Annotated in this window: 49 protein-coding genes and 2 tRNA genes (1 of these 51 running past the window's edge); 17 read left to right on the forward strand and 34 right to left on the reverse strand. The window is 43.7% G+C overall.

All coding sequences use genetic code 11. The features are described 5' to 3' along the window. From BMX02_RS11925 to BMX02_RS08815, 3 genes are all read left to right on the forward strand, one after another. A partial coding sequence (locus BMX02_RS11925) for a PKD domain-containing protein (protein WP_218138500.1) occupies positions 1–593 on the forward strand: 593 nt, incomplete at its 5' end. Between the two features lie 117 nt (positions 594–710). Then, complete coding sequence (locus BMX02_RS08810) at positions 711–920, forward strand: integrase (protein ID WP_280176533.1); 210 nt, start codon at positions 711–713, stop codon at positions 918–920. Between the two features lie 183 nt (positions 921–1103). Further along, entirely contained in the window at positions 1104–3434 is a 2331-nt protein-coding gene (locus tag BMX02_RS08815; protein WP_177165260.1) for a NosD domain-containing protein, read from the forward strand. 198 nt (positions 3435–3632) lie between these two features. Here BMX02_RS08815 and BMX02_RS08820 read toward each other — a convergent pair. The 4 genes from BMX02_RS08820 to BMX02_RS08835 form a co-directional block, all read right to left on the reverse strand. Then, positions 3633–3706: transfer RNA gene (locus BMX02_RS08820), tRNA-Val, on the reverse strand. Between the two features lie 449 nt (positions 3707–4155). Then, positions 4156–4611: a DUF3887 domain-containing protein gene (locus tag BMX02_RS08825; protein WP_091690328.1), complete on the reverse strand. Its 456-nt coding sequence runs from the start codon at positions 4609–4611 to the stop codon at positions 4156–4158. Between the two features lie 9 nt (positions 4612–4620). Then, positions 4621–6399, reverse strand: a complete 1779-nt coding sequence (locus BMX02_RS08830; RefSeq protein ID WP_091690329.1) for a sensor histidine kinase — start codon at positions 6397–6399, stop codon at positions 4621–4623. Between the two features lie 32 nt (positions 6400–6431). Then, entirely contained in the window at positions 6432–6944 is a 513-nt protein-coding gene (locus BMX02_RS08835) for a response regulator (protein WP_091690330.1), read from the reverse strand. 151 nt (positions 6945–7095) lie between these two features. Between BMX02_RS08835 and BMX02_RS08840 the strand changes: the two genes are divergently transcribed. Further along, complete coding sequence (locus BMX02_RS08840) at positions 7096–7377, forward strand: MarR family transcriptional regulator (protein WP_091690331.1); 282 nt, start codon at positions 7096–7098, stop codon at positions 7375–7377. Between the two features lie 104 nt (positions 7378–7481). Here BMX02_RS08840 and BMX02_RS08845 read toward each other — a convergent pair whose 3' ends face one another. The 3 genes from BMX02_RS08845 to thiC form a co-directional block, all read right to left on the reverse strand. Beyond that, complete coding sequence (locus BMX02_RS08845) at positions 7482–8261, reverse strand: sensor domain-containing protein (protein ID WP_091690332.1); 780 nt, start codon at positions 8259–8261, stop codon at positions 7482–7484. A 23-nt stretch (positions 8262–8284) separates the two neighbouring features. Then, positions 8285–8539 (reverse strand): PLDc N-terminal domain-containing protein, encoded by a 255-nt coding sequence (locus BMX02_RS08850; RefSeq protein ID WP_091690333.1) that lies wholly within the window; start codon positions 8537–8539, stop codon positions 8285–8287. 312 nt (positions 8540–8851) lie between these two features. Continuing rightward, on the reverse strand, positions 8852–10150 hold the full coding sequence (thiC, locus tag BMX02_RS08855; protein WP_091690334.1) for a phosphomethylpyrimidine synthase ThiC: 1299 nt from the start codon (positions 10148–10150) through the stop codon (positions 8852–8854). A gap of 202 nt (positions 10151–10352) precedes the next feature. Between thiC and BMX02_RS08860 the strand changes: the two genes are divergently transcribed. Continuing rightward, positions 10353–10799 (forward strand): universal stress protein, encoded by a 447-nt coding sequence (locus tag BMX02_RS08860; RefSeq protein ID WP_091690335.1) that lies wholly within the window; start codon positions 10353–10355, stop codon positions 10797–10799. Positions 10800–11018: 219 nt separating this feature from the next. Here the strand turns inward: BMX02_RS08860 and BMX02_RS08865 are convergent, their stop codons facing one another. Then, positions 11019–11225 carry a hypothetical protein gene (locus BMX02_RS08865; RefSeq protein ID WP_091690336.1) on the reverse strand — a complete coding sequence of 69 codons (207 nt, stop codon included), beginning with the start codon at positions 11223–11225 and terminating at the stop codon, positions 11019–11021. Between the two features lie 229 nt (positions 11226–11454). Here BMX02_RS08865 and BMX02_RS08870 point away from each other — a divergent pair, with 229 nt between their 5' ends. Then, positions 11455–13803 carry a DNA topoisomerase I gene (locus BMX02_RS08870; RefSeq protein ID WP_091690337.1) on the forward strand — a complete coding sequence of 783 codons (2349 nt, stop codon included), beginning with the start codon at positions 11455–11457 and terminating at the stop codon, positions 13801–13803. Positions 13804–13837: 34 nt separating this feature from the next. On the opposite strand, the gene BMX02_RS08875 is transcribed toward BMX02_RS08870, so the two are convergent. The 6 genes from BMX02_RS08875 to BMX02_RS08900 all read right to left on the reverse strand — a co-directional run bounded on the left by BMX02_RS08875 (position 13838) and on the right by BMX02_RS08900 (position 20556). After that, positions 13838–14371 carry a nitroreductase family protein gene (locus BMX02_RS08875; protein WP_091690338.1) on the reverse strand — a complete coding sequence of 178 codons (534 nt, stop codon included), beginning with the start codon at positions 14369–14371 and terminating at the stop codon, positions 13838–13840. A gap of 60 nt (positions 14372–14431) precedes the next feature. Next, complete coding sequence (ilvC, locus tag BMX02_RS08880; protein ID WP_091690339.1) at positions 14432–15439, reverse strand: ketol-acid reductoisomerase; 1008 nt, start codon at positions 15437–15439, stop codon at positions 14432–14434. Between the two features lie 38 nt (positions 15440–15477). Further along, positions 15478–15963, reverse strand: a complete 486-nt coding sequence (gene ilvN, locus BMX02_RS08885; RefSeq protein WP_091690340.1) for an acetolactate synthase small subunit — start codon at positions 15961–15963, stop codon at positions 15478–15480. After that, positions 15960–17651, reverse strand: coding sequence for an acetolactate synthase large subunit (locus BMX02_RS08890; RefSeq protein ID WP_091690341.1), 1692 nt, complete (start codon positions 17649–17651; stop codon positions 15960–15962). The genes ilvN and BMX02_RS08890 overlap by 4 nt, the downstream gene beginning before the upstream one ends. Positions 17652–17754: 103 nt before the next feature. Beyond that, positions 17755–19239 carry a (R)-citramalate synthase gene (locus BMX02_RS08895; protein WP_177165264.1) on the reverse strand — a complete coding sequence of 495 codons (1485 nt, stop codon included), beginning with the start codon at positions 19237–19239 and terminating at the stop codon, positions 17755–17757. Between the two features lie 264 nt (positions 19240–19503). Next, on the reverse strand, positions 19504–20556 hold the full coding sequence (locus BMX02_RS08900; RefSeq protein ID WP_091690343.1) for a M42 family metallopeptidase: 1053 nt from the start codon (positions 20554–20556) through the stop codon (positions 19504–19506). Between the two features lie 201 nt (positions 20557–20757). On the opposite strand from BMX02_RS08900, the gene mdh reads away from it, so the two are divergent. Continuing rightward, complete coding sequence (gene mdh, locus BMX02_RS08905; protein WP_091690344.1) at positions 20758–21681, forward strand: malate dehydrogenase; 924 nt, start codon at positions 20758–20760, stop codon at positions 21679–21681. A gap of 225 nt (positions 21682–21906) precedes the next feature. Next, the gene (locus BMX02_RS08910) at positions 21907–22698 is read left to right on the forward strand and encodes a M48 family metalloprotease (protein ID WP_135644086.1); all 792 of its coding nucleotides are present in this window, start codon (positions 21907–21909) and stop codon (positions 22696–22698) included. Between the two features lie 252 nt (positions 22699–22950). Here BMX02_RS08910 and BMX02_RS08920 read toward each other — a convergent pair whose 3' ends face one another. The 7 genes from BMX02_RS08920 to BMX02_RS11930 form a co-directional block, all read right to left on the reverse strand. Next, positions 22951–23691, reverse strand: a complete 741-nt coding sequence (locus tag BMX02_RS08920) for a 3-oxoacyl-ACP reductase family protein (RefSeq protein ID WP_091690347.1) — start codon at positions 23689–23691, stop codon at positions 22951–22953. Between the two features lie 70 nt (positions 23692–23761). Continuing rightward, a complete protein-coding gene (nadE, locus tag BMX02_RS08925) occupies positions 23762–24730 on the reverse strand; it encodes an NAD(+) synthase (RefSeq protein WP_091690348.1) in 969 nt (322 codons plus the stop codon). Between the two features lie 80 nt (positions 24731–24810). Then, a complete protein-coding gene (locus BMX02_RS08930) occupies positions 24811–25824 on the reverse strand; it encodes an adenine nucleotide alpha hydrolase family protein (RefSeq protein WP_091690349.1) in 1014 nt (337 codons plus the stop codon). Next, positions 25805–27283, reverse strand: a complete 1479-nt coding sequence (locus tag BMX02_RS08935; protein ID WP_091690350.1) for a class I adenylate-forming enzyme family protein — start codon at positions 27281–27283, stop codon at positions 25805–25807. The genes BMX02_RS08930 and BMX02_RS08935 overlap by 20 nt, the downstream gene beginning before the upstream one ends. 4 nt (positions 27284–27287) lie before the next feature. Further along, the gene (locus BMX02_RS08940; RefSeq protein WP_091690351.1) at positions 27288–27533 is read right to left on the reverse strand and encodes an acyl carrier protein; all 246 of its coding nucleotides are present in this window, start codon (positions 27531–27533) and stop codon (positions 27288–27290) included. Positions 27534–28805: 1272 nt separating this feature from the next. Continuing rightward, positions 28806–29081 carry a hypothetical protein gene (locus BMX02_RS08955; protein WP_091690354.1) on the reverse strand — a complete coding sequence of 92 codons (276 nt, stop codon included), beginning with the start codon at positions 29079–29081 and terminating at the stop codon, positions 28806–28808. An 83-nt stretch (positions 29082–29164) separates the two neighbouring features. After that, a complete protein-coding gene (locus BMX02_RS11930; RefSeq protein WP_167879325.1) occupies positions 29165–29302 on the reverse strand; it encodes a hypothetical protein in 138 nt (45 codons plus the stop codon). A 350-nt stretch (positions 29303–29652) separates the two neighbouring features. Between BMX02_RS11930 and BMX02_RS08960 the strand changes: the two genes are divergently transcribed. The 6 genes from BMX02_RS08960 (at position 29653) to ade (ending at position 37762) form a co-directional block, all read left to right on the forward strand. Next, positions 29653–30309, forward strand: a complete 657-nt coding sequence (locus tag BMX02_RS08960) for a cohesin domain-containing protein (RefSeq protein WP_091690355.1) — start codon at positions 29653–29655, stop codon at positions 30307–30309. 78 nt (positions 30310–30387) lie between these two features. Next, positions 30388–31512 (forward strand): PGF-pre-PGF domain-containing protein, encoded by a 1125-nt coding sequence (locus BMX02_RS08965; RefSeq protein ID WP_167879326.1) that lies wholly within the window; start codon positions 30388–30390, stop codon positions 31510–31512. A 279-nt stretch (positions 31513–31791) separates the two neighbouring features. Then, positions 31792–32196, forward strand: a complete 405-nt coding sequence (locus tag BMX02_RS08970; protein ID WP_091690357.1) for a hypothetical protein — start codon at positions 31792–31794, stop codon at positions 32194–32196. A 2-nt stretch (positions 32197–32198) separates the two neighbouring features. After that, positions 32199–33083, forward strand: coding sequence for a metallophosphoesterase (locus BMX02_RS08975; RefSeq protein ID WP_091690358.1), 885 nt, complete (start codon positions 32199–32201; stop codon positions 33081–33083). Further along, the gene (locus BMX02_RS08980) at positions 33080–35914 is read left to right on the forward strand and encodes a DEAD/DEAH box helicase (RefSeq protein ID WP_091690359.1); all 2835 of its coding nucleotides are present in this window, start codon (positions 33080–33082) and stop codon (positions 35912–35914) included. Before BMX02_RS08975 ends, BMX02_RS08980 begins: the two co-directional genes overlap by 4 nt. 93 nt (positions 35915–36007) lie before the next feature. Further along, the gene (gene ade, locus BMX02_RS08985; RefSeq protein ID WP_091690360.1) at positions 36008–37762 is read left to right on the forward strand and encodes an adenine deaminase; all 1755 of its coding nucleotides are present in this window, start codon (positions 36008–36010) and stop codon (positions 37760–37762) included. A gap of 171 nt (positions 37763–37933) precedes the next feature. Here ade and BMX02_RS08990 read toward each other — a convergent pair whose 3' ends face one another. The 3 genes from BMX02_RS08990 to mpgP are packed head-to-tail and all read right to left on the reverse strand — an operon-like array spanning position 37934 to position 40542. After that, a complete protein-coding gene (locus BMX02_RS08990) occupies positions 37934–39157 on the reverse strand; it encodes a glycoside hydrolase family 15 protein (RefSeq protein WP_091690361.1) in 1224 nt (407 codons plus the stop codon). A gap of 5 nt (positions 39158–39162) precedes the next feature. Then, positions 39163–39693 (reverse strand): hypothetical protein, encoded by a 531-nt coding sequence (locus BMX02_RS08995; RefSeq protein ID WP_091690362.1) that lies wholly within the window; start codon positions 39691–39693, stop codon positions 39163–39165. Between the two features lie 27 nt (positions 39694–39720). Next, positions 39721–40542, reverse strand: a complete 822-nt coding sequence (mpgP, locus tag BMX02_RS09000) for a mannosyl-3-phosphoglycerate phosphatase (protein WP_091690363.1) — start codon at positions 40540–40542, stop codon at positions 39721–39723. Positions 40543–40787: 245 nt separating this feature from the next. Between mpgP and gpgS the strand changes: the two genes are divergently transcribed. Beyond that, a complete protein-coding gene (gene gpgS / locus BMX02_RS09005) occupies positions 40788–41999 on the forward strand; it encodes a glucosyl-3-phosphoglycerate synthase (protein ID WP_091690364.1) in 1212 nt (403 codons plus the stop codon). 34 nt (positions 42000–42033) lie between these two features. Here the strand turns inward: gpgS and BMX02_RS09010 are convergent, their stop codons facing one another. Then, entirely contained in the window at positions 42034–42351 is a 318-nt protein-coding gene (locus BMX02_RS09010; RefSeq protein WP_091690468.1) for a DUF6951 family protein, read from the reverse strand. 122 nt (positions 42352–42473) lie between these two features. On the opposite strand from BMX02_RS09010, the gene BMX02_RS09015 reads away from it, so the two are divergent. Next, positions 42474–43640 carry a pyridoxal phosphate-dependent aminotransferase gene (locus tag BMX02_RS09015; RefSeq protein WP_091690365.1) on the forward strand — a complete coding sequence of 389 codons (1167 nt, stop codon included), beginning with the start codon at positions 42474–42476 and terminating at the stop codon, positions 43638–43640. A 95-nt stretch (positions 43641–43735) separates the two neighbouring features. On the opposite strand, the gene BMX02_RS09020 is transcribed toward BMX02_RS09015, so the two are convergent. The 8 genes from BMX02_RS09020 to BMX02_RS09055 form a co-directional block, all read right to left on the reverse strand. Continuing rightward, positions 43736–44920, reverse strand: coding sequence for an argininosuccinate synthase (locus tag BMX02_RS09020; protein WP_091690366.1), 1185 nt, complete (start codon positions 44918–44920; stop codon positions 43736–43738). 26 nt (positions 44921–44946) lie between these two features. Further along, positions 44947–48177: a carbamoyl-phosphate synthase large subunit gene (carB, locus tag BMX02_RS09025; protein ID WP_091690367.1), complete on the reverse strand. Its 3231-nt coding sequence runs from the start codon at positions 48175–48177 to the stop codon at positions 44947–44949. Then, positions 48177–49274: a glutamine-hydrolyzing carbamoyl-phosphate synthase small subunit gene (gene carA, locus BMX02_RS09030; RefSeq protein WP_091690368.1), complete on the reverse strand. Its 1098-nt coding sequence runs from the start codon at positions 49272–49274 to the stop codon at positions 48177–48179. The genes carB and carA overlap by 1 nt, the downstream gene beginning before the upstream one ends. A 151-nt stretch (positions 49275–49425) precedes the next feature. After that, on the reverse strand, positions 49426–50490 hold the full coding sequence (locus BMX02_RS09035; protein WP_091690369.1) for a DUF5050 domain-containing protein: 1065 nt from the start codon (positions 50488–50490) through the stop codon (positions 49426–49428). Between the two features lie 15 nt (positions 50491–50505). Then, positions 50506–52407, reverse strand: a complete 1902-nt coding sequence (gatE, locus tag BMX02_RS09040) for a Glu-tRNA(Gln) amidotransferase subunit GatE (RefSeq protein ID WP_091690370.1) — start codon at positions 52405–52407, stop codon at positions 50506–50508. A 260-nt stretch (positions 52408–52667) separates the two neighbouring features. After that, positions 52668–53957 carry a 4Fe-4S binding protein gene (locus tag BMX02_RS09045; RefSeq protein WP_091690371.1) on the reverse strand — a complete coding sequence of 430 codons (1290 nt, stop codon included), beginning with the start codon at positions 53955–53957 and terminating at the stop codon, positions 52668–52670. Further along, positions 53954–56308, reverse strand: a complete 2355-nt coding sequence (gene hdrA2 / locus BMX02_RS09050) for a CoB-CoM heterodisulfide reductase HdrA2 (RefSeq protein ID WP_091690372.1) — start codon at positions 56306–56308, stop codon at positions 53954–53956. The genes BMX02_RS09045 and hdrA2 overlap by 4 nt, the downstream gene beginning before the upstream one ends. A gap of 86 nt (positions 56309–56394) precedes the next feature. Then, on the reverse strand, positions 56395–56685 hold the full coding sequence (locus tag BMX02_RS09055) for a hypothetical protein (RefSeq protein ID WP_091690373.1): 291 nt from the start codon (positions 56683–56685) through the stop codon (positions 56395–56397). A 161-nt stretch (positions 56686–56846) separates the two neighbouring features. Here BMX02_RS09055 and BMX02_RS09060 point away from each other — a divergent pair. Then, positions 56847–56923, forward strand: a tRNA-Val gene (locus BMX02_RS09060). Between the two features lie 316 nt (positions 56924–57239). Here the strand turns inward: BMX02_RS09060 and BMX02_RS09065 are convergent. Beyond that, a protein-coding gene (locus tag BMX02_RS09065) for a cache domain-containing protein (RefSeq protein ID WP_167879327.1) crosses the window boundary here: on the reverse strand, positions 57240–57671 show its 3' portion. It continues 99 nt past the right edge of the window; 432 of the gene's 531 nt are visible here — the last part of the coding sequence; its start codon lies beyond the right edge, outside the window — the gene reads right to left on this strand; its stop codon occupies positions 57240–57242.

The following is a 57671-nucleotide window of genomic DNA, read 5'->3' on the forward strand; positions in this document are numbered from 1 at the left end:
CAGCAGATGATATTGATATTATTATACCCCCGGCTGACCGTTCTGTGGATGCAAATCACACATATGCGACCTCTGGTTTGTACAATGTCACATTCACTGTTGAGGACGATGATGGTGGCAGTGATACAGAATTCCAGTATGTACTTGTGTATGATCCAGAAAGTGGATCTGTAGCAGGTAGAGGAAGTTTTGACTCACTTGCAGGTGCATATGTGGATGAGCCGGGTCTTACGGGCGTGGCAACTTTCGTTTTCAATTCAAAGTACAAGAAAGGTGTGCTGACAGGTGAGACGCAGTTCGAGTTTGAGGGTCTGAATTTCCACTCCGTCGATTATGAATGGATGGTTGTTGCGGGTCACAAGGCCACTTACAAAGGAAATGGTACTGTCAACGGTGAGGGCAACTATGAGTTCCTGATATCGGTAATTGATGCAGAACGTACATCAAGCACCGATGTTGACCTGTTCAGGATAAAGATCTGGAATACAACAACTGTCATTTACGACAATAATGTTGGTGTCGGTGTGGATACTGGAGACTATGCAGATTCGATAACACCAATATTGAAAGGTAGAATCCAGATCAAACCATAATCGTCTGGAAACAAGGACAATTCGCACATACTTCTGGTGATTGAGCCGGGAGTCGTGCATTCCTTTTTTTAAGCTAGAAATTGATTCAAAAATTTCTGCAAATGAAATTTCAATGCTATAACTTCTGATGGAATTATGGTAAGCATTGCTGATTTCATTCAAGGTAGAGCTGCAACCACTGTTGGCAGTGCACATTACCTTAACAAAGTTAAACAGGCAAAAACTGAGTATCATAAAATCGTGGGAAATTTGTGTTGTAATAATGTAACAATATTACCGATAAAAAAGTCCATCAGAGGAATTGAGGTTGAATCTGATATTCTTTGACAACGTACTTATAAAATAAAATATAAACTTTAACTAAAGGTTCATATTCGTCTGTGGTGGACGACAAGGTGGCACTGCCTTTTTTGTACCTGATGTTTTTTTTGGCATGTTCTGCCTTAGTGATCGTGATCTCTACAGATGTAGATGATTCTGAAGATTGCAATTAATAAGGTGGTGGAAGTAATGAGAATTAAACAAAGTATACTGATTTGTTTTGGAATGGCTTTAGCTTTAATGAGCATAGGAACTGCAGCAGCAACTGAGTGGAATGTGTATCCTGGAGATTCTATCCAGGATGCTGTATATGGCGCAAACAACGGTGACACGATCATTGTCCATCCTGGGGTATACACAGAGAACGTGGATGTTAACAAGGAGTTAACAATCAAATCTTCGAGTCATGCTGTTGTTGTGGCTGACGCTACGGACGTTGACGTTTTCAAGGTGACTGCAGATAACGTGAACATCAGCGGGTTTTATGTGATCGGTGCTACAACTGCTAATGGAATATTTCTTAATGGAGTTGAAGGATGCATTGTTACTAACAACATCTTATCGAACAACTGGCAAGGAATCTATCTGTATGGTCCCTATCTGGATCGTTCCAGTAACAACAATCTGACCGGCAACATTGTGTCGGACAACCGTTACGGCATCTTTCTGTCGTCTTCCTACAACAACAATCTGACCAGCAACACTGTGTCGAACAATGTCAATGACGGCATCTATGTGGAGGATTCCTACAACAACAATCTGACCAGCAACACTGTGTCGAACAACACTGGTCATGGCATCGTCCTGTATTATGGCGGCTACAACAACCTAACCAGCAACACGGTATCGGGCAACTACTGGGGCATACTTCTGGAGGATTCCTCCAACAACAATCTGACCAGCAACACTGTGTCGAACAATATCTACTACGGCATCCGTCTTCTGGAGGCTTCCACCATCGACAACCTCATCTACAACAACTACTTCAACAACACGAAAAACGTTGAGATTTTTACTTCCGAAATCAACATCTGGAACTCAACCGAGATGCTGGCCTATACCTACAATGGTAGCAACTACGTAAACTACACAGGTAACTACTATTCTGACTACCCAGGCGCGGACAGCGATGGTGACGGCATTGGCGACACGCCCTACGACATACCCGACAGTAGTAATGATGACAACTATCCACTGATGTTCTGGCCGGTTATATCTGCACCCGCAAACCAGCCACCTGTGGCAGATGCCAACGGACCTTATGTAGGGAACGAAAGTACAACTATAACCTTTGATGCATCGGGTTCCTATGATCCTGATGGGTCAATTGTCTCATATAAATGGGATCTGGATGACGATGGGGAATTTGATGATGGTACAGGTGTTAGTGTTCTACACACATGGTATGACGACTATTCAGGAGCAATTTCTGTCAAGGTTACCGATGATGAAGGAGCCTCAGATATTGATACTACGACAGTGACTGTCAATAATGTTGCACCAACTGTAACTGCAGTTGGAGATGTAATAAATGAAAATGATTTTGCAAACGTCTCTGGTACCATAAGTGACCCCGGAATTCTTGATACTTTTGATGTGGTGATCGACTGGGGTGATGGGTACAATGAAACCTTCCCTTATCCGGCAGGATCAACCGTTTTCAATGAAACCCATCAGTACCTTGATGACGACCCAACCGGAACATCATCAGATGACTATACTGTGAGTGTGACTGTGATCGATGATGGCGGAGGTGAGGGTATTGCAACTACAACAGTAACTGTCAACAATGTCGCACCAAACATAACATCCCTTGCTGTGTTGGAAACTGAACCAGTTGAAGTTGGTACTAAAGTGAATTTAACTGCAGAATTCCTCGATCCTGGTATCGAAGATACTCATAATTTTACCATAGACTGGGGAGATAATGCAGCAGATGATATTGATATTATTATACCCCCGGGTGACCGTGCTGTGGATGCAAATCACACATATGCGACCTCTGGTTTGTACAATGTCACATTCACTGTTGAAGATGATGATGGTGGTAGTGATACAGACTTCCGCTATGTGCTTGTGTATGATCCAGCAAGCGGATCTGTAGCCGGTAAAGGAAGTTTTGACTCACTTGCAGGTGCATATGTGGCTGATTCGGGCCTTACGGGCGTGGCAACATTCGATTTCAATTCAGAGTACGAGAAAGGTGCACTGACTGGTGAGACTCAGTTCGAGTTTGATGATTTGAATTTCTATTCCGCCGATTATGAATGGATGGTGGTTGCAGGTCACAAGGCCACTTACAAAGGAAATGGTACGATCAACGGTGAGGGCAACTATGAGTTCCTGATATCAGTAATTGATGCACAACGCACATCAAGCGCTGATACTGACATGTTCAGGATAAAGATCTGGAATACAACAACTATCATCTACGACAATAATGTTGGTGGTGTAGATACTGGAGACTATGCAGATCCGATAACGGAGATAGAGAAAGGTAGAATTCAGATCAAGCCATGATCGTCTGGAAATAAGGGCAATTCGTGCACATTCCTGGTGATTGAGCTGGGAGTTGTGCATTCTTTTTTAGCATCTCTCATAAACCATTAAGTAGTGTCAACTTCCGTCTCATTCAGACGTAGAAACCCGACTATCTGCACTGGAAGAACAAGTCGCAATGCTATCAAAACCGCAATCAAGCGCATCAGAAAAACCAGATGGGCCCGGGGAGATTCGAACACCCGACCTCTGCCGTGTGAAGGCAACGTCATAACCAGCTAGACCACGAGCCCATTTTTGTTTGAATTAGATACCTGATATCTTGTTTTTCGTTCAATTTTCAGGTACCACTGAACCATCACATAGACTTGATGGGCTATAAGCTTAACGGCAATTTATTTTTGTTGCAATTATAAAACAAAATATATTTCAAAAAACTCGTCCATTTATGGAAAGGCTTATGTATAATTCGGGTATTTATTGTTTTGTACATTGGCAGAGAACTTTGAGTAGTTACTTGACAACTGATGAGTCACTACCCTAACACACAGACAAACACCACACACTCCTTTCCAACTCGAAGTTCTCTTCTGATGCCATATTTTTTGTTCATCTTTAGAATGAGATACTTGTATGGCTGCATAACTGCATACATGCATGCCTGTCTGGGGCTTTATAGCTGGGACTGAAATTTGATCAGAAAAAAAGAAGAGCAAAAGTAGGAAGGTCTGGAGATCTTATCTTATCGTTCCAGAGCCATACGTTTTCTTAATTGTGAAGATTCAAGCCAAAATCCTCGGAGTTGCACCTGCCCGTCAGAATTTACGAATATCAGCCGTAATATCACATCATCAGTCTCTTTCTCGAAGTTGGCCCGATATATAACAACAGTATGCCTTTCAGCAGCATTGATCTCCAGCAGTTCTTTTGAAGTATAGTTGCCCAGTTCATCCTGGATTATGTATGCAGACTTCAGAAAGATCTCTTCTGTGAATGCTTTTTTCATCGTCAGGTCCAGATCAGCGGAGAATTTGGTGTAATTCTGCTCATTGATGGCCTGGAGTGCATTTTCTGCAATAGGATCCGCATATCCTTCAATATCGGCATTGAAGCTTTCTTCATCTATGGAGGTGCATCCGCTCTGGAATATCGTCGCTACAATGATGAGAACCAATAATGCTTTTATCTTTAATTTCATGTTTCTCCCTTAATACTGCTCTATCTCTGTGAAGTCTTCTTCCTTAAGCTCTTTTGGTAATCTGAATGTGAAAGTACTGCCCTTGTCGGTCTCGCTTTCCACGAATATGCTGCCGCCCTGTCTATCTATAATTCCTTTGATGATCGCCAGCCCAAGACCTGTGCCGCCTGCTTTTCTTGTAGCGGTACTGTCAACCTGATAGAACTTATCGAATATTTTTTCTCGCTTCTCAGCGGATATGCCGATACCATTGTCCCTGATACTTGCCTGGATGTGATCTCCGAAATCCGTTACGCTGATCTCCACCTCTCCATTATGTGGTGTGAACTTGATGGCGTTCGTCAGGAGGTTCACAAATACCCGGATAAGCTTGTCCTTATCTGTCTTGATGGTAAGGCTCTCTTCCGGATATCCAACCTTGATATCAATTCCTTTATCCTTCGCTTGCTTTTCAACTGTCTGCAGGGAAGTCTCAACGATATCCCTTACATTCACGTCTTCCGGATTGAACTTCATCCTGCCGGATTCAATGCGTGAGATGTCCAGAAGGTCATCCACCATTCTTGCCTGACGATCAATGTTCCGTATAATAAGATCAAGCATCTCTTCCTTGACCTCAGGGTCGCATTCGGTTTCCTTCATGAACTCACTGGAGGTTTTCATTGCTGTCAATGGCGTTTTCAGCTCATGTGATACCATTGACACGAAATCGTTCTTGAGCCTGTCAAGCTCTTTCAGTTTCCGGTTGGCATTTTGCAGGTAGTCGTTCGACCTTTCCAGCTCCGATGTCTTACTTTTTACTTCATCCTCAAGTGTCTTGTTCCAAGAGAACAGGATCAGTGCTATAAATGAGCCGATGAAGAGAATGAATGCAACAGAGATCATTGCAAAGAGTCCCTGCTTAATGTATATTGACTGGACAAGTGATTCCACATACCACAGCGGTGTAACAACACCTACGGACCACTGCTGGTTCTTCCATATCACAGGTTCGTAGGATATGATCTTCTGCTCCAGGAAACCGTTCTCGTTCCTTTCCGAGAAACTGCCACTTCCTGAGAGTCCTTCTGTCTGCATTCCGATTATTTCAAGGCGGCTGACATCAGGTTCGTTCACAATGTCAAAGTAGTTCTTTCCAATAAGTTCTGTCTCAGCACTATCGTAGAGAAGTCTTGCATGGTCGTTGATCAGGTAGATATATCCTGCAGGATTTTCCGTTTTTATCGTCTCTTCAGCGATCTCATCGATCTCGATAACTGCAACAAAGGCGCCTTTAAAATCATCTTCACCGACGTATACAGGCACCCAAACATATATTGCCAGTTCTTTCTCAAATGTGGTGAGCGGGTCAGTGATATAAGTTTCACCGGTTTGCTGTATTATGTCAAAAGGAATGCTCTTTTCATTCTCGTACAGGTTGTATCCAAGCGGTGTGTTCTCTTCGGGATACCCTGATATTATAGTTCCGTTCTCGTCCGCATATTCAATAACGTAAAAACCCTTTGATTTTTCATATATGTTGGCAAAGATGAGTTCGAAATTATCATCTGGTATCTGGTTGGGTTGTATGGAAAGAACCTCCAGCATGGTAACCTTCTCATTAAGGAAAGTCGTTATGCCGGTAGAGATCTGCTGTGCTTGTGATGTTTGCCCCTGCTTGAACTGTTCAATGAACTGCTCTTCAACCTCAGTGTTGGCCCTGATCCCTAAAAATAGGATCGAGCTGATAAAGAGCATCGTTATAATAAGAACGATGATCGCATTCCATCTGCTTTTTCTGGCAAACATGTGAGGTCAGCACAAAGAGTGCGTTATGAGTATCAGTCCTGTGCTCTTCTTAGCACCGTTTTGATCCTCGCTTTCAGTTCCTTCAGGTTGAAAGGTTTTGTTACGTAGTCATCTGCTCCGATATCAAGACCACCTACCTTATCCTCGATCTCTCCTTTTGCAGTAAGCATTATGACAGGTATGTTCCTGTACACAGGATCTTCTTTTAGTCTCTTACATACCTCGAAGCCGTCCATATCCGGCATCATTACATCGAGAAGGATCACGTCAGGGATGTCGGATCTCAGGAGGTCGAATGCCATAGCACCATTTCCTGCATCAATGACATTGTATCCATCTGCTTCAAGTGCTCTTTTGGTAGCGATGACGGCATCAGGTTCATCATCCACGATAAGGATCTTCTCTCTGGTATCTGAAAGGACCTCTACTCTTTTTGCCACCACGTCTTCAGAAACAGATAGCTTCTCTGCAATTTCTTTGGTGCTGATGTCCGGCTGTTCCTCGAGAAGTCTCATGATGTCTTTGTCAAGCGTTTCCTTTTCCATATATACCACAACTTTGAAATATATCTAAACATAAATGAATGATATTATTAAAGCCTTTCTAAATATAATGAGGCCTCTTCATATTTTGAATCTACCAGCCAATTATTAGAAAGTCTTATAAGTTATTATTGTATATTTAATGATGATATTAATGGATGCTCTTGAAAAAATATTCGGAAAGACGGCACAGATAACTGTTCTGAAGAACCTTATTCACCACAAAGGTGAGTCCACCTACTTATCAGGCATTGCAGAGGAGACCGGTCTTTCCCATTCAAGTGTCGCAAGGGTGATCGAACCGCTGCTTGAAGCGAACATTGTTACCGAGAAGCGCCTTGGTAAACAGATACGCACCTTTAGCCTGAACCTTGATAATAAGCTAACATTATTGATACTTGATTTCTACAACAATTTGGGTAAAATGAAGGTTTGATCTTAGATCGGTTTCTACTGGCCTTATACTATTCATTTTGATGCCATCTTCATTGGTGGCATGAGCTTCATTGGTAGGAACACAATTTGTTCCTTGTCAACATCTCAATCCTTTGGATTCTTTTCAGTTCCAACATTATCCACATCTTCGATTTCTGCCGTTGTTTCCAGGGTTGCTTCCGTTTTTGTGCCTAGGCTTTCCTCTTCTGCATCGTCATCGATCTCGATGTATGTGTAATCATTCTCATCGATGCCTGCAGACCCTGTGCTTCCAAGCAGGTGGTAGGCCACTATTCCGGAAAGCTTTGCAAGAGCATTCATGATATGCAATGAGATGATTCCTAAAAGCAGGCCCCCAAACATTATCGCAATGGCTATTCCCGGTGAATCCACCTGGTATGATCCGAGATCCATGTAAGCGGTCTTATAGATAAAGGGTACCGCAATTAGGGTTATTGTGAGTGCTATTAGCGTGAATGAAACTATTAGCGTGAATATTCCCAGTGGGAATTTGATGAACAGGAAAACCAGTCCTTTCCATGTGACCGGGTTCATGATATATCCTTTCAGTTTCTCTGTCATCTTCTGGTTTGTGATCTTCCGGGATTCCATTGGCGGGATGTTAATTCCCAGAAGCCAGATAGCAAGTTGCCTCTCAAAGGATGCCAGCTCCCACCAGGCAACAAGCATCAACAGGAGTATAGGAATGCCGATAAGGGTGATAGAAAGGCTTAGGCCCATTGAAAGACCGGTCACAAGGAAAATGAAATATGCTGTTCCAAGCGGGAAAGAGAACAACAGGTATGTGAGGTTCAGATAGGTCTGTTTACGTGTGACCACGCCAAAAAAATCCCGTATCATACTTTTCATGCCTCTTTCTACCATATGTTCCCCCTCCTATGTACTTTTTAATTTTCTGAACTCATTGATATTTCCGGTGCGATCCTTTTTGGCCTTCTGAAGAAGAAATAGATCAATGCTCCCAATAACTGAGTAAATACTATTATAATTACCCATATAAGCTTATCATTTCCCTGTGACGGTTCGTTCATTACACAGTCGATAAGCATCCAGAGCCAGAATAGTGTACTTGCTACTGCAAGCCCTGCAAACATCAGGAACATTATTGCATTTATCGGGAAAAATATCCAGCTATCAAGCATCTAAGTTCACCTGTTTCTTTTTTTTATTCTGATCAGTCGGAATACCCATTGTTTCATCTCCTATGATCTGCAAGTTCGTCGACTTATCGACAAGTTTCTATATGGAGTTTAGTCAATTTAAACATTTCGATATTTCGTCAGGTTTGGCTATGATGGCAAGTGAATCGTAATGCCTTGATCAAAAAAGAAGCTAAAGGTTAAAAGATGGAAACGGAAGCTAAATATCAGTTAAAAAGAAAGCAAAGAAGAAACTGATCAATAGAAGAAATAGTAGAAAAAAAGAAGAAAGAATTAAGGGAAAATGAGAATATATCAGGAAGAAGAATTATTCTTCTGCCTGCTCTCTTCAAGTGCACTCTTGACGATCTTCATTGCACAAAGCTCACCGCACATGGAACATGCATCGCTTCCGGTGTACCTGTTCTCCCTGATAGTGCGAGCCCTTTCGGTATCAATAGCGATCTCGTACTGGGTATCCCAGTCAAGCTCTGCACGGGCTGTTGCCATCCTGTTGTCCAGTGCGCGTGCACGCTCTTTCTGACCATCGCGTGTCAGGTCGGCAGCATGGGCTGCTATTTTAGTGACAGTGGCACCCTCACGGATATCCTCGACTGTTGGAAGTGCAAGGTGCTCTGCAGGTGTGGTCATGCAGAGGAAGTCCGCGCCACACATGCCGGCAAGTGTACCTCCGATCGCACCTGTGATGTGATCAAAACCAGGTGCAATGTCAGTAACAAGTGGCCCCAGCAGGTAAAGTGGTGCCTGATGGCATAATTCCTTCATTGCTCTTACGCTGAGCTCAACTTCGTTCAACGGGACATGTCCGGGACCTTCAACAAAGGTCTGTACGTTAGACTGTCTTGCTTTGCTCACAAGTTCACCGAGTGTGATAAATTCCATGAACTTCGGTCCGTCAGATGCATCATGTATGCATCCCGGTCTCATGCCATCCCCAAGGCTTAAGGTAAGGTCATATTCCTTTGCTATCTCAACAAGATAGTCATACTCTGCATAAAAAGGATTTTCCTGTTCGTTGTGTGTCATCCACGCAAAGGTAAATGAACCGCCACGGCTGACCATATTTGTGATCCTGTCGCTGTTCTTGAGTCTCTCGATTGCATTGTAGTTGACACCTGCATGGACGGTGACAAAGTCCACTCCGTCCTCAGCATGCTTACGCACGGCATTGAACATGTCATCGGATGTCATATCAACAACGGTCTTGTGGGAAGCTGCAGCTTGGTATATTGGTACGGTACCTATTGGTACATCCACCGCATCCATGATCCTCTGACGTATCAGGTCAAGGTCTCCGCCTGTGGAAAGGTCCATGATCGTGTCAGCGCCATAGGCAACGGCGACCTTAGCTTTCTCAACTTCATCTTCAATGTCTACAAAGTCCCTTGAGGTCCCGATATTAGCGTTGATCTTTACGCTCATATATTTCCCGATACCGAATGCCCGGGATTTTCCCTTGATGTTATTTGGGATCGTTACAAGCCCTTTTGCAACGCAGGATCTAACTGTATCTGCATCGATACCTTCTACCTCTGCCACACGTTCTATCTCTGGAGTGATAAGGCCCTTATTTGCATCTTCCATTAACGTCATTGTAACTCCGAAAAAATGATTTTTAGCATGATTATAGCCGGTTCTTAGGATTCAATACAGCAATGATACATATATATCTTTCATACTCTCAGGAATATCAGTCTCTTATTATGTTTTGGGAAAGTTGATATATTATTGAAGTTTATATTTATTTGGCAAAGTGCAACAAGCACTGCTTACAGATCAACAAGGGGATAATTGTGTGACTGCTAATGAATATAAGAAGATCCTGATAGCTACTGACGGATCAGAGAATGCGGATAGGGCGATCTTATCCGGGATCGATATTGCAAAAAAACTTGATGCAAAGGTATATGCGATTTGTGTAGTGCCTACACATCCATCTTCTTCAATGCCTATAGGCTCCAGGATGATGCAGTGGGAAGTACCATTCAAGGTCATGATGGAGGAGGCTAAAAAGGCTGTTGAACAAGTTGCAGATGCCTGCTCATCAAGTGGTGTTGAAGTTGAAACTGTGGTCCTTGAGGGTCATCCGGCAGAAGAGATCGTCAAGTATGCAGAAGATGGTAAAATGGATCTTATTGTAATGGGAAGTCTTGGAAAGACAGGACTTACAAGATTACTTCTTGGAAGTGTTGCAGAGGAAGTTCTGCGTCATTCCAAAGTAGACGTCATGGTTTCAAGGTGAGCTTCTTGGCTCACCATCTTTTGATCTCTTAAATCTCCTGAATTTCTCAAATCCAGCTTTTTTATTTCCTTGATGGCTTAACTATTAAAGAATAAATTGCAGAATAGTTGATCTCTACCGGATTACCAGTAGCTATTGTTCTTAAAAAATAAGCAGTGAGGATAGTATGAGGGGTTAAGGAAATATTTGATTCCATATCCCCTGAAAGTTTATTTATTTTTAATCTTCAACTTCCATTGCGTTGATTATGTCATTAACGCTAAGTTCTCCTTTGGTTGCCCTTTTTATCATAGGATAGATATATGAGCAATCGTCAATTGCACTCCAGCGCTTTTCCCCTACTTTCTGGATAATTTCTTCCAGTATCTTTTCACAATCGTTACAATATTTGTTTTCAGTTTCGACTCCGCAAACAGTACATTGCATAGTTACCCTCCGATAATATATTGGTTTGAACAATTATGAAGTTTTTGATGAGGTTGAATTGTTTTTCTCCATCTCTTAGCTCGTTGGAAAAATGATCTTTTTTGCTCTTTATGAATCTGATCGATATGGTAAGTAAATACGATAATTAATGTACTGTTAGTACCATTTTATGTCACTCCTTTTTTAGGAACAGTACCGCGATTTGAAAACGTTATTTACCTGAATTTCCATGACCACAGTCGTATTCACAGAGAAGAACAAAGCTGCAGCCCAGATATCGAACATATTAGCCGGCGGCTCGGCCAGACGAACAATTGTAGCCGGGGTTCCTGTTTATGAGTTCCAGAGGAACGGTGTCCTATGGAGAGTAATGGGACTTGCAGGACATATCATGGGCTATGATTACCCGGAGGAGTTCAATAACTGGAGGGATGTTGATCCTGCTATGCTTCTGGACACCGAACCGGTAAAACAGATCACAAAAGCCCCGTTTGGCAATGCGATACTGAAGCTTTCACAGGATGCTGACCTTCTCGTACTTGCCTGCGATTTTGACAGGGAAGGGGAAAATATCGGTTTTGAGGCGAAATCCATCGCTGAAAAGGTATCCAGATCAACAGTCAAGCGTGCCAGATTCTCTTCTCTTTCAAAAAGTGAGATAGAGAAGGCCTTTACCAATCTTGTGGAGCCGGATGAGAACATGGCAATGTCCGCGGAGGCAAGACAGATACTTGACCTGAAGATGGGTGCAGCATTTACTCGCTTTGTAACCCTTTCCGTGAGGGAGCGTGCAAGGACCAAAGGCGTGTTGTCTGTCGGCCCCTGTCAGACGCCGACGTGTGGTTTCGTCTATGAGCGTGAGCTTGCCATACGCAATTTCAATTCAAAGGACTTCTGGAAGATAGAAGGGCTTTTTATCGGGAAAGGAACCGATTTTGCAGGGGCCCACCGCGGAGGTCATATCTATGAAAAGGAAAAAGCGGATGCTATATTCAGCAAGATCAAAGGCTGTAAGACCGCGGTGGTATCAAAGAAGACCGTAAAGGAGATGAAAACCAATGCTCCGTTCCCTCTTAACACCACTGAGTTCCTGAAACGTTCATCCAAATACCTTGGGGTAAGTCCTGAAAAGGCTTTGGAGATCGCAGAACAGCTTTACCTTTCCGGTTTTACAAGTTATCCCAGGACAGAGACCAACAAGTATGCCGATGATATGGATTTCAAGAAGATCCTCAAAGGATTTACCAGAGGCGATTACCAGGACTTTGCCTTGCTTCTTCTCTCTCAGAACACAATAACTCCCCGTAACGGGAAGAAAGATGGTCATGACCACCCTCCTATCCATCCGATCAAGGCTGGTTCCCGTGCAGAAGTGGAAAAAGCTGTCAAGATGCCTCATGTATGGGATATCTATGACCTTATCGTAAGGCACTTTATTGCAAACCTGCTACCTGAAGCTGTCTTTGAGAAGACACGCTTTGAGCTCACAATAGAGGGTGAGCTATTCGATTCCACAGGTTCTATTCAGAAGAGTGCCGGCTGGCTTGCAGTGTATCCTTTTGAGAAACCAAAGGATAAGCTCTTGCCTGATCTCGAAGAGCGTGATGTTGTAGATGTGAAGAAGATCAACAACGTAAAGTCGCAGACAATGCCTCCAAAAAAGCTTACGGAAGCAGAGTTGCTGACCCTTATGGATAAACATGGTATAGGTACCAAGGCAACCGCACCTTCTCATATCGAAACGAACAAGAAACGTGGCTATTTTGAAATAAAGGGCAAGACCATTGCAATAATGGATACAGGTTTCACCTTGATGGATGCACTGAACAGCTCTGTGCCCATACTTGTCAAACCGGATATCCGTGCCCGGATCGAATCTCTTATTCAGGATGTGGAGGATGGAACTAAGAAGTTCCCACAGGCCCTTGAGGAAGGCACTGCCCTTATCAAGGAGATGTATTCCCATCTGCTGAAGAACCGTGATCTTATGGTCTCCCAGATAGCAGGTACAATTACTGATGAAGCAGTTGCAGCGGACAAGAAGAGCCATATTGGCACATGTTCCGAATGCAATCGTATGCTTCGCATAGTTAGTACGGATAAGGGTCGTTTTGTGGGATGTACAGGCTATCCGCAGTGTAAGAACACATTCCCGCTTCCTAAAGCTGGTGCACTGGCGGTGCAGCGCTCCCGTAAGTGTAAAAAAGGTGGTGCTGCGGTAATAAAGGTGGGGAACAAATACTACTGGTCTGTTGGTATTGGTCCATGCTTCTCATGTGACCTGGAAAAAGAATGCTTCCCTCCTGAAGTGGTAGGTCCGTGTCCGTCCTGCGATGGTCAGATGTTCCTGATCACTACCAAGGATTCCCGTTTTCTGGGATGTACTAAACGCTGTGGACATACGCAATCTGTCCCGAAGACAGGAAGACTGACCGTTACAGATAAGGTATGTAATGGCTGTGGCTGGCATTTCATACGTGTGAAAGAGCAGGGGAAAGATGCCAAAGAATACTGTGCTAACCGCAAGTGTGAAGCAGCAGCTGCAGCTCGCAGGAATGCGATGAAAAAGGCGAAATAAAATATGTGGAAATAAAATAAGTGTATGGAAGGCTTTAATTTTCACCTGCCCACTTTGCACCATACTTTTCTTGGAATGTGATCTCTTCGAGATATTTCCTTGTCGATGACCGCTCCTTTTCTACCGGGTGGCCAATAGCAAGGACTGCCATAAGCTCGAAACTTTCCGGTACTTCCAGAATAACATCTACCTGCTCGCTCTTCTTTAGGATCTCTCCAAGCCAGACCGCACCAAGTTCCAGATCAGTACAGGCAAGAAGCATGTTCTGTATGGAAGCTCCGATGGCAAGTACGTCCTTATCGTGATGGTACATGGTGTCCTGATCGAGATATACTGCTATCAATACCTTTGCCTGAAGCACTACCTTTGAGTAATGTGTACATTCCGCTATCTTCCGGATGGCGTCTTCGTTCTGTATGACAATGAATTTCCAGGGCTGGTTGTTAAGTCCTGAAGGTGCCCATCTTCCACATTCCAGAATGGTGTTGATATCATCTTTGCTCACAGGAGCTTCCGTATATTCCCTAATGCTTCTGCGTGCAAGTATGGTCTCTATAGTAGTTGACATGTTTATAACAAAAAAAGAATGGTTTTCAGGACGATTGTCCTGAAAAATGTATAATTTAATTTACTCTTCGTTGAGCTCGCTGTTGAGCCATGGCATCATTGCCCTGAGCTTCTTACCAACGACCTCTACAGGGTGCTCGTTCTCCAGGCGCTCCATGGAGGTAAGTACCGCATGGTTTGTCTGTCCTTCAAGGACGAACTCGCGTGCAAACTCTCCGTTCTGGATCCTCTCGAGTGCAATGTACATTGCTTCACGGGACTCTTCGTTGATGACCTGTGGCCCTACTGTAAGACCGCCATATTCTGCGGTGTTGGAGACTGAATACCACATCTTCTCAAGACCGCCCTCGTGGATGAGGTCAACGATGAGCTTGAGCTCGTGGAGTGTTTCGAAGTATGCCATCTCTGGCTGGTAACCTGCTTCCACAAGTACTTCAAATGATGTCTTGATGAGGCTTGCAACACCACCACAGAGGTCGACCTGCTCACCGAACAGATCGGTTTCGGTCTCCTCGCGGAAGGTTGTCTCGATGACACCGGCTCTTGTACAGCCGACACCCTTTGCGTGTGCGAGTGCCATTTCATGTGCATTGCCAGTTGCATCCTGGTAGATAGCAATAAGTCCTGGTACACCAGCGCCTTCATTGTATGTCCTTCTTACAAGGTGTCCCGGGCTTTTTGGTGCGACCATGTAGACATCCAGATATTTTGATGGTACGATCTGGTTGTAGTGGATGTTGAACCCGTGGGAAAATACAAGCGCATTGCCTGCTTCAAGTCCTGGCTCGATCTCAGAGTAGTATACCTGTGACTGGATCTCGTCAGGGAGGAGGATCTGGATTACATCTGCAGCTTTTGCAGCGTCTGCAACGGTCATGACCTTAAGACCATCGTTCTCTGCCTGTTCCCAGCGGCGGCTGCCTTCCCTGAGACCGATGACAACATCAAGGCCTGAGTCGTGAAGGTTCTGAGCCTGTGCGTGTCCCTGGCTTCCGTAACCCATTACAGCTACTTTCTTGCCTTTTAGTGCGCCAAGATCGGCGTCTTTGTCATAGAACATTTCTACCATATTTATTTCTCCGTATTTAATAGATCAAAATAATTCGATTATGAACTTTTAGAACCCCTTGTAAGTGCTACCTTACCGGTTCTTGCCATTTCCTTGATCCCGAAAGGTTTCAGCAATGACTGGATCGCCTTGATCTTGTTGGAATCTCCTGTGACCTCAACGGTAACTGATTTTGAAGCAACGTCAATGATCCTTGCCCTGAAGATGTCCACGATCTGGATGATCTCAGCACGGTTGTTGGCATCGGCATTCACCTTTATGAGTGCCAGTTCCCTTTCAACGGATTCATCAGAGCCAAGATCTGTCACACGAATGACGTCGATAAGCTTGTTAAGCTGCTTTGTGACCTGCTCAAGCACGTGGTCATCACCACGGACGACAATTGTCATTCTTGAGATCGTGGGGTCTTCAGTGATTCCCACTGCAAGGCTGTCAATATTGAAACCACGTCGTGAAAAGAGTCCTGCAACCCTTGCCAGTACTCCATATTTATTATCTACCAGAACAGCAAGTGTATGTTTCATTGTGTCCTCTCCAGATCAAGTATTTCGTTGATTGCTGCACCTGCTGGTACCATTGGTGATACATTCTCCTCTCGTTCGACTATGAAGTCGATGATCACAGGTCGGTTTGCTTCAATTGCCTTTTCAATTGCAGGTCTGACCTCTGAAGGCTTATTCACACGAATTCCAAGTGCGCCGTAGGCTTCTGCCAGTTTGACAAAGTCCACGCTGTTCTCTATGGTCGTGTGTGAATACCGGTGCTCAAAGAACAGCGCCTGCCACTGCCTTACCATTCCAAGATATCCGTTATTGAACAGTGCGATGATGATCGGAATATCGTTCTGTACGATAGTTGCCATCTCCTGAGAGTTCATCTGGAACGATCCGTCACCGGAAACATCGAATACGACCTTGTCAGGTCTTCCGAGCTTTGCACCGATGGCAGCCGGGAATCCGTATCCCATGGTCCCCAGTCCACCTGAGGTTATGAATGTACGTGGCTCTTTGTATTTGAAGTACTGGGCAGCCCACATCTGGTGCTGTCCGACCTCTGTTACGATGATAGCATCAGGGCATGCTTCATTGATCTGCTCGATAATGTACTGTGGTTTGATGGCATCATCCCTGTTGACATAGAAAAGAGGGAAGTCTCGTTTCCATATGGCGATCTTGGCAAGCCATTCTTTTGTATCACACTCGGTGACATATGTCAGAAGTGACTTGAGGATGTCTTTTGCATCTCCAACGATAGGTATGTCTACAGTGATATTCTTTGAGATCTCTGCCGGATCGATATCTATGTGGATGATCTTCGCATTTGGTGCAAATGACTGGAGTTTTCCAGTGACCCTGTCATCAAAACGTGCTCCGACAGCGATCAAAAGGTCTGATTCCTGTACCGCATAATTGGCGTATTTGGTACCATGCATTCCCAGCATCCCCAGGTAAAGATCATTATCATTTGGAAATCCGCCTATGCCGGTCAATGTACTTGTGACAGGTGCCTTGATCTTCTCGGCAAAAGCTACCAGTTCCTTGCTTGCATCTGCTCCGATAACTCCGCCACCTGCATAGATGACAGGGCTTTTTGATTTTGCTATAGCTGCTGCAGCTCTTTTGATCTGCTGGGCGTTGCCTTTGTATGTTGGCTTGTAGCCGCGAAGCTCTACTTTATCAGGATATACGAAATCGATCTCAGTGGTTGTAATATCCTTTGGCATATCAATAAGTACAGGGCCCGGCCTGCCTGTGGAAGCGATATGGAATGCTTCTTTGATGATCCTTGGCAGATCATTTGCATCCTGTACAAGATAATTGTGTTTTGTGATAGGCATCGTAATGCCTGTGATGTTAGCTTCCTGGAAGGCATCGTTGCCTATCATTGAGCTTGGTACCTGTCCGGTGAAAGCTACCATTGGAATTGAATCCATGTATGCGTTTGCTATGCCTGTGACAAGGTTTGTTGCTCCCGGGCCTGATGTTGCCAGGCAGACACCTACTTTACCTGTAGCTCTTGCATATCCTTCGGCTGCATGGACTGCTGCCTGCTCGTGCCTGACGAGTAGATGGTGCAGGTGTGCATCATAGAGTTCATCATAGATAGGGAGCAGCACGCCACCTGGATATCCAAATATGACTTCGACATTTTCCCTGTACAGGCACTCGACGAATGCTCTTGCGCCTGTCATTCTTTCTGGTTTTCCGGTCATGCTATCTTTTCCTTTTAGTTGATCGGTAAGATATTATCAATATATGTTCAAATGTTTGTTTTTCAGTTTGTTATTATAGCTGTTCAGTCCTGTATGTGAATGTTCAGTCCTGTATAAGCTGGTTGATTCCGTTAATGACGGCTTCCACAGAAGCCATGATTATGTCGGTACGTGCACCTCTTGAAGTGACCATTTTTCCATCCTTGGAAAGTTTAACCAGTACTTCTACAAGTGCATCAGTTCCTCCGGTGATCGAATCCACATGATATTCTTCAAGATGGATGTCTGCAACACCTGAGATAGCCTTACGTATTCCTTCAAAGGCTGCATCCACAGGTCCGTCTCCGATACCGGCTTCAACTACCTCTTTTCCGTCAACTATCAGTCGCACGGAGGCTGTTGGTATTGCCTTATTGCCTGAAACAACAGTGAATTCCTCGAGCTTGACCTTTGCTTCACGATAGATATCAAGCACAGTCTCAGCGATCGTCTGGAGGTCTGCATCTGTGACACGCTTTCCATGGTCACCCAATTGCTTGACACGGCCCACGATCTCGTTCAATTGTGAGTCATCAACATCAAGTCCCAGCTCTTTTAATGCAAGTGTTACGGAACTCTTTCCTGCATGCTTTCCAAGCACGATCTGTCTTTCACGTCCAATGCTCTCAGGAGTTATTGGTTCATATGTGGAAGTATCTGCCAGCAATCCATGTACATGGATGCCTGCTTCATGGGTGAATGCATTTCCACCAACAAGGGATTTGTTAGGTGCTACAGCGAGTCCGGTCAGGCGGCTGACAAGTCTTGAAATCTTGTAAAGCTCATTGGTCTTTATCCCGGTGTCGTATTTATAGAGCCACTCAAGGACCATTACGACCTCTTCAAGCGCTGTATTTCCTGCCCTTTCACCGATACCATTGATCGTCATATGTGCTTCTCTTGCACCGCTATTCAATGCTGCGATGGTGTTCGAGACAGCGAGGCCGAAGTCATTATGACAGTGAATGGCTACCGGTACATCGATGGCTGATGAAAGTTCTTTGAATATCTCGGTCGTTCTTTCTGGCACAAGCAATCCTACAGTGTCACAGAAGCATACCCTGTCAGCACCTACTTCCACGCCTGCTTTGTACAGGTCCTTTAAGAATTCCAGATCTGCCCTGGATGCATCCTCTCCGCTAAGCTCTACTATAAGACCGTGGTCCTTTGCATACTCCGTGGCGCTTAATGCCATTTCCTTTAATGCTTCCCTGTCCTTCTTGAGCTTTACATTAATGTGAAGGTCTGATACAGGTGCTACGAGGTGAATTGAATCCACATCGCATTCTAAGGCATAGTCCACATCCTGCTGCATGATACGGCAGTAGCTGCATATCTCTGCGTCCAACCCTTCAGCTGCCACAGCACGAATGGCTTCGCGCTCGCCTTCGGAAGTGATGGCTGAGCCTGCTTCGATGATGTCCACTCCCAGATCGTCAAGCTTGCGTGCGATCCATACTTTCTCTTCTGTTTTCAGTGCGACACCAGGTGTCTGTTCACCGTCTCGTAAAGTTGTGTCCAAAAACCGGATATTTTCGAATAATGTAATCCCTCAGTTCTATTTTTTTATTTCAGCGAATTCTGTCTTTCTTTTCTATCGTGATCTTCAGATTTATCACTAATAATCAAGATGTTATTTATAGATACATGTCGCTGACTATAACAGCCAAAATAATACTCCTATTGGTTTTAGTACTTTTGGTGTGGAGCTTGCCTGATCGGATATGTTGATCAAATCCATTTATGCTCTTGTATCTATCACTTTCAAACCTGATAGATTTGATCAAAATAAAAAAGAGATGCCAGAAAGGCATCAGAAATACCTGTCAACAGTGAGTACTGCCTTTGCGATAAGGTTTGCACAGGCTTTAAGGTCCTCAAGGGACAATACCTCAACAGGGGAATGAATGTACCTTGTAGGTACACTGATAGTGCTTGAAGGAATGCCTTCACGCGTCAGGTGTATTGCAGTAGCATCTGTTGTACCGCCACCGCCTACGTTTAGCTGGTATGGTATGTTATTTTCCTCGGCGGTCTCTTTCAGCCATTTCACGACGGTTTTGTCTGCAATGAGTCCTCTTCCGGATGCATCAACAACGGTGATGACAGCACCTTTTCCCATCTCGAGTGCTGAATCCTTCTTTTCGATGCCGGGGTGGTCTCCGGGGAATGTAACATCCACTGCTATTGCAACATCAGGGTTCAGCCCGAAAGCAGATGTGCGTGCTCCTTTAAGCCCGACCTCTTCCTGCACGGTGCCCACGGCATGGACAGTTGCCTTAACATCACTTTCTGATAGCTGTCTCATTGCATCGATAAGCATTGTAACGCCTGCGCGGTTGTCAAAGGCTTTACATGTGACAATTCCGTTGGCAAGATTTGTATAATCTCTGTCAATGGATATAGCAGTTCCGACGTCTACTCCCATGTTGATGGCATCCTCTTTGTCCTTTGCACCAATATCGATGAACATGTCCTCTGCCTTTACCGGTCGTTTCTTGTCTTCCTCTTTCATGACATGCGGCGGCTTTGATCCGATGACTCCCGGAAGGGGTCCGTTACTTCCGTGAACTACCACTCTCTGGCTGTGAAGCGTCTGGTCGAACCATCCTCCTATCTTCACGAAGCGCAGGAATCCGTTGTCGTCGATGTACTGTACCATCAGCCCGATCTCATCCATATGTGCTGCCAGCATGATGGTAGGACCTTCCCCTTTCTTTGTGGCGATGAGGTTTCCCATCTTATCGGTCTTTATCTCATCCACATATGGTTTGATCTCATCTTCCATTATCTGTTTAATGTCATTCTCATATCCGGATATGCCGTGTGCATTGGATAACTTTTCAAGTAGCTTCTCTAGTTCCATAGCTGATCGGTGATAGATTGGTCTTTGAGGATATAAATGTTTGAGTAAGGTGGTTTTGATTTTAGAGTTTTTCTTATTTTGGTTTACATTTTGGCAGATTCAAACAAAACTAAGAAAACATATATTAGTTTTGAGTGTCAAACTATAGATTATGGGGTACTGATAATTTGATATATCTAATCACTTGGGGGTTGTTACGAAATGAAGAAAATTGCAGTCATAGGATCAGGTAACGTTGGTTCTACCACGGTTCAGCGTCTTGCAGAACTTGAACTTGGGAATATTGTTATGACCGATGTTGTTGATGGTCTGCCTGAAGGGAAGGCACTTGATATTATTGAGGCTGCTCCTGTTCTTGGATACGATGTGGACATTCTAGGCACAACAGATTACGCTGACATTGCAGGTTCTGATATTGTGATCATTACTGCAGGAATTGCCCGTAAAAAAGGAATGGTACGGGACGACCTGATGAAGATCAATGCAAATATCATAAAAGAGGTCTGTGAAAATGTAGCAATATATGCACCTGAAGCCATAGTTATCACGGTATCCAATCCACTGGACATAATGACCTATGCCACACAGAAATATACTGGATTGGAAACGAATCGGGTATTTGGAATGAGCGGAGTACTAGATTCAAGCCGGTTTGCAGCATTCATTGCAATGGAACTTGGAATTTCAGTAAAGGACGTTTCTGCACTGGTACTTGGAGGACATGGCGATTCCATGGTTGCATTGCCACAATACACCACAGTATCAGGAGTTCCGCTACCAGAATTACTTCCTGAAGAAACGATCGATAGGCTGGTACAGCGCACTGTCAACGCCGGAACTGAAATTGTTGAATATCTTAAGACTGGCAGTTCTTTTTATGCCCCGGCAGCAGCCATTGCAGCTATGGTCGAATCCGTAATTAATGACCAAAAGCGAGTTCTTCCTGCAGCCGCTTACTTGCAGGGAGAATATGGTGAGAACGGCTTGTATTTAGGAGTGCCTGTAATATTAGGTAAGAATGGCGTAGAAAAAGTCCTCGAACTTGAATTGAGCGAAAGCCAGCAACAGGCATTTTCAAGGTCTGCTAAGTCTGTACACGAAGGGATAGCAAAGTTGCAACTGTAATATCTAAGGGTATCTGATCAATTACATCTTCTGTTGTATCTTTCTACTTTGTGTCAGTTTCATCTGATAGTGTAGAAATGATGCAACTTAGTTTTTAATTTCTGTGTTTTATATATCCTTAGAAACCTTTTATAACATAGAATACAATTCTAATAATTGTATATTATAAGCTGCTGGTGAGGGGTATTCATAAGAAACACTACTAAGATCATTCTCTTTTTTGTTTTGTTATCAATACTTGTCTCAGCATTAGCTTTTTTCATTTCAGGTCTTTTTGCTGCTGAAATAGTCTTGGTAATGTCCATATGGATAAGCTACGGCCTCTATCGGTATAGTGGCAAACTTCTCCTTAAATGGTATCGTGCAGAGAAGGTGGGCGTGCTGAAAAAACTCTCTGAGAAGGCAGGAATATCTACAGTTGGAATGTACAATTTTAATTCACCCATACCCCTTATCTTCACGGTAGGGACCGGCCCCGAATATAATGTAGCTTTATCCACTGGTGCAATGGGGATTTTTGGTGTAGCTGAGATTGAAGCATTGCTTGCTCGTGAGATTGGCCATATTAGGAATGGGGATGTTCCAATAAATACTATCACAGCTCTTTTTGCTGGTACTTTGGTAGGAGCTTCATCTGTTGCTTTCCATTTATCGTTGATGGCAGTGTTTGGCAAAGAAAATAACCCAATACCTAAATTAATTTATTTCTTTATAATGGGTCTTATAGCGCTCCCAGCAGCATTGCTGGTACAGCTTATGATCTCTTCTTCTCGGGAGTATGCTGCTGATGAAGTTGTGGAAGAGATAACTGGCAGACCGAACCTACTGCCAGAAATGCTGAAACGTCTTGAAAGTCAGATCGAGTCATTCCACAGACAAATAAATCCTGGTCATGCTCACTTGTTTCCTGTAAACTTCCTGTATATTAAAGATGCTTATGATGTGTATCTATCAATGTTTAATACGCATCCAAATATAGACAAAAGGATTGATAATCTCATAAAAAAGGGTGAGTGATAGAATGAAAAAATGGAAACTATCTATGGCTTACAGTTTATTATCCTATTTTCTTTTACTTCTAATGATAATCTTTATTGATATCTTTTGGAAACAGGCTTTCATATTCAAAGAAATTGCGATGATAGCTGGTGGATTTATTAGTGTAGTCTTACTTCTCACTATACTTGGATTTGTAGTATTTGGATATCGATTAAGTAAGGATCAATAACTTTCGATTGTCTGTCATTTCAATTTGAATTTATCAATTGTTCAGATTATTTGACATCCATCAACAGATATTACCTGACCACTTACATAATTCCCAAGCTCTGAGCTTAAAAATAAAACCACTTTTGCAACATCTTCCGGGTTACCACTTCGACCAAGAGCTATGTTTGATATAATTTTTTCGCGAACTTCTTCTTTAATATCTCTGGTCAGATCAGTTTCAATGAAACCTGGTGCAATAGCATTTACAGTAATTCCATATCTGCCAAGTTCTTTTGCTGCAGACTTCGTAAATCCGATTACCCCTGCTTTGCTCGCTGAATATACTGTTTGGCCAGCATTTCCATTTAACCCTATCACTGATGAGAGATTAATTATCTTTCCTGATCCTTGTTTTCTCATCATGTTTGAGGCGTATCGACTACATAGAAATGTTCCTTTTAAATTAACATCAATGGTATGATCAAATAACTCAGTACTTGTCATCGCCAACAGATTACTTTTCAATATTCCGGCATTGTTAACAAGTATATCAAGTTTAGAGTAGTGTTTTTTAATAAAATCGAACATGTCCTTGACTTCATTCTCAACAGAAACATCTGCTTTTATCATGGTGGCTTGAAGCCCTTTCTCAGTAATGTTTTCTACAAGTTCAGCTGCTTTTTCTTCACTTTCTTTGTAGTTAATAATGACATGTGCATGGTTCTCTGCTGCCAATAGAGCTGTAGCTCTTCCAATCCCACGGCTTGCTCCTGTGATCAGTACTACTTTATCTTTGAGCATTTTTGCTTCCTTTTTTTGAATAGTTCAAGTTTGAGCATGATAAATTGATGTCGTTATCTCTGATACGAAATCATTTGTCAAGATAACATATGGGAGGCCCGGATGTGATGTATTTGGATGCACTTTTTATTTTGTCAATGCCTCTTTTTGCCTTGTTTATTGTTTCCTCTGACAGTTCTGTATTCTCTTCAATTATTTCCATTGGCAGGTCGTGTTCCTGTGAATATAGCAGCTGGTCCATGATATGTATCGGCATACGCCAGAAAAAGTCCTCATCAGATGTGTAGCTACTCCATGTATCGGCGCTTGGTGGCCTTTCTATTATTTCCTTATCGATGCCAAGCACATCTGCTAATGCATAGACCTGGGTCTTGTAGCAGTCTGACAGAGGTTCGATATCCACTCCTCCATCCCCATATTTCACGAACTGCCCCAGAAGATATTCGGTCTTATTAGTGGTACCACATACAAGATAATTATTCTTTTCCGCGTATAGATACTGGATCAACATTCTTGATCTTTGTTTCACATTCTGGATACCGATCAGTTCGAGATAGTCCTTTGCTTTCAACCTGTTCTTTGCAACCATCTCATCATCTTTTACAAGGCTTATGGATGGAATGGTCAACATATCATTTTCTAAGAGGCTGGGCAGGACCAGTGAGGTCTTATGGATATTTGGATCATATTCCAGGCAGGTTCTCTTTATTATCTGATCCTTTTTACCGTATATGTCAAGTGCTTGCAATATTGGGGTGATCGGGACTTCTTCATAGGAAACATCCAGTGACTCACAAAGTCTTGCTCCAAGTTCTTTGCTGCTGCTGGCTGATTCAGTTTCAGGAAGTATTAATCCGTAAACATTCTCCTTACCTACAGCCTGAACTGCCAGCGCAAGTATAACTGCAGAATCAATTCCACCTGAAACTCCTACAACAATTCCTTTTTTCTTAAAATCCTTTACTTTCTCTTCAATGAATGTCCTAATCTGAGATGCGTTCTTTTCTGCATCTTTGTTAAGTTCATCAATTATTTTCATAATATACCCCACTGGAATAATTTGTATTGTGTGATGTTTTCTGGTTTAGAATATTGATACGTCCCCATTTGTATGGAAGTTTATTCCAGGTCCATTTCAAGTTTCTTTGCAGCCATTTCTATCAATGGCTCTGACAATTCTTTATGCAATTTCTCCAATCCTTCTTCCCGGGTCATATCCCCGCTTCTCACAAGGCCTGCTATGTCGAAAGCGTATGGATGGATGTCATATTTATTGATATGATTCTGACAGGCAAATGCATTTAAAAGGCAGTTTGTTGAATTACTGTCATTGATCTTTGGAGGCATCCATCCGAGGTCTATCAGTGTCTCCACTATCTTATCTTCATTGTAATCCCAGAGGCACATTGGGTGTAACATAATTGGAGTGGTGTCTTTGTTTATGCTTTTTATGATCTCATTTTTTAAAAGGAAACTCTCATCCTTGTCATCTACACCGATATTTTGAAGCTGCTTCTCAAAAATATCTCGGGACCATTTTATGAAATTGACTTGGAGGTCAATTATAGGATTAGGGGCTTGTCCGGATGTAAATGCAAAAACAATGAATGGTGCTTTATGAATAATTGCCTGTTCTACCAATTTCTGCTTGATGATGCTAATGCATGTGTTGCAGATGTCACTGGCTCGATATCTGGCAAATTTTGAGTATGCGTTGGTAGATTCAGCTGCTTTTCGAAATGTATCACAAAGTAGTTTTTCTTCCATGGTCAGCTTAAAATAATCGCAGCCCACGATCTCACACATCTTTTTTGCATTAGCAACAGCAGTGTCTGAAATGAAGGCATTATCAAATTGAACTGCAAGGATATTCAGGAATGGGTACTCTTTTTTAAGTTTATAGAGTCCATATGAAGAGTCTTTTCCGCCGGAAAGTGCAAAAATAACATCATATTCTCCTTTTCCGCTGCGTTCTTTAAGCAGGTCTTCTATAATTCCCAAATATTTCTTCTTTTCTTCTGAAGACATGGGTGTGTAGTTCTCACAGAACTGGCAAAGGCCACTTTCCTCGTTTATTGTTATACCAGGAATGTCTGAATCTAAAATACATTTCTTACATGTTAGCTTTGACATTTTGATACTCCTCTATTATAGACCTGTTAGATATTTTTCCACTTTTACTTAGTGGCAAGTTCTCGATAAGAATTATTTCCAGTGGACACAGGAAGCCAGGCAAATTCTTCCTACAAAATGTATATAATGTTTCAACTTCTGTATCCTGAGTTGGAATTACCATCAGGCTGATGGCATTTCCCAGGTACTCATGATCAACTGGGACGACGAATACATCTGAAACTTCATTATTTTTGCCAATATATTTTTCCACTTCTCTTGGATTTACACGATGATCAGCAACTTTGATCAGGTCATCCTTGCGACCTAACAACTTAAAGTAACCATTTGGTAACTTTTGTGCCAGATCGCCGGTATACATCCAATCATTTACTATTTTTTTGCGGGTAGCTTCCTCATCGTTAAGGTAGCCTATCAGTATGTTTTTCCCTCTGGCAATTAATTCTCCTGTAATACCGGATGCAACTGGTTTTTTACTATCATCAACTACATCAAGTTCAACTCCTGGAATCGGTTTACCTATTGTATCAGGGTATTTTTCCAGGTCTGCTGATGGAAGATAGGAAAGTCTTGCTGTTGCTTCTGTTTGTCCATACATTGGGATTATCTCTATCCTGTCATTCAACTGCTTGATCTTTTCTACAATTTCTACTTCCATAGCACCGCCTGCAGATGCAGCAAGTCTGACGTTCCTGAATGATCTCTGGAAGCTAGAAGGATATTTGAGAAGAATACGATAAGTGCTTGGAACTCCATAAAATATAGTTACTCCCGATTCTACAAGTTTAAAGGTTGATTCGAGGAAAGTAAGACCGCCGATTTTGATAGATCCTCCTGCAACCAACTGGGAATTAATGATCGAATTTCCAAAAGCATGGTGTGGAGATATTACTTGTGCAGCTTTGTCTTTTGGTGTTATGCTCAATACCTCTATTATGGAATTTGCATTTGTTATTAGATTTTCATCACTCAGCATGACACCTTTTGGAGCTCCTGTAGTCCCGGATGTGTACATTACGAGCCTTAATAAATCATTATTATTCTCACGAATGATCTCTTTACGTAAAGTCTTCACAGAGGAATCCTTTGAAATATAGATCACAGTAGTGAATCCTTCAAAGAAAGCATTTCCAAATCTCGAATATTGCTGATCTGTGACAATAATACTATTTATCTGGTTGCTATCTAGTATCTGTCTTATATTGGATTCTGTCAGTTCCACCGGGAGAGGTACGGCGATATTATCCGATCGGTAGACTGCCATTAGGGCCTGAATATATTCTATACCTGATTCGGCAAAGATCGCAAATTTGCAATGATTGAAATCATCTATTTCTGCTGTTATAGCGTTTATAGCTTCATCAAGAAGACTATAAGAAATTGATTTGTCTTTCTCTTCCAGTGCAGTTTTTTGAGGAGTTTCTTTAGCATGTTTTGCAATATATTCATCAATTCTCATGGCATCACTTTGTTAATTTTTGGATAACATTTACAATTCCACTGATGGAATCAAAATTTTCAGGAGTTAATAGTTCTTCAGGAATCTCTATGGAATATTTTTCACAAATAAAATCTATAAATTCGATCAATCCAATTGAATCGATGATTCCTTTCATTGTTAAAGAATCATCATCATTTAATTGTGTACCACTGTCCATAAACGATTTATTTTGCAAATATGCCATTATATCTTCTTTAATTTCTTCCATGTTTGTCAACCCACTCAAATTATTTATTATTTAAATTGCATAATAATGCAACATTGATTCAACAAAGCCATGTAGTATAAGCATAAGGAATACTCTATGCTTCATAGCTGTTTGAACTACTTCCCCATAAACAAAATAACTTCAATCGTATATAAGATGTTCTTATGGCAAACAATTTCTTCTATCTGCCAATGATTTATCTCTAATATTTCAATTAGGTAGTTATTTATCCAAATTTATCTATTTGATATCTAAAAATTATATATACTTTAGGAGTAGTTTCGCCATTTAAAGGGGAATACTCTTTTGGAGATAGCATATATTGATCTTGTTATTTTTTGAAGCAAAAGCGACAGATAGTACATATCTGTTATTTATAACAAGCTCTTGATGATCGATATCATTGAGGTCAATTTCTTTATTCAAACATGCTAGCATACTCTGATCTGTCAGTTTACAATATGCTTCTCTCAATGTCCAATTTTTTAGCGTATCAACATTATCTTTTTGAAGCATATCTCTTTTAGATTTTGTATTCCGCAAAAATTTCGAAACATTCTCTAAAACTATTGGTCTGATGTACTCAATATCAATTCCTGTTTTCGTTTTTGATATTGAAATAGCAGCAAGACTGTCGGTGTATGAGATGCAGATATAAATATCGTCATGTTTGTGTACGCACACACGCCCCGTATTATTTCGATAGAGGGATACGTCTAATGATGATCTTTTTTTAAGGATATGCTAAAGAATAAATTTCAGGAACGACCGAGATGCAATGAACCTTTTTCTAAAATAATTTGTTTTTAGTGTGTTTAGATATTCTTTTTCATCGCTGCTTAGATCTGATAACTCTAATTGTTCATCCATTTCCAGATCAATCAAAAAAATAAGAGCATCGTTCTTATTCCATAATTTATAGATTGATAAAGAGGATGGAGGAGTTAACGATTCTAATACTTTAATAACCATGAAATAACCTTTCAGTTTATGATAATAGCAAAGATCATAGTAGGCAATGATCAGGTTTGTAAATCTCGATTATGTTCAAGTTAGTTCAGCGGAGATTTATTCATTTCTGTTTAATATTGTTCTAATTGAATATGCCGTGTGCGTCAAATTACTTTTAACTTACTTCTCCAATTCTATAGTTGATTGGTGTTATATTAGTTTTTGGGAATATAAGTATTTTAATAAGGGGACGATTCTGAAGTCAAAATATATGAATTCGATAATATTGGTTTAATTAAAATAGACTTAGAGTTTTTAAGCTTACTGTTCATCACGATCAATAATGTAATCGTCGGATAGGGTTAACCTTTCTGATTCTACTGTATAAACAGTAACATACACAAAAGCTGTTCCATTTGTTATACTATTATTAATCTCTGTTTGGTATGTGTATACATTATCTTCGATCTCTGGACCGGATAGCATTATGTATGTATCATCTCTTCTAACCCTGATTTGTGTTTCATATCTTAATGCAACAGAAGCTATCACTCTTATTTCTATGTCGCCATTTGTTTCTTTTTCAGAAAGTTCCACTCTTAGATCATCTAATGATGTATCTACATAGAATTGACCTATTATAGTCTTGTAGTTGTAGGCAAGGTCGGTAGTTGTGACTTCTACTTTGTGGCTTTTGTCAGTTTCAGGTGTGAGATACCAAACCAGTCAATTCCATCATCAGAGGACATATCAATACCGACTTTCTGGTATTGGAAATTCTGGTCATTTGGTGCTATTAAGCAGTTAATATCTCTCAATGCTTCTTCTGCTTTGAAGGTTACTAATATTGATCCACTTGAAGGAGTTGGGAATATATCAATGGTGAACTACGGATCTGTTATGTCTACAGTTGTTTTGGTATCAGGAGCATCATGGAAAGATTCCCAGTTTCCAGTTGCATCTCTTTATATTTTTTATAATTTTTATTCATTGTTATTATATAGGTCAGGTATAAATGTCTCATAATAATGATTGTAATGACTTTTTTGTTTTTTTCACAATGTATTTATAGCACCAGTACCATTTGGAATATGGGGATTTTGAATTTTGGTGATTAGAATCAAGTCAGCGCAACTCATCAAATGCATTTCAAAATAAAGGAAAAAACATGTCTAGCATAAAAAAGATCTTGATAGTAGCAACTATAATCACATTGCTGGTAGGTCTAACTAACGTTTCTGCAGCTGCTTCAGATGTAACTTTAAAGCCATCATCACAGACCATTGCACCGGGTGAAACTTTCACAGTCGAAATCTTTGTTTCTCCTGATGTTGATATTGCAGGAATCCAGTTCGATCTGCTTTTTGATAGTTCTCAGTTCCAGGTATCAGATGTGAGTGAAGGAAGCTTGTTCAAGCAAAGTGGTATGGATACATTTTTTGTTTCAGGTTCTGTAAATTCAGGTTTACTAAATGACGCATATGGTTGCATTCTCGGTGCTTCAGATGTCGCAACACCAGCAACTTTTGCTATCATCACGTTAACAGCAACTGAACAGGCAAATGGAAGATCAGAGTTAGTCCTGAAAGATGTTATAATCAGTGATCCAGAAGGTAATTCTGTAGATCTCGAATTAACAAATACAGTGATCTCAGTCCTGATCTTTGATATAAACCAGGATAATGTGGTTGACTTTGGTGATTATGGTCTAGTTGAACAGCATTTCGATGAAACCACCTCATATCCTTATCCTCTATGGGATGTAAATCAGGATAATATTGTAAATGTCCTTGATATGATGTTGGTACTGTCGCATATGGACTGATAATGGTAAGGTGTCCCGATGGAAAAGTATATTTTCATCTCTGGAAAAAGTAAATTTTATTCCTTACTATTTTTTTCTTTGTTTACTATTACTTGCCTTAGTGGAATTGCCAGTGCCAGTACGACCATCAGCATCATACCCACCTCTCAATCAGTAGAGGAAGGGCAGAACTTTGCTGTGAGTTTCTATTTGGATCCGGACCGTCCGGTTGCTGGTATCCAGTTCGACTTGTCTTATGACAGTGAACTTGTCAAGGTTGTTCAGGTCTCAGAAGGTGAATTCTTAAGGCAGGATGGTGCTCTTGTCTGGTTCAATCCAGGTCAGATCGAAAGCTCAAATGGGAGAATTGATTCTGTGTATGGCCTGATATTGGACAAGACAAGCGTTACAGAACCGGAAGATTTTGTTGTCATCCATATGAAGGCTGGCAATGTATCAGGTATAAGTTCTCTGGAACTCTCTAATGTTGTAGTTAGTGATACTCAAGGGCAGATCATACCGATAGATGTTGTTAATGGATCAGTTACTATCGTATCTGATACAGCTTCATCTACTAAATCTAAGACCAGTGACAAGGATGATTATGGAGCTGGCGGAATTAGCACCACAAGCGGATCCTATGAGGAATTTGAGATCATAGAGAAATCCAGCCGGTCTGTGTATCTTGGTTCTCAGGTTTCCTATCAGTTCGATAAGCCTGAAAATCCCATTATGTACATCAACTACGAATCTCTCACAAATGCCGGCAATGTTGTAGCAACAATTGAAGTCCTTAAGCAGACATCTCTTCTCGTTTCATCACCTCCTCCCGGTATTGTCTACAAAGATGTGAATATCTGGTTGGGTAAACCCGGTTATAGCACTGAGAGCAATATGAAGGATGCAGTTATTGGATTCCGGGTAGACCGATCCTGGCTTGAAGAGAACCAGATATCTGATAGCTCTGTAATGATGTATCGCTATGATCAGGACCTGTGGGTACCCCTTTCAACAAAGAAGATCAATGAGAGCAGCAGCGATGTGAGCTTTGAAGCAGAAACTTCTGGTTTTTCACCTTTTGCGATAGTGGGTGAAAGCTCCGATGATATAACCGGAAAAACAGAGGTTGATGATACTCCTGCAGAGGATGAAAGTCTTGATCAGAATGCAGCTTTTATTTTGTGTCTATCGATGTTACTACTCCTATTTGCCAGAAGGCATTAATCTATAATTCGCTATCAATACTACACAGGTTTGGTAGCTTTAAAATTTTTCTATCATGAATTATCCATTACAATGAGCTCAAAGAAGAACAGAATTATCAATGGGCTCACGCTGGCTGTCGGCGATGTCCATGTAGATCTATGAACCTCCTATTCGGGAAATTACCTTGAAATTGGTATAGGAAATGACTTTTATACAATATTCAATTCAGTAACTATAAGTGTAATTGCTTGAAACCTGAGGCCAACTATCTGATAAATTCTTAAATGAGACGACGATATGCTTGAACGACTAATTCCTAAACAGAGGACAACATCAACCCGCCTTGGAGGCATCCTGATCCTGGTAGGTGAGACCATGTTCCTGTTCTCCATCCTGAACTTTGTGATGATCACCCGTCTTCAGTATTACAGTTCAGGTGATTCGTTTGCAAGAACCATATTCCCTGAATATTATTTCTTCCTGTCAGCAATGTTCATAGTAGCTTTCATAGGAATGTGGCTTGCATATGTCTATATTTTCCCTAGCAAGCAGAAGTTCTCACAGGAACAGGCTGTAAAGGATGACAGAAGCCCTATGTATAACCGCCTTGTGCAGATGCACGATGAAATGCGTGAGATGCAGTCCATGGTGAAGGAGTTACAGGAAAAGGTAGATACCTTAAGCAAGGATGGACAGAAATAAAAATGACGATAACTGTCGAACCTGTGATCAATGAGCCTGCACTCTTAGTTTCAGGTGATACAAAGGCCCTTGTACTGGCAGATATCCATCTTGGGATAGAATGGGACCTTTACCGGAGCGGTTTTTCCATACCCAGCCAGATGGAGCAGCGCCTTGAGCGTATCATGGGGCTTGTGGAGCAGGAGGAACCTGACAGGATCGTGCTGCTTGGGGATATCAAACACAACGTACCACAGGTTTCCTGGCAGGAACGTGATGAGATCCCTTATTTTATTGGCAGCCTTGCAGAGAAGGCCATTGTTGATATCTTCCCCGGGAATCATGACGGTGGGATCGAGTTCCTGCTTCCGCCGGACAATGATGTAAATGTTTATTCAGCACGTGGCGACGTTATTGACGGAGTAGGCTATTTCCATGGCCACACGTGGCCATCGGTGGACCTGCTGTCTGCTGATCATGTTATTGTTGCTCACAATCATCCGACAGTGCGATTCACGGATGCTATGGGATACTCGGTGGTGGAGCAGGTCTGGATAAGGGCACGGTTTGAAAGAGAAGTGCTTGCAGGGCACTTTAAGAGTGCAGACCTCTCTCCGGAAAGTGATGGCTGGTCTGACCCTGATGTGGTAGTAGTCCCGGCTTTCAACGAACTCTGTGGCGGGGTTGCTTTCAATGAGTCCGTGCGTGATGACCTTCTGGGACCGGTATTCTCATCCGGTGCACTTGACCTGGAAAACTCTGACATCTATCTGCTGGATGGTACTTATCTTGGAATATTGAAGAATATAAGGAAGCTGGAGGAAACCCGGTCCGATCGAAGCAGAAGCAACAGGAATAACAGAAGTAGCAGATCAAAGCGAAAGAAGTCAAAGGAGGCGGGAAAATGAGCTTTGGCAACCAGTTCGATGATTTTCATCCTGCCATTCAGTCGACCCTTGAAAAAATGGGGTTCACTGCTCCCACTAAACCTCAGGAGATGTGCTTCCCACACATCCTTGCAGGAGAGCATACATTCCTGATAGCACCCACAGGTTCTGGAAAGACCGAGTCTGCAGTACTGCCTATGTTCGATCATATCCTTCGCAAAAGTGAAGAAGGGCGCACAGGCATTTCTGGTCTTTACATAACACCATTGCGTGCCCTCAACCGTGATATGCTAACACGTATCCAGACATGGGGAAAAGAGTTGGGCATAACCGTACAGGTTCGCCATGGGGATACCTCACCATACGAAAGGCAGAAACAATCCAAGAACCCTCCTGATCTGCTGATAACAACTCCTGAAACACTCCAGGCGATGTTCACAGGTTCAAGGCTTCGAAAGAACCTTGAATGTGTCAGTTACGTTGTCGTGGATGAGATACATGAACTTGCATCATCCAAAAGAGGCGCACAGCTTTCTGTGGGGCTTGAGAGGCTTGTGGAGATCTCCGGTGAGTTCCTGAGGGTCGGACTTTCGGCCACCGTGGGCAACCCTGATGTAGTCTCGCAATTCCTTGTAGGCTCAGGCAGGGAAGTATCCGTTGTACAGGTTTCCATGATAAGCCTGCTGGAATTCAATGTGGTCAGTCCGCAGGTTACTGATGAGGACGTTGAACTTGGAAGGAAGATCGGCTGTGAGCCGGAGTTTGCATCCCATCTGCGTTGTATCCGTGAGATCGTGGAAAGCCATCTGTCAACTCTGATCTTCGTTAATACAAGACAAAGCGCAGAAGCCCTTGCCTCGGGTTTCAAGATACTGGAGGCTTCAATAGGGGTACATCACGGATCGCTTTCAGTGGATGCACGTATCGAAGCTGAGGAATCGTTCAAGGCAGGCGATATAAAGGGCCTGATATGTACCTCATCCATGGAGCTTGGTATTGATATCGGTAAAGTTGACCACGTTGTCCAGTATGGTTCCCCGAGACAGGTTTCCCGCCTGCTCCAGCGCGTGGGGCGTGCCGGGCACAGGATACACGAGGTCTCCAGGGGTACGATCCTTGCAATGGGTTCCGATGACATTGTGGAAAGCATGGCCATCGCAAAGGCTGCAATACAGGGTAAAGTTGAAAATATCATTCCCCACAGTGGTTCCCTCGACGTTGTGGCAAACCAGATCTCCGGAATGGTGATCGATTTTGGCGATGTTGAGATAAAGAAGATCCATTCCATACTAAGACGGACCTATCCTTTCAGGGACCTTTCCATGGAACAGCTTGAACGTGTCATCGAACAGGTCACTGATTACCGGATGGTCTGGCGTGATGAGGGTTCAGACACCATAAGCAGGCGAAAGAAGAGCTGGCAATATTACTACGAAAATCTTTCAATGATCCCTGATGAAAGGAAGTTCGAGATCTACGATATTGTTTCCGGCAGGTCTGTTGGAATGCTGGATGAGGCTTTTGTTGTTAATTTTGCATCACCCGGTGCGGTTTTCATTACCAAGGGTGACATGTGGCGTGTCATTGAGATGAATACCGATCGTGACCGGATAAAAGTTGAACCTGTCAAGACCATGGGTGAGATACCAAGCTGGGTGGGCGAGGAGATCCCTGTCCCGTTCGCAGTGGCACAGGAAGTCGGGCGCATTCGGTTCAGGATATCGTTTCTGCTACACGATGGAAAAAATGATGAGAGAATAGCTGAAGCACTGATGGAAGAATATCCTGTTGATATTCACAGTGCCCTTACTGTCATAGATCTCATAAAAGAGCACATTTCAAAAGGCTGTCCACTTCCTGATAATGATACGATCGTAATTGAGGATGAAGGAGAAGCCATCATAATCAATTCATGTTTCGGACACACTACCAATGAGACCATCGGTAAGGTAATTACTTCCCTTCTTGCTGCACGCTTTGGCAGCAGCGTGAGTCAGGAGATCGATCCTTACAGGATAAGGATGCAGTTCCCAAGGCGTATGAAGGCCCTGCATATTCAGGAAATGATATATGAGATCCAGCCTGAGCACATTGAGCCGATCATTGAGATGACCCTGAAGAACACTTCAGTGATGAAATGGAAGATGGTCCATGTGGCACGCAAGTTCGGTGCATTGAGCAAGGACATTGATTACGATCGCATCAGCATGAAAAAGCTGCTCGAGATCTACAAGGACACTTCCATGTATGATGAGGTCATGCGTGAGATCTTCCACAACATGCTGGATGTGGACCAGGCAAGGGATGTGCTTTCGCGCATAGCTTCAGAGGAGATGGTCATACTGGTGAGTCCTATGCCAACACCCATTGGTTCGGCAGGATTTGCAATGAGGCGTGACCTTGTAGCTCCGGAGAAAGCTGACAGGTCGATTGTCCTTGCCCTGAAGGACAGGATCATGCACGACCGGATCATATTGTTCTGTGTACACTGCAAGAAATGGGTGTCACGCAGGAAGGTCATGAACGTTCCCGATGAGATCCAGTGTCCGGTATGTGATTCCAGAATGGTGGCCGCCCTTAAACCGTGGGAAGAGGAAGAGATCAAGCTTGTCCGGAAACAGGACAAGGTAACTGCAAAGGAAGATGTGAAGCGCATTCAGCGGGTATATCGAAATGCCGGCATTGTGATGGGCAACGGGAAGCTTGCCGTTATAGCTCTTGCAAGCCGTGGCATTGGTCCTGATACCGCTTCACGTGTCATCGAAAAGATGCGTGTGGACGAGGAAGCGTTCTACAGGGATATTATGGCTGCAGAAAGGAACTATGCCAAGAACAAACAGTTCTGGAAATGAGAAGTGGACATATGTCATCTTCAAAACAGGTCTGCCATTTGCTGCTTCATATGGCGCAATATCCTTATACTTTGTAAATACAAGAAATCTGTCATGGACATAAGGGACAGGATATTTGCAGCTACAGGTAAAGTTAAAGCAGACACAATCTTTACCGGCGGTCATATTGTCAATGTCAATACAAAAGAGGTATTGGACAGGGATATTGCAGTAAAGGACGGCTATATTGTAGGTATCGGCGATGTTTCCTGCCTTAAAGGTGATGATACTCAGCTCATCGATGTAAGTGGTCGTTACATCTGTCCCGGACTGATCGATGGTCATGTTCATTTTGAATCCAGCATGGTTACCTTGAGCCAGTTCTCTGTCTCGGCTCTGGAACATGGAACAACATCTGTGCTGATCGATCCTCATGAGATAGCCAATGTCCTTGGTAGGAAAGGCATTGAACTTGTGCTTGAAGAAGCGAAGTCACTACCTTTGAATGTTTTTGTAGCGATCTCATCATGTGTTCCTGCAACCACTTTTGAAACGTCTGGTGCATCCATCAGTTCGGATGATATTGATTCCCTGATCGATAACGAGAATGTCGTAGGTCTTGGTGAGCTGATGGACTATCCCGGTGTGTTGTCAGGAGATGAGAACAAGTTATCCATGATTAGGGCTGCACTAAAAGACAAGCTCGTGGTCGATGGCCACTGTCCTGCACTTGCCGGTGAGCAATTGTGGGGCTATATGGCAGCCGGTATATCAACAGACCACGAATCCATTGAATATGAAGAGGCGCTTGAAAAACTTCGTCTTGGAATGAAGCTTATGATCAGGGAAGGTTCGGCTGCGAAATCTCTCGATCGTTTTCTTCCACGACTTATAAGGGACGGTGTGTCCCTTGAGAACGTTTTCTTTGTCACTGATGACAAACATCCGTCTGATCTGATGGAAGGCTACATGGATGTGATAGTCAGAAGGGCTATCGTAATGGGACTTTCTCCTATTGATGCGATCTGCATGGCAAGCATCAATACTGCAAAGCATTACCATCTTGATGATATTGTTGGTTCCATTTCAATTGGCAGGAAAGCAGATCTTATTGTGCTTGATGACCTTGATGCCTTCAGCATAGATTCGGTCTATGCAGCAGGGAAGCCTGTCGATGGCTTCACTCCATCTTATGAATATCCTGATCTCGTTTTTAATACGGTCAGGTTCTCAGAGGTCGATGCATCTGACATGCAACTAAAAGCAACTCCTGATAAGGATTACAGAGTCTCAGTGATAAAGATCCTGCCGGATCAGATCCTTACGGAAAAAGAGAATGCAATACTTCATTCAGACCTTGATGGTGTGTTGCTTCCGGATGGTGATAATGATGTCCTGAGTGTTGCTGTGATCGAAAGACATGGAAAGACAGGTAACATAGGGCTTGGTTTTATCAAAGGAATAGGCATCAGAAATGGTGCTATCGGTCAGAGCATAGGGCACGACAGCCACAACGTTGTGGTAACAGGGGACAACCATTCAGACATGGCATTGTGTGCCAACACCATTCGGGAGATGAATGGTGGTATTTGTGTTGTCAATGATGGTAAGGTAGTTGACAGGCTTGAACTTCCGTTTGCCGGTCTGTTAAGCACTCTTCCTGTCGAAGAGGTTGAAAAAAGATTGAACGATCTTCATATGGCAGTAAAGAGTATCGGCTGTACCCTTCCTGCACCATTCATAACCCATTCATTCATAGCTCTCCCGGTGATCCCCTCGTTGAGACTTACTGATATGGGGCTTTTCGATGTGGATAATTTCAGTCTTGTATCTCCTATATGGGAAGAGATGGGATCTTCAGAAAAATAACAGTTGACAATTGGATAATTTGAAAAAAGAGGGCTGATATTAAAATATGATAAAATAAAATAAAATAAAATAATAAATTAGAAAGTAGTGCAGGACATTTTTCCGAGAGATGTCGGTAAGATGCCAGCACAACTTTTACTCTTACAAAGAACTATCTGCAAATAAATTCTCTTATCCAAACTTCTCAATATAGCTCTTGTAAGTCCTGATATACTCTGCATGAGGCCATATAAGGGGTATCGTTACGTATGCCATTCCATCCTTCCATTTTGGATGGTTGCGTATATTCTCGATCATGGTAAGTTTACTATCCCTGAGGATCTTTGCGTTGGTATAGTCTTCATACCATATCTCGAACCTTTCAATTGTCGAGATGTGTTCCGGCAGGAGATAGTTGTGTGACATATCCAGTACCCAGCCCATGTACATCTCTGCCATATCCTCGTCATCAATGGCAATATAGTGGTTTGCAAGCTGGCAGGTAAAGTGGCACCATGGTCCGTATCCTCCGTTATTCCTGTCCCATATTTCCGGATAGCGGTTCAAACCTCCTATTTCCTTGTCCCAGAGGTTATCGTGTATCCTCCTGACCGTATAACGGTTCTTGATATCATGCTGGTCGATGAGCTCAAAGTATGCAGGTGCGTATTCCACAACATCCACATCGATGACGCTTGATGCAAAAGCATCATATCCGATAGGGTTGCTGCTTTTCTCTTTCACACGGATACATTTGATAAATGAACGCCTACGTGGGCTATACATCCGCGTAAGGATGGCTTCCCTGACCTTTTCAGCCTCAGCTTTCCAGTTGGCGACATCTTCACCAAGAGCCTCTCCCATTTTTACTGCCGCAAGGATCCCTGCACAACAGGCAGAGTTGGCATAGATCTCAAAGCCATGCTCGTAGGCCGGATATTCATGGATGCTGTTCACGGTATGGATCAGGTCTACCTCTTCGTTCTTGTTCATTAATATGAACTCAACGGCTTTCTTAACTGTTTCCCAGTGCTTTTCCACAAAAGTCCTGTCTGCCATTGATTCAAAGAAGAGTCCACCTGTTGCTTCAAAATATTTTCCCATTGCAAAAAGGACCAGACCGTTTCCATCGATCTGGAGGTCCTTGTAGCTGGCATCATTTCCGTCAACATCATATCTCTGGGAAAATTCTCCCAGAGGTTTCTGGGAGTTCAGGACGAATTCAAGACCTCTTCGGGCCTCATCCATCATCTCGGCTTCAATGCAGCCAAGTATTGCCACAGAGTGGTCCCTCGGGTAGATAAAAGGATAACGTGTTCCTGGCGGACTTGCATAAAATCCTCCTTTTTCATGCTGGTTGTTCTTCAGGATCTTCACGCTGTTCTCGTAGAGTTTTTCAGCTTCGATCAGGTTCAAGAATTTCACTCCTTTTTAAGGTAATTGATCTTGCAAACGTAATATGCTTTCTCTAGATACTTATCAACGTCTTCTTTTGTCATATTTGCCTTTTCAAGGGCTTTCTCGTTGTAGACGAAATTGTTGGTTCGGGGACATCTTGATCCCACGTTAAGAAGTTCAACACCTGCCATCATCCCTCGTCTCTTAAGGTAGCTGTGATGAAGTATGCCTGTGACTGTTGTAAGTGCCGGATAGTCCCATCCGTCTTCCGCTTCCATCATTTGCTTGTTAGAAAGGTTTATGAGCTCTACGAATTGTGAAGGTCTCTCCCCGTAGATCTTTATAAAATCAAGAAGTGTGTTTGAGAACGGACACACCGGCAAATAGTTGATCTCATCTTCGCGAGCACCTTCAAATCCCGGTCCTTCGATCTCAGCCATTTCTTCTCCGATCTCACGTAACCATTCCAGTGCGTTCTGAATCCCGTTTTTGTCTACCATCTTGATAATACCTATCAAAAAGGCTCTTGATATCATATTCTCAATTCGTGTCATTCCCTGTACCCCTTTAGACTCTTATTATTAAATTTCTGATCCCTTCTCGATTATCTCGCTGATCGCATTGTTCCACCCTATAGGTCCGATACCCTTTACATGCTTTATCTTCGGATCAGTTATGGAAGGATCGTGTAAACTACCCGGCTTTTGTACAAGAACAGGTATATCCACAGATCCCAGCATTGGCAGGTCATTCATGCTATCGCCCAGACCTATTGTAGTAACATCAGTGAACTGCTGTTTGTAGATATCACTTAGTATCCTGACAGCTTTGCCTTTATCATTATTTCCGATTATATGCCAGTATCTGCCACCTCTTGTGTGGTTGTATCCTGCAGATCCTATGAGTTCCATTATCCGGGAGGCTTTATCTTCAGTCTCATCGATTATCCGGAAAACCTCATCATATTCGCGTATCTTTGCAAGTCCCGCAGAGTGAAGATCAAGTCCTGTATCCTCACTTACTTCTTCAGTGGTCATATTTCCGAAATTGATTATCTCAATACCGGAGCTCTTACTGATCTCAATTAGTGTATCTTTTAATTTGGAATAGCTGGTCCCAAGTTCTATGACATTATAGTTCCCAAGCTTGTGGTCGAACTTCAGATCAATATCAAAATATTCTTCCGGTATGAATATGCCTCCACCATTCTCCGATATGAATGGATGGCGGCAGTCCAGTTCTTTAACATAGACCTCGATCTCTGCACGTGTTTTGCTGGTACAGAATATTAACGGTATATCTTTTTGTTTGAGCAGGCTAAGCGCAGGCCTTGCTGCCTCGTATGAATAGGTATCATGGTCTATTAAAGTGCCATCAAGGTCTGTAAATATGATATATCTCAAGATCGTTCCCCCTGCCCGCAGTTAAAAAAATATACGGCCATATGTTAATATTTCGACCGACCGTTGCCAGTTTTATATTTCCCGTTCGTATAAAAGCTTATATTGAATGTCCTATATATAGATATTCAACCTATCATACAAACGGGAATATTGGGATGCATCTACAGTTGGGGGAATGCATTTCGAGCAGTCCTTTTCCCGGGTTATGAATGCTTTGTAGGCTATCAGATCTACTGGGGAGTTAGATGGATTTCTATCAAGAATATATTACGACAATTCATGATTTTAGTATTGATAAAGAAAGGCTTATCAAGAGAATAAATGAACTTAAGAGTCGCAGACCTGCATCACTCGTTATTCCTATTTTGTATGAGGAGGTTAACAATCCACCTCTTAAGAATATAATTTCCAACCTCAATGAGGGTACGTGCGTTAATCAGGTTGTTATTGCTCTTGCAGCTGAAAATGCGGAACAGTATATTCACGTGGTGGAATTTTTCAAGGAATTGAATGTACCTCACATCGTGGTCTGGTGTGACGGTCCAAGGATCCAGCATACCTTATTCACAATGAAAAAGATGGGAATTGACCTTACATCCTATAAAGGTAAAGGAAAAGATGTCTGGATAGCTACGGGAATAGCCACTCTTGATTCCTATGCTATTGCTTATCATGATGCTGATATTGTCACTTATTCAAAGGATTTCCCTGCAAAACTGCTATATCCTGTTGTGGAACCTGAACTTAACTTCTTTTTCAATAAAGGATATTATGCCAGGATCAACATGGAAAAGAAGACCATGCATGGTCGTGTTTTCAGGCTTTTCATCCGTCCTCTGCTCGATACTTTGCAAATGGATTCCAAGGCGGACATACTTCGGTATCTTCTTGCTTTCAGGTATACTCTTGCAGGTGAATTTGCAATGACCAGTGATCTTGCGATGAATATACGCATCCCTGCAGATTGGGGACTTGAAGTAGGTCTTCTCGCAGAGGTCTATAGAAACACAACAACTAAAAAAGTGTGTCAGACAGATCTTGGTTACTATGATCACAAGCATCAGGACATAGGTTCCAATAGATCCGAAGGTCTATGCAAAATGGTCGGTGATATTTTCACGACCTTTATGAGGATCACAACGGAATCCACGGATAATATAATTTCACCTTCTTACCTGCATGGTATCCATGTAAAATACAAGCGCCTTGGACAGGACCTTATACGCAGGTATCATGCTGATGCCCTTTGCAATGGTCTATGTTATAACAGACACGAGGAAGAACTATATGTTGATATGTTTGCAAATGTGATCAGGAGGGCAGGTGAGGATTACCTTGAGCATCCTTCAGATGTGCTCATGCCTGACTGGGCCCGTGCACTTTCAGCTATGCCGGACCTTCGTGAACAGTTATATGAAGCCTGTCTTGCTGATGAAAAGGAATATTGCAAAGAATAATGAGATATTCTTTGGCTTGTGGCGGGGAGGATCTTCAAGGTTCAAAATTTATGCTGATACTTCCGGAGTTCTCTGCCAGGTTCTTTGACATGAAGCCTGCCTCCAGGCTGCACATGTGAAGTACTGCACATGGGATCAGGCAGGTAGAACTGCATTTTGCATCTTTTGCTTTCCTGATGACATAGTTATCATCGATCCCGAATATCTCCATCATCGGGACCTCCATGTGGGAAAATCCCTTTATCTTTTCACATGGGCTTTCGATATCGATTATTATCTTATCATCGTTCAGCTTCCCGTTTATTGTATGGGTAAATCCACATATTACTGAATCGACGGTGATCTTTGTCATCTTGTTATCTTCCCTTATTTTTTGTTCAAAAACATTTTCTTCTCTCATATGTATTATAAGCTATCCTTAAATAAACCTCAAGAGCATACATATTAAGAACTTAGGATCAGGAGCTACCAAGAATGTCACATCCACCTGCCTCTTTATTGCTATCTGAAAGATCCATGAACATACCTCCTTTCTATGTCATGGAAGTGCTGGAAAGTGCCCAGAAACTGGAACGATCCGGCAGGGACATTGTTCATCTTGAGATCGGAGAACCTGATTTTCCAACAGCACCACACATCTGTGATGCAGCAAACCAATCACTTGCAGCCTGTAACACCCGCTACACTCATAGTCAGGGCCTGTATGAGCTGAGAAGTGCCATAGTGGATGATTATAACAACCGGTTCGGGCTTGAACTTGTTCCCGAGCAGGTCCTTGTGACATCCGGGACAAGTCCTGCGTTGATGTTGACCTTCATGGCATTGCTTGATCAGGGGGATACGGTTCTCCTGCCAAATCCACATTATGCCTGCTACCCGAATTTCGTCAGTGCTCTTGGTTGCACATCGAATTTTGCATACACATCCGAAGAGAATGGTTTTGGTCTGACGCCAGAGCTTGTGTCTGAGAATCTTGATGCTGATAGCAGTTCAATTCTGATCAATAGTCCCTCCAATCCAACGGGTTATGTAATGCCATCAAAGGACATGCAGGGAATTGCAGAAATAGCAGGGGACATTCCAATCATCTCGGACGAGATCTATCAGGGGCTTGTTTATGGCGGAAAGGATCACAGCATACTTGAGTATACTGACAATGCCTTTGTTCTCAATGGATTTTCCAAGAAATACTGTATGACAGGATGGCGGCTTGGATATCTCATTGCACCTCTTGATTGCATGAGGGTCCTGCAAAAGCTCCAGCAGAACTTCTTCATATGTGCCAACAGCTTTGTCCAGGAGGCAGGTATCGCTGCACTTCGTGGCCCGCAGGAGCATGTTGATGAAATGGTGGCCACATATGACAAACGCAGGAAATACATGCTTAAGAGGCTGCAAGATATCGGGTTTAACGTGGGATACGAACCAATGGGAGCTTTCTATGTACTTGCTGATGCCCATGAGTTTGGAAATGACTCTCTTGAACTGAGCCGCACAATACTGGATGAAGCAGGGGTGGCTGTCACTCCGGGAATTGATTTTGGCGATGGTGCGGAAGGATATATCAGGTTCTCATATGCCAACAGCCTGGAGAACATTGAAGAAGGAATGAAAAGGCTTGATGCTTTCCTGAATGGATAATTTCAGGTTTAAATGCAGAATGAATGAATGAATGAATGAATGAATGAATGAATGAAAATGTTAGTATGCGATAAACGCATACTTACAAACTATTTTTAGTTCTTGTCAACGAATTTCCTGAACAGGCGTGCCTGGAATCCGTGATATTTTGCAAATCCTTCGGCATCCTTCTGGTCGATGCTTGTTCCATCAAAGGACACAAGTTCCTCTGAATAAAGTGCAGCCGGTGAGGTTCTTGCAAGGATGGTGAGGCTTCCTTTGTAAAGCTTCATTGTAACATTACCGCTGACACGTCCCTGTGTCTTGTCAATGAACGCATTCAGGTCATCGTAGAGTGGTTCGTCCACAAGACCGTAGTATGCAAGCTCAGACCACTGTTCATCGACCATTGCCTTGAACTTGAGTTCAGAGCGTGTGAGCACTAATTTCTCAAGGTCCCTGTGTGCTGCAAGGAGTACGGTTGCTGCAGGGTGCTCATAGTTCTCACGTGCTTTAAGTCCGAGGACACGGTCTTCGATCATGTCAGTACGTCCGACACCGTGTGTGCCTGCAATGACGTTCAGCTTCTCAATGAGCTCCACACCGTCCATCTTCTCATTATCAAGTGATACCGGCACACCGTTCTCGAAACCGATCACGATGGTCTGTGCCTCTGGTGCGTCTTCAGGTGAAGCTGTCCACTTGTAGATCTCCTCAGGTGGGATGTATCCCGGGTCTTCGAGCTTTCCGCCTTCAATGCTTCTGCTCCAGATGTTCTCGTCAACGCTCCATGGTTTTGCAGTGGTCACACCTACTGGTATGCCATGTTCTTTTGCGTATTCGATCTCCCATTCACGGGTCAGGTTCATCTCCCTCATAGGTGCGATGACATCCATATCAGTGAGCCTGAACACAGCCTCGAAACGAAGCTGGTCGTTGCCTTTTCCGGTACAGCCGTGTGCCAGTGCAACAGCACCTTCCTGTTCTGCTATCTCGACGACCTTTTTGGCGATGAGTGGGCGTGCGATGGATGTTCCCATAACATAGCCCTCGTAGTCACCATTGGCTCTTATCAAAGGGAAGATGTAATCGTTCACGAACTCCTCGCGAACATCAAGTGTGAAATGCAGGTCACTGATCTTCTGTGCCTTCTCTTCTGCCTGTGCGACATCTTCCTTTGGCTGTCCCACATCGACTGCTACTGTTATGACCTCGTCATATCCGTATTCCTCTTTGAGGAGCGGGATGCAGATGGATGTGTCCAGCCCTCCGGAATAAGCAAGTACTACTTTCTTTGACATGATATTTAGCTTCCTTTAAATGATAATTAGTTCCTGATGATATCTTTGTGATATTCATTGATGGACTTGATGGTAATGTCTCCCTTCTTCATTGAGACAATAGCATCAGCCGCAGCTTTTGCAGCCTGGATCGTAGTAATATACGGTACCTTGAAGTCGACTGCTGCACGGCGGATGTTGTATCCGTCATTTCGTGACTGCCTTCCTGTTGGTGTGTTCACAATGAGTGCCACCTCATCCCTGCGCATCATATCGATGACGTTAGGACTGCCCTCATGCACTTTCATCACTGCTTCCATATTGATGCCTTTCTCAGCAAGGAAGTTCACAGTACCTTTAGTACCGATCAGCTTAAGCCCTGCATCCTGCATCTTACGGGCAGTTTCAACAAAGGCGTCCTTGTCGTTCTGCCTGATGGACATGAAAACGTAACCGCTAAGTGGCAGGATATTGTCTGCACTGAGCTGTGCCTTAAAGAAAGCACGTCCGAAATCATAGTCAACTCCCATGACCTCTCCGGTACTCTTCATCTCAGGGCTGAGCACAGGATCTGCGCCTGGCAATTTGTCGAATGGAAGTAATACTTCCTTGACGGAGTAATGTTTCACAGGTATCTCATCATGGTTTGCATAGCCAAGGTCTTCAAGTGTATGTCCGATAATGACCTGTGCAGCTATCTTGGCAAGTGGAAGTCCGACAGCCTTTGATACGAATGGTATCGTTCGGCTGGAACGTGGGTTTGCTTCAAGCACATAGACCTTTCCGTTCTGCTCTGCCATCTGGATATTGATAAGTCCCTTTACATTGAGCGCAAGTGCGATCTTACGGGTATAATCACGTACTGTAGCGAGTGTTTCTTCGGAGAGTGAATATGGTGGGATCACACATGCGGAGTCACCGGAGTGTACACCTGCTTCTTCAATGTGTTCCATGATAGCACCGATAAGTACCTCCTTTCCATCACCGACAGCATCTACATCGATCTCGACCGCGCCTTCAAGGAAGTCATCGATAAGTATTGGATGCTCAGGAGAAACACGAACTGCTTCTCTCATATAACGTTCAAGGTCTGACTGCTCATAGACTATCTCCATTGCACGTCCACCGAGAACATATGATGGTCTGACCAGTACAGGGTATTCGATGCGTGATGCGATCTCAATTGCATCTTCCTGGGATGTTGCATAACCTGCTTCAGGCTGTGCGACATCAAGCTTGTTCATCATCAGGTTGAACTTCTCCCTGTCCTCTGCCATGTCGATATCTTCCGGAGAGGTTCCGAGGATTATCGTATCGATATCGTCACGACGATCAAGCTCTTTCTGGAGTGGCATTGCAAGGTTGACAGATGTCTGACCACCGAACTGGACAAGCACTCCGTATGGTTTCTCGCGTTCGATCACGTTCATGACATCTTCAAGTGTCAGAGGTTCAAAGAACAGCTTGTCGGATGTATCGTAATCAGTTGATACTGTCTCCGGATTGTTGTTAATGATATGTGCCTCAATACCTTCCTCACGGATGGCTGTGACAGCGTGGACGGTGCAGTAGTCGAACTCGATACCCTGACCGATGCGTATCGGACCTGCGCCGAGGATCAGGACCTTCTTCCTGTCGGTTGGCTGGTCTTCGCACATAGTCTCATAACATGAATAATAATAAGGGGTCTCTGCAGCGAATTCCGCAGCACATGTATCTACCATCTTGTAGGTGGTGGTGATCTCATTATTGCGACGCAGGTCAGTGATCTCCTCTCGAGCCTTACCTGTCAGCTCTGCGATTCGATCGTCGGTGAATCCCATTCTCTTGGCAGACCTGAGCATATCATTATCCAGCTCGCCTGCGAAAAGCTTGTTCTCAAGATCCGATTCCATTTCGATGATATTGTTGATCTTCGTTATGAAGAATACATCAATACCTGTAAGCTCGGAGACTTCCTCAATGCTCATTCCGGTCTTCAATGCATGGAATACTACAAAGAGTCGTTCGCTTGTAGGTGTTTTCAGCAGGGTGATCACCTCTGCCTGATCCCACTTCTTGCTTCCTAACTTCATGTCGATGTCAAGAGAGCGGACGGCTTTTTGAAGTGATTCTTCAATGGTACGTCCGATGGACATTACTTCACCGGTACTTTTCATAGCAGTAGTAAGTGTCTTGTCCGCTGTTACGAACTTGTCGAATGGCCATCTTGGTATTTTTGTAACAATGTAGTCGATGGTAGGTTCAAAGGATGCCGGCGTCTTCTTGGTGACATCATTGAGTATCTCGTCAAGTGTCATGCCAATCGCGATCTTAGCTGTGACCCTGGCAATAGGGTAACCTGTTGCTTTTGATGCAAGAGCTGATGATCTTGAGATACGTGGATTCACTTCAACGATCCTATATTCGCCATCTTTGGCAGCGAACTGGATGTTACATCCACCTTCAATACCAAAAGCACGTATGATCTTGATAGCTGCTGTTCGCAGCATCTGGTGTTCTATATCGTTCAGTGTCTGGGAAGGTGTCACTACAATGGATTCACCTGTGTGAACGCCCATTGGGTCAAGGTTCTCCATGTTACAGATAACGATACAGGTATCGTTGGAGTCACGCATTACTTCATATTCGAATTCCTTCCATCCAAGAACGCTCTCTTCGATGAGGACCTGATTGATCCTGCTGCGTCGCAGGCCTCTTTCTGTTATCTCGAGAAGCTGTTCCTTTGTGTATGCGATACCGCCACCGGCACCTCCAAGGGTGTATGCGGGGCGGATGATAAGGGGTAATCCAAGTTCATCGATAATTTTCTCAGCTTCTTGAAGTGTGGAAACTGCCACGCTTTTAGGTACTTTCTCACCGATAGTTTCCATCTTTTTCTTAAAGAGTTCACGGTCCTCAGTGTTCTTGATGGCTTCAAGAGATGTTCCAAGTAATTCGACATTGAACTTTTCGAAAACTCCCATCTCAGCGAGTTCGCTTGTAAGGTTGAGTCCGGTCTGGCCGCCGATACCTGCAATGATACCGTCAGGTCTTTCTTTTTCGATTATCTTAGCGATTATCTTTGCTTCAAGCGGTTCGATGTAAACGGCATCTGCCATCTCCGGATCGGTCATGATAGTTGCCGGATTGGAGTTTACAAGGACCACTTTGTATCCTTCTTCTCTTAATGATCTGCAAGCCTGGCTTCCTGAGAAATCGAATTCTGCTGCCTGTCCGATCATGATCGGTCCGGAACCTATCAGCAGGATCTTCTTAATATCTGTCCGTTTTGTCATTATACCCTGCCTCCCATAGCTTTCATGACCTTTCCAAAGAATATCTTTTCCGTGTCCCTTGGTCCGGCATGTGCTTCCGGATGATACTGGACACTGAAGATGTCAAGATCGTTGTGTTCGATTCCCTCGACTGTATTATCATTAGTGTTGATCTGTGTTACAGTCACATCAGTATCGTCAAATGAGTCACCTTCAACAGCAAAACCGTGATTCTGTGATGTTATGTGGACAATTCCAGATTCCAGGTCCTTGACCGGCTGGTTTGCTCCGCGGTGTCCGAATTTGAGCTTATATGTATCTGCTCCAAGTGCTCTTGAGATCACCTGGTGTCCAAGGCAGATGCCTGATATTGGCATTGTTCCTGCCAGGTCCTTAACAACATCAATGGCATTTTGTGCGTTCTGTGGGTCTCCCGGGCCATTGGAAAGGAAGAGCAGATCCGGGTTGTAATCCTCGATCACAGAAGTGGGTGTGTTGGCAGGCACTACTGTAACATCAACGCCTCTTTTCAACAGGCTCATGGAGATGTTCTTCTTCATACCAAGATCAAAGAGCACAACGTGTTTTTTGTCAGCGGTCTTTACCTGACTTTCGATTGTGTAAGGCTCTTTGCAGGTGACCCTTGAGATAAGATCAAGGCTTGAAATATCGGGCTGTTCTCTTGCCAGCCTGACTGCTTCTTCACCATCGTCGCTGCCGTTTATCAGTGCAGCACGCATGGTACCATGCTCTCTGGTACCGATGGTAAGCATACGTGTGTCAATACCGGATATCCCCGGCTTACCTTCATCCTCCATCAATTTGTAAATATTACGCGTGGAAAGGTGGTGACTTGGAGAAAGGCAGGCTTCCCTTACCACAAGACCTTCGGCCTTTACGCCGTCGGACTGGAATGTTTCATCATTGACACCATAGTTCCCTATCAAAGGGTACGTGAACATTAATATCTGACCAGTATAGGACGGGTCTGTAAGAGACTCCTCATATCCTGTGTACTGGGTAGTAAAAACAAGTTCTCCGCAAACGATACCTTCGGCACCGAAACCAGTACCTTTTAAAATTGTTCCATCTTCTAATCCTATTACTGCAGACATCATCCGAACCTGCGAATACATGTCATGAATAGGCTATAAGCGTTACGATGGAATCTAGAACTTTCAGAACAGATATGATTGGTAGAACTCTTGCTTCTAATATAATAGGATAATAAAAGGTAATATACGTAAAAGGAAAATTAAAGGACTGTTCTTACAGTCCTTTCAGGAAGTTTCTGAGGAACATTACTATAATGACCATTGACACTGCAAACAGTATCATGAGTGTTCTCAGTGGTGATAATAGTACGAACTCTTCGATTTCTTTTACGAGATCGAACTCTTCTTCTTCCATTATCAGTTCCTTGTCCAGTCCCAACTCAATTGGCTTCTCGGTGTCTGAAAGTGTAACTGTCCAGATGTTGTAGTCACCACCTTCGTTCGATGCAAATGCTATTTTGTCGCCTTCAGGATTCCAGGCAGGGTATATTTGAGTCGAATTCTCAAATGTGATCTGTTCTATGCCTAGACTATTTGAGTTCATGACCCATATGTCGGAATTTCCAGACCTGTCAGATGCAAATACTATCTTTGATCCGTCAGGGTTGAACACTGGATGTGTGTTCTCAAAAGTGTCATTCCTGAGGATTACCGGAACCCTGTTACTAAGTTCGACGGTCCAGAGGTTACCTTCCAGTGAATATGCCAGCATTTCACCTTCAGGTGACCAGGAGGGTGCCCCTTCATCACTGGCTGAATCGGTAATCTGCTTGCTCTCACTACCATCAGGGTTCATTACCCAGATGTCATAGTTGCCTGAGACCTTGGACAGATATGCTATCTTTGTTCCGTCAGGACTCATGACGGGTTCCCTTTTATCAGCATTTTCCGTTATCTGTGAGGTATTGCTTTTGTCAGCAAGTTCTACCACACGTATACTGATGAACTTGGAAGAGAATGGCTGAACATGTTCTGTAGCATAATAGATGAATTTTCCATCTGAACTGAAAGAAGGCTCTCCTTCCCATGCAATGGTATCATATACCCTTGTTTGGTCAGATCCATCTGCATTCATGACCCAGATGGCCTGCTCTGAAGAATAAGTTATCAATTGCCCATCCGGACTCCACGCAGGTGATCTCTGGTTGACTTCAAAGGTCAGTTGTTCTGTCTCTTCTACTGTTACAGCACCTGCCAAAGCCGTTGATATCAATAGAATTGACGCGATCAATGCAATCTTTAAGACTAATGTACCAGTGTTATTTCTACCAAGTGTCATAATATCTAATGAATATTATGTATTAATACACTCATTAATCTTTTGTTTCAAGAGTTCACTGAGAACTTTTCCGTCAATCTTCCCACGGAACTCTCCCATTACAATTCCCATGAGAGGTCCTACGGCTGCTGGTCCCTTTTCTTTCACAAAGTCCTGTCTTTCTTCCACGATCTTTGTGATAAACTCTTCGATCTGTGATGTGTCAATGCCTGTAAGTCCAAGATCTTCCAGACTATCTCTGATATTGACCTTTGGTTTCTTTGCAACATAGCGAAGTATCTGTTCGATACCTTCTTTGGCGACGTCACCTGAAGATATGATCTCGAACATCTGTTTGAAATGCTCATCATTAATGTTAGTAACGTTCACACCATCACGTTTTAGTTCAGGTACAAGTCCTGTGAGTGTGGTTACGATAAGAGTTGCAGTGACATTTTTGTCATTGTTGAACCTGCTCATCAATTCCTCGAAAAGTGTCAGGTCCTGTGAATATGCGATCTTCTCTGCAAGTTCCTCGTTGAGTCCGTAATCTTTGCTGAACCTCTTTGCTCTTTCAGTTAGAAGCTCAGGGATCTCGATAGTGTCAAAGTAATCCTTCCTGATCTCCACCTGTGGTACATCTGTCTCGGGGTACATCCTTGATGCACCTGGAAGTGGTCTCATGTATGCGCTGTTACCATCAGGAAGTGCACGTCTGGTCTCTTCCGGAACGAACTCCAGTGCTTCCTTTGCACGGATCAGCACACTCTCCATCGCACCCCAGGCACGTTTCTCTTTGTCTGCTACCATGACGACAGCATCTCCTTCTTTTGCACCGACGAAATCACGCAATGAGGCGACCTCATCTTCGGTTATACCATAATTGGGCAGTTCATCAGTGTGGAATATGCCACCTACGCCTGAGGTCTTTGCGCGGTCGGAAAACTCGGTACCCAGACGTCTTCCGGGCTGTACTTCCATTCCCACATGTCCTGCGAATCCGGGCAAAAGAACTGCAAGTACCTTTCCTTTCTTGAGTGATTTCTTTATGACCTTTGATTCTGTTTCCCTGAACAGGTCGGTCACATCAAATATCTCCTCATGGACACTTGCATCTCTCTCCAGAAGGGACCTGCGTATCTCAAGCAAGTTGACCTGCCTCTCGGCTTCCCTTTCAACAATAGTTTCGATAAGATCAAGAGCCTGGACACCTTTGACCTCCACACGGGCTCCTTCTGCAATGGATATGTTAACATCCTGCCTGATGGTCCCAAGACCTCTTTTTACCTTACCGGTAGAACGGAGCAGCATGCCGATATTGGCAGCTGTCTCTTTTGCATGGGCCGGTGAGATTATGTCAGGTGCTGTACCGATCTCCACGAGCGGGATGCCAAGTCTGTCAAGTGAGTATATGATAGAATCGCCTGCATCCTCTATTTTCTGTGCAGCCTCTTCTTCCACACAAAGGACATCGACACCTACATCTCCTTCAGATGTGTCGAGGTGTCCGCCTCCTGCGAGGAAAGCAGTTCTCTGGAATCCGCTTGTATTTGATCCGTCCACAACTATCTTTCGCATAACGTGGAGCTGCTCCACTGGTACCATGTGCAATAGCTTTGCAATTGATAATGCAATGTCAAGCGATTCTTTGTTAAGTTCACGAGGTGGTTCCTCATCATTTTCCACAAGGCAGGTGCTGTCGTATGCTTTGTAGATATATTTCCTGTTGACCTTTGTCTGCTCAAGTGCTGCCCTGTCGGTCTCCCCCATCTCACTTGCAGTAGGGCGCAGGTAACGGAAGAATTCAAAGTTCGACTCATCCGTGTCACGTATCTTAGTAGGGCATCTACAGAAGAGTTTCTCCTTTGAGTTCAGCTGCTGATGAATCTCAAGTCCGCATTTTAGTCCAAGTTCACGGTAGTCGATCATTTTGCTCATAAAAGTATCACCAAAAATTACTCTGTCACAATCTAGACAACAAAATGTGTTAGGCGTTATAAAAGTATTGTTTGCTATCTGTTCACTGGTATAAGGGTATCGTCCTTAATAATGGTTTCAGGAATATCTTAAGACGATAGATGTGCCTGATGGCACAGGCAGTTCTTATGCCTGTATATCAGCAGACCCCGTGAAACAGGATGGCATCTGTTTCCTGAAAAAGTGATCATTCCATAATTTAACTTTTCTGATTTTAGATCTTACTTTTCCATGGACCTGTGGATATCCTCTGCATCACCTTTGTTCAGGATCCTCCTGAACTTTGGTTTGGTAAGGACATCCCTTGCCTTTTCCATCCTGTCGAAAACTTTACCCATCATCTCTTCATCGACATACGGGAACGCGATATCCACATGCTCTTTCAGTGGCTCGCTTTCAATCTCAAGTGCCCTTGAAATATCTGGTCGCTTTCTTTCTTTTGTGAGGAGTGAATCAATGGCGTCCTTCCACTCAGATGCCCAGGGTGTATCGGGTATATCAGTATGATTTACCTTGCTGCGTGCAACTTTCATCACATCCACGGGACATGCATTGACGCAGGCTCCGCAGTAAGTGCAAAGATCGTGTACTGCTGCGATCTTCTTTCCATCTTCCGGGACGTACCAGAGGTGGGATGGGCAGATATTAAAACAGGCATGACAGCCCTGTGTGTCGCATTTTTCGATATGTTCTTCGACAAGGACCAGCTCACCTTCGAAAGGTTTGAGCAGATCAACCGCATCATATGGGCAGACTGCGTCACACCAGCCACATCGTGTGCATTTATCATCATCTACCGTCACATGTCCTGAGACCACAGGAGGTTCGCAGGGACGCTCTCCTTTTACACGAATTGCATCCTCGGGACAGATGTCCTGGCAGAGCATGCAGTAGTCACACATGTCCTCGTCCACAATGAGTTGTTCAAAGGGCATGGGGTCGGCTGCTGTAGGTTCCTTTTCCAGCATGAGGAAGGCGTCACAGAAAGCTGCACATATGCCGCAGAGATTGCATTTCTCGGTATCTATCTCGATCTCGCCTTCAGCGTTCTCTTTTAAAGGTGCTATCTCTTCTTTTTTCGGGAATGTGTATTCAAGCTCAATGGCATCCTCGGGGCATGATGCTTCACAAAGGGAACAAGGTACGCATTTCTCGTTCATCTCAACCTTGTATTCCAGCACAGGATAGAGTTCCTCTTCAGGGAAATCTCCTTCCGTTCTCATTTCCAGTGCTGTTACAGGGCAGAAGTTTACACACATTGAACAAAAGGTGCATTTATCAAGGTCCATCATCACAGGTGGTGCATCCATACCGGTGGCTATTTCCTTGATAGGTCCAAGCTCGAGTGCTTTTGTGGGACATATCCTTACACAGATGCCACATCCCACGCATCTCTTGTAATCGTAATCAAGTGTTTTTTCAGACCTGTCGGAGACCAGTTTGTAAAGTATGTGGTTGCCCTGTATGTCCATCTCTCTTGAGACGGTCATGGACTTTTCTTCGTCGCTCACTCCTGCACCTCCGGCAACTCGGAACCCACCGGACCGAGTTCTGTAAGTTCGTCAACGAAATCCTCGATGGTCTTTGCAAATTTCTCTCCTTCTGCTGCGGATATCCATTGCAAACGCAGTCTTTTAGGGTCCAGCCCGATCTCATCGAGTACTTCTTTGAGATTCTCCATCCTGTGTTTTGCATCAAGGTTGCCGAGGATGTAGTGACATTCATCGAGACGGCAACCTGTAACGAGCACTCCGTCAGCGCCTCCCTGCAATGCTTCCAGTGCGAAATCCGGGTCGACACGTCCGGCGCACATAACTTTGATGATCCTGACGTTAGTCGGATATTGTATCCTTGATGTTCCTGCAAGGTCAGCGGAACCATAGCTGCACCAATTGCAGAGGAACGCAATGATAAGCGGGAACTCATCCTTTACCTCAAGGGCTGCCCTTATCTGTGCTATGATCTGTTCGTCAGTGCTATGGGGCATGGTAATGGCATCTGTGGGACAGGATGCACTGCATGAACCACATGTCTGGCAGGAGATCTCGTCAACCACTGCTTTCCCGTCTATGACCTTGATCGTATTGAAATTACATGTGTTCTCACATATGCGGCAGCCGATACATTTTTCCGGATCGACATGTGCACTGAAAGGATCGTTCTCAAGCTCGCCCTTTGCCAGCAGGCGGGTGGACCTTGCAGCAGATGCACTTCCCTGTGCGATCGATGTCTGTATCTCCTTTGGTCCTGAAGCACAGCCTGCGATAAAGACACCGTTTATGTGAGCATCCACTGGTCTCATCTTTGGGTGTGCGATGGATAAGAACCTGTCAGGCCTTTTTGAGAGATTCAGCATCTTTGCGATCGGATCTGAAGTGGTGCTGGCTTCCATTCCGGTTCCCAGAATTACAAGGTCGTAAGGCTCCTCACGGATTGCACAGTCGAGCGTGTCTTCGTACCTGAGCTTCATCTGTCCTTGCGTGTCAAGCTGCACTTCAGCGACTTTCCCGCGAATGAAATTTACACCCATTAACTGCGTGCGTACATAGTATTCCTCGTACATCTCGCCGGCAGCACGTATGTCAATGTAATGAATGGTAACATCGGTATCAGGATAGCGCTCCTTTATCATCTGTGCATTCTTCATGGATGACATGCAGCAGACCCGGGAGCAGTAGGGATTATCAACGGTCTCATCCCTGGAACCGACGCACTGGATAAAAGCAACTTTCTTCGGAATCTCTCGTGTGGATGGTACGACTACTTTGCCGCGTGTTGGTCCTGATGCATTGAGCAGCCTCTCCAGTTCCATATTGGTCAGGACATCCGGATAGACACTGTAACCATACTCTTCCTTGCGCTTTGCATCGAACCCTTGGTAACCGGTTGCGACTATCACAGCCCCGACTGTGAACGAGAACTCCTCTTCCTTCAGGCTGAAATCGATTGCATCTGCCGGGCAGGCCTGTTTGCAAAGTCCGCAGCCAACACAGTATTCATTGTTGATGTAAGCCGACTGCGGGACAGCCTGCGGGATAGGCATGTTGATGGCCTTTGTCTTGCCAAGGCCGCTGTCAAATGGGTTAGGTATCTCTACCGGGCAGACATGTGAACATTCATCGATACACCCTTTGCAGCGATCGACCATGACATACCTGGGGTGCTGGATGCCTTTTACATTGAAATTACCTACTGAGCCGGAGATGTCAGTGATCTCGGAATATGTCCGCATTTCAATGTTCGGATGGTTCTGCACATCTGTCATCTTCGGTGCCAGCACACATATAGAACAGTCATTGGTGGGGAATACTTCATTGAGCAATGCCATCTTACCGCCGATGGTAGGTTCCTTCTCCACCATGTAGACGTGCGTACCGGCATCTGCAAGTGTCAGGGCTGCCTCGATACCGGCAACACCGCCACCGATAACAAGGACGTCCTTGTTAGCCTTGAACTTGCGGATCTGCAATGGTGCCAGCAGCTTGACCTTTGCCACGCCCATTTTGATGAGGTCAAAGGCTTTCTGGGTGGCCATGCTATGGTTGTGCATGTGTACCCATGAGCACTGCTCGCGGATGTTAGCTATCTCCAGAAGATATGGATTGATCCCTGCTTTTTCGAGGACGCGCTTGAATGTGGTCTCATGGAGCTTCGGAGTGCAGGCTGCTACCAGTATCCTGTCGATGTTGTTCTCTTTGATGTCCTCGATCAGTTGCTCCTGCCCGAAGTCAGAGCACATGAACTGGATGTCCTTTACAAGCGTGACATCCTCCATCTCCTCGACTTTCCTGTGCAGTGCATCCATGTTGATGACACTGGCAATGTTCAATCCACAGTGGCAGATATATACTCCGATTCGCATTTGACAGGCTTCCTCTTAAAGGTTGGTTAATTTATGAGGTACTAGGTAATGGGTAATTCAAATTCAAATTTTAGTTTGTTCTAATATTATTTACATTTCTTTCCAATGCCGCTGATGCAGAACATATTCCTGATGTCATGTGCAGTACCAAATTTCTCATAGGCTTCCTGTGCTTTTTCAGGACTCGGATGCATGTGGACAAAAACACAATCCCGTATTCCATCCTCGCTACTGGTAATGATACGCATGTCATGCCCCCCGACCGGAAGCCAGATAATGATCTGCCCCATCTCCTCATTGTAGTTGAGGTCAACCTTGAACTCTTCAAGCTGCTTGCTTTGCTGGACTATTTCAGAATTCTCATTACTATCGGTCATGCTACCCAATTATGCATTACTGATTATTAATGGTTGTGATTCATTCCTGCACAGCCCATCCCCTACACAAAAAAGCTATATACCACTAATGACATTAAGGGGATGCACGTCCCTTATCACTTACATGATGACGGTTATAGATGTGCATTATTCGCAAAGATGGGCCCGTGGTCTAGCCGGTTATGACATCGCCTTTACACGGCGGGGGTCAGGAGTTCGAATCTCCTCGGGCCCACCATGTTCATTTTCTTTTGAATTTCGCGATGAAGAGCTTTGGTTTTGCAGGTTCGGATTTACAATTGAGCCTTTCGTTGGGCTTTTGATGGATATAAGTGTTATATCACCTTTTAATTACTCTTGCAAGGGATTAGTATGAATTTTATCTTATCTTTCATTTTGAAGCACAGTAACACTCTCACCACGGACAAATTCTGAATGGAAGAAGATGGAGTTCTCCAAGGGTACTTTGCATTACATGAAGCAGACGCCAAGAGTGATAAGCCGTTCACTCTCAATGTTCGTGTGAAAGAGAGGTATTCATGTCCTTGTTTTATTTAATCCTCCAAGTAGAACCCTGATCCCACAATGTAGGTCTGGTTATCAAAGGATGCCCCCTTGATGAATGTGTATTTCTTTGAGGGTTCTGTCTCACCGGGTCTTGGCCAGTAGTAATCAATCCATCCCTCACCTTCTTCGCCCTGGGTCATGTTTATGAACATCTGGCCTATTGGTTTGCCGTTGAAGTCTTCAAGATTGCTCACGTCTTGCCCCTCACCGCTGATATCGGGTGGATATACCACACGTATTCCATCGTTTCTCCAGACGAAGATGTAGAAATCATCATGGAACCACTGACCGTTCTTCTCCCTGAACTGTGGAAAGGCCTGCTCTCCCTCCTCCTCAATCAGCTCGATGGCTGAATAGACCTGTGCAGAGGTAAATTCTCTTTGGGAAGCCAGTTGATCCTGTTCCTCAACTAGTCCCTT

The sequence above is a fragment of the Methanococcoides vulcani genome, from assembly GCF_900111645.1.
Taxonomy (GTDB): Archaea; Halobacteriota; Methanosarcinia; order Methanosarcinales; family Methanosarcinaceae; genus Methanococcoides; species Methanococcoides vulcani.

What these genes read in the sequence shown, in the direction of transcription:
- BMX02_RS08815 (WP_177165260.1), top strand. Translation starts at nt 1,104, where the DNA reads ATGAGAATTAAACAAAGTATACTGATTTGTTTTGGAATGGCTTTAGCT.
- BMX02_RS08825 (WP_091690328.1), bottom strand. Translation starts at nt 4,611, where the DNA reads ATGAAATTAAAGATAAAAGCATTATTGGTTCTCATCATTGTAGCGACG.
- BMX02_RS08830 (WP_091690329.1), bottom strand. Translation starts at nt 6,399, where the DNA reads ATGTTTGCCAGAAAAAGCAGATGGAATGCGATCATCGTTCTTATTATA.
- BMX02_RS08835 (WP_091690330.1), bottom strand. Translation starts at nt 6,944, where the DNA reads ATGGAAAAGGAAACGCTTGACAAAGACATCATGAGACTTCTCGAGGAA.
- BMX02_RS08840 (WP_091690331.1), top strand. Translation starts at nt 7,096, where the DNA reads ATGGATGCTCTTGAAAAAATATTCGGAAAGACGGCACAGATAACTGTT.
- BMX02_RS08845 (WP_091690332.1), bottom strand. Translation starts at nt 8,261, where the DNA reads ATGGTAGAAAGAGGCATGAAAAGTATGATACGGGATTTTTTTGGCGTG.
- BMX02_RS08850 (WP_091690333.1), bottom strand. Translation starts at nt 8,539, where the DNA reads ATGCTTGATAGCTGGATATTTTTCCCGATAAATGCAATAATGTTCCTG.
- thiC (WP_091690334.1), bottom strand. Translation starts at nt 10,150, where the DNA reads ATGACGTTAATGGAAGATGCAAATAAGGGCCTTATCACTCCAGAGATA.
- BMX02_RS08865 (WP_091690336.1), bottom strand. Translation starts at nt 11,225, where the DNA reads ATGCAATGTACTGTTTGCGGAGTCGAAACTGAAAACAAATATTGTAAC.
- BMX02_RS08870 (WP_091690337.1), top strand. Translation starts at nt 11,455, where the DNA reads ATGACCACAGTCGTATTCACAGAGAAGAACAAAGCTGCAGCCCAGATA.
- BMX02_RS08875 (WP_091690338.1), bottom strand. Translation starts at nt 14,371, where the DNA reads ATGTCAACTACTATAGAGACCATACTTGCACGCAGAAGCATTAGGGAA.
- ilvC (WP_091690339.1), bottom strand. Translation starts at nt 15,439, where the DNA reads ATGGTAGAAATGTTCTATGACAAAGACGCCGATCTTGGCGCACTAAAA.
- ilvN (WP_091690340.1), bottom strand. Translation starts at nt 15,963, where the DNA reads ATGAAACATACACTTGCTGTTCTGGTAGATAATAAATATGGAGTACTG.
- BMX02_RS08890 (WP_091690341.1), bottom strand. Translation starts at nt 17,651, where the DNA reads ATGACCGGAAAACCAGAAAGAATGACAGGCGCAAGAGCATTCGTCGAG.
- BMX02_RS08900 (WP_091690343.1), bottom strand. Translation starts at nt 20,556, where the DNA reads ATGGAACTAGAGAAGCTACTTGAAAAGTTATCCAATGCACACGGCATA.
- mdh (WP_091690344.1), top strand. Translation starts at nt 20,758, where the DNA reads ATGAAGAAAATTGCAGTCATAGGATCAGGTAACGTTGGTTCTACCACG.
- BMX02_RS08920 (WP_091690347.1), bottom strand. Translation starts at nt 23,691, where the DNA reads ATGCTCAAAGATAAAGTAGTACTGATCACAGGAGCAAGCCGTGGGATT.
- nadE (WP_091690348.1), bottom strand. Translation starts at nt 24,730, where the DNA reads ATGAAAATAATTGATGAACTTAACAAAGATGCAGAAAAGAACGCATCT.
- BMX02_RS08930 (WP_091690349.1), bottom strand. Translation starts at nt 25,824, where the DNA reads ATGTCAAAGCTAACATGTAAGAAATGTATTTTAGATTCAGACATTCCT.
- BMX02_RS08935 (WP_091690350.1), bottom strand. Translation starts at nt 27,283, where the DNA reads ATGAGAATTGATGAATATATTGCAAAACATGCTAAAGAAACTCCTCAA.
- BMX02_RS08940 (WP_091690351.1), bottom strand. Translation starts at nt 27,533, where the DNA reads ATGGAAGAAATTAAAGAAGATATAATGGCATATTTGCAAAATAAATCG.
- BMX02_RS08960 (WP_091690355.1), top strand. Translation starts at nt 29,653, where the DNA reads ATGTCTAGCATAAAAAAGATCTTGATAGTAGCAACTATAATCACATTG.
- BMX02_RS08970 (WP_091690357.1), top strand. Translation starts at nt 31,792, where the DNA reads ATGCTTGAACGACTAATTCCTAAACAGAGGACAACATCAACCCGCCTT.
- BMX02_RS08975 (WP_091690358.1), top strand. Translation starts at nt 32,199, where the DNA reads ATGACGATAACTGTCGAACCTGTGATCAATGAGCCTGCACTCTTAGTT.
- BMX02_RS08980 (WP_091690359.1), top strand. Translation starts at nt 33,080, where the DNA reads ATGAGCTTTGGCAACCAGTTCGATGATTTTCATCCTGCCATTCAGTCG.
- ade (WP_091690360.1), top strand. Translation starts at nt 36,008, where the DNA reads ATGGACATAAGGGACAGGATATTTGCAGCTACAGGTAAAGTTAAAGCA.
- BMX02_RS08995 (WP_091690362.1), bottom strand. Translation starts at nt 39,693, where the DNA reads ATGACACGAATTGAGAATATGATATCAAGAGCCTTTTTGATAGGTATT.
- gpgS (WP_091690364.1), top strand. Translation starts at nt 40,788, where the DNA reads ATGGATTTCTATCAAGAATATATTACGACAATTCATGATTTTAGTATT.
- BMX02_RS09010 (WP_091690468.1), bottom strand. Translation starts at nt 42,351, where the DNA reads ATGACAAAGATCACCGTCGATTCAGTAATATGTGGATTTACCCATACA.
- BMX02_RS09015 (WP_091690365.1), top strand. Translation starts at nt 42,474, where the DNA reads ATGTCACATCCACCTGCCTCTTTATTGCTATCTGAAAGATCCATGAAC.
- BMX02_RS09020 (WP_091690366.1), bottom strand. Translation starts at nt 44,920, where the DNA reads ATGTCAAAGAAAGTAGTACTTGCTTATTCCGGAGGGCTGGACACATCC.
- carB (WP_091690367.1), bottom strand. Translation starts at nt 48,177, where the DNA reads ATGACAAAACGGACAGATATTAAGAAGATCCTGCTGATAGGTTCCGGA.
- carA (WP_091690368.1), bottom strand. Translation starts at nt 49,274, where the DNA reads ATGATGTCTGCAGTAATAGGATTAGAAGATGGAACAATTTTAAAAGGT.
- BMX02_RS09035 (WP_091690369.1), bottom strand. Translation starts at nt 50,490, where the DNA reads ATGACACTTGGTAGAAATAACACTGGTACATTAGTCTTAAAGATTGCA.
- gatE (WP_091690370.1), bottom strand. Translation starts at nt 52,407, where the DNA reads ATGAGCAAAATGATCGACTACCGTGAACTTGGACTAAAATGCGGACTT.
- hdrA2 (WP_091690372.1), bottom strand. Translation starts at nt 56,308, where the DNA reads ATGCGAATCGGAGTATATATCTGCCACTGTGGATTGAACATTGCCAGT.
- BMX02_RS09055 (WP_091690373.1), bottom strand. Translation starts at nt 56,685, where the DNA reads ATGACCGATAGTAATGAGAATTCTGAAATAGTCCAGCAAAGCAAGCAG.